Below are 56,766 nucleotides of genomic sequence, written 5' to 3' on the forward strand. Positions count from 1 at the left end.
CCAACGGGAGCAACAGGGGTAACGGGAGACATTGGTCCAACTGGTCCAACAGGTGGCGTAGCGCCTACTGAAACCTTTGGTTTTGCTGCGAATACAGCAGCTCCTACGATCGCTGTCATTCTTGGAGGTACGAATGTTCCATTACCTGACGGTCAAAGTTTGAGCAATGTTACAGTAAGTGGTGATAATGAGACGTTCACAGTTACTGAAACGGGTAGCTATTTAATTAGCTATAGCTTACGTTATACAGTCGGATTGCTCTTAAGCTCTCAAATTACCGTTAACGGTACAGGTGTTCCTCAATCAGCAGTTGAACCAACAGTTGCACTTACAGAAGCATCTGCAGATGTAATTATTCCTTTAGCTGCAGGAGATACCGTAACATTGCAATTGTTTGGTTTAGTTGGAGCAGCAGTACTACAAGGTGGTCAAGGTGCAGGTTTGACTATTGTCCGCTTAAGTTAAGTGAAATCCCCTTGTTCAAGATGAACAAGGGGATTTTTTTATTAAGATAATTTTTGAAGTGCCTGGCGAAGATCCTTCCATATATCAGCATAATGTTCAAGTCCAACAGAAAGACGGAGCAGTGAGTCGGTAATCCCCATGCGATTACGATCTTTCAAAGCGATACTTGCATGCGTTGTGGAAGCTGGGTGTGAAATGAGTGTTTCGGCATCACCAAGACTGACTGCGAGTGGAATCATGGTAAGTTCATTTAAAAACGTAAAAACATCATTTTTATTGCCATCGATATGGAAGCTAATCATGCCACCACTGTTCATCATCTGGGTGCGGGCTAACTCATAATCGGAAAAAGAGGGGTCACCTGGAAACAACACGGTTTTTACCTTTGGGTGTTTCGCTAATCGCTTTGCAATTTTCTTAGCGTTGGCACAGTGACGATCCATACGAATGGCAAGTGTTTTCATACCGCGAAGAAGCAACCACGCATCAAATGGGCTGAGTACAGCTCCAATATTTTTTTGTGCGTACGATCGGACATCTTTTACTAATTCATGAGGACCAGCGACAACACCTGCTATGACATCACCGTGACCACCAATGTATTTCGTTGCACTATGAATAACAAGGTCGGCACCTAACGTCAACGGTTGCTGAAGATAAGGGCTAGCAAAGGTATTATCAACTGCGAGTAATAAATCATGTTTTTTTGCAAAAGCTGAAACAGCCGTAATGCTGGACATTTTCATCGTAGGGTTAATCGGTGTTTCAAGTAAAACTAATGTTGTTTTCTTTTTAAGTTTAGTTTCAACGTGTTCGAGATCGTTAAAGTCGACATACGTAAATGAGATCTTATACCGGTCTTTCATTTGTTGCAATAAGCTGTACGTCGCACCGTAGATGCCGTCAGAAGCAAGAATATGCTCCCCTGATTTTACGTGAGTAAAAAGTACAGCAGAAATTGCAGCCATCCCTGATGAGAATGCTAAGGCGCACTCTGCTCGTTCAGCAATGGCCATTCGTTCTTCAAATTGTGTGACTGTTGGGTTACCCATTCGCGTATACACATAACCTGAATCAAGACCTGCGAAACGGGCTTCCCCAATTTCAGCTTGGTCAAAGGAGAACGTACTCGTTTGATAAAGAGGCGAGGTCAAGCTTCCGAAAGGGTCATGATGTTGATCGCGACCACCGTGAATATACGAAGTTTCTTTTCGATCATTCAAAAGATAACCTCCTAAAATAAATAAAAGAATTGGCTCCTCAATGTATAAATGACAGTTTAGGTTGTAAAACTAAGAATACATTGGAAAAAATTGAGGAGGCAGGAAAATGAATAAAGCTGATTTAATTCGTGTTGTAGCAGAAAAAAGTGAGTTAACGAAAAAGCAAAGTGAAACGGCCGTGAATGCTATTTTTGAAACGATTACGGAAAACTTACAAAATGGAGAACGTGTACAGTTGATTGGCTTTGGACAATTTGAAACTCGGAAACGTGATGCAAGAAAGGTACGCAACCCTCGCACTGGTGAAGAGATTGAAGTGAAAGCGAGCATGTCTCCTGCTTTTAAACCAGGGAAGCGACTAAAACAAGCTGTAAATGTATGAGGTAATACAATAGCCTACGCTACCTAGCCTTGCATTGTTCTTCAATTTCGTGTTTGATTTTCCAACTTCTAGGTATAGATAACTAACCCAAAATGCCCTCAAGTCCATAGAGAATATATACGGAAAGGGTCGAACACGAATGACGCAGTTTGATCAAGGAATGAACAAAGACTCCCTTATGAAGGAATTGTTAGAGTTGGAAGTGTATAAGGTTGATGGGAAGCAACTTTACGAGCTAACGACGGAACAATTAGATGCTGCATATAAAGAACATTTAAGTATATAAAAGCTTGAAGACGAACTACGGTCTTCAAGCTTTTTTCATTGAAAAAAAGTTCTACATAAGTACAACTAGTCATTACATACGCTAAAGATGGTAAGCATTTGCACAAAAGTGTGGCAAGGAGGCGTGAGTGGTGAGTGATTTTTATAATCAAAAAGACGAAACGTATTATCAGTCTTACAATACAGTGCTTGTGAATTTAATTCCTGAACAGGCAAAACGAATTGTTGATATTGGATGTTCATCAGGTAGGTTAGGGGAAGTGTTAAAAGAACGGAATGGCGCCTATGTTACAGGGATTGAGCATTTAAGGAAGCCGCTACGAAAGCAAAAAAAGTACTTGATCGGGTTCATTATGGAAACATCGAAGATGAAGCGTGGCCGTATCCAGATGAAACCTTTGATGTCGTTGTTTTTGGTGATGTTCTTGAACATTTAGTCGACCCATGGGCTGTGTTACGTAAAGTCCATCCTTTTTTAGAAGAAGGTGGAGTCGTATGTGCAAGTATTCCTAACATTAATCACGTCTCCATTATTGAAGAATTGTTAAGGGGAAACTTTACGTATACGAAAATGGGGTTAATGGATCAAACCCATATGCGTTTCTTTACTGTAAATGAGATTCATAAAATGTTTGTTGAGAATGGCTTTGAATTTGAAGCTTTTCAATACATTCCTCTCGTTCAAGGGAATCAAGTTCAATTGTTAGAACGTTTAAAAGCAGTCGGTTCAGAGTTTGGAATCGACACAACAACGCTCGTTGAACGGGGAAGTGCATACCAATATGTTATGCGTGCGAGAAAAATATAATGTAGATGGTTTCACGTTCATGGGCACCTCACATAAGAATAACAAACGGAGGTGTTTAAATGATTACGAGCATTGTTGTGCTTACGTACAATGAACTTGATAAAACGAAGCAATGTATTGATAGTCTTTATAAACATACGAAGCGAGACGATTATGAATTGATCATCGTAGATAACGGTTCGAGCGATGGAACAAAAGCATACATCCAATCGTTGTCGGACGTTATTTTTATTGATAATGAGAAGAACCAAGGGTTTGCAAAAGGGTGCAATCAAGGATTGAACGTCGCCACTGGGGCCGATGTTTTGTTTTTGAACAATGATACGGTATTAACGCCGAATTGGTTAGAGCCGTTGCGAAAAGCCTTGCATGAGTCAGATCAAGTAGCCATGGTAGGACCGATGAGCAATTATGTGTCTGGGGCACAGTTAACCAGTGTTGATTATGAATCGATTGATCAACTAGATGAATTCTCGATCAGACATTGTAACCAATACAAAGGAGAGACGAAGCGTGTTCTCAGGCTAGTCGGCTTCTGTTTACTCGTAAAAAAGCAACTGCTTGATGAAATTGCAGGATTTGATGAGCGTTATACGATGGGGTCATTTGAAGATGATGATCTATCCACGCAAATGTTTACGAAAGGGTACGAATTAAAGATTGTTCAAGACTCGTTCGTTCATCATCACGGTCATGCGACGTTTCAAGCGAATCAAGATATTGATATCTATGATTTGTATGTTCGAAACAAGCAAACGTTTATCGATAAATGGGGAACTGATATTACGATGTTCATGTTCCGAGAATTGAACTTGTTAACTTGATTGCAACAAACAGTCGTAAGGTGCTTGAAATCGGTTGTGGTGCAGGCGCAACAGGGCTTGATTATCGCAACCGTAATCATGATGTTGTGATTCATGGAATTGAAGAACGTGAAATGATCGGCAAGATGGCACAAAGCCATTACGACTATGTGCAAATTCCAGACAGTTACGATCAAATTGACTTTACACAACTATCTTCTGATTATGATTCTATTGTGTTGCATAACGTCCTTGAGAAAATTGTTGATCCGTGGACATTTATTGATCAGATCAGTCAGATACTAAAGCCTGGTGGTGTACTTGTTTGTAGCGTACCAAATGTATGCCATGGGGAAGTTATGATGCAAATGTTGCAAGGCCAATGGACGTATGCACAGTCGGGAGTGCTTGAAGCACAGCATGTGCGATTTTTTACTCCATACAGCGTAGACCAATTGTTTGCTGGTAAGCCATTTCAATTGCAGCTAAAAACGTATACGCAACTCGAGCAAGATGAGCGTACGAACTTGTTTTTACAAGATGTCGAAGAAGCGGGTAGAAAGCATGGATTTCAGCTTGGCCAGTTAACTTCATTTGCAAAAATGCATCAAGTCATTTTCCAACTTAAACGAACAGGAGGAGAGTGAGGCGATGAAGGGAATTATTTTAGCTGGGGGAGACGGTACACGACTTTACCCACTCACCCGTGTCGTTTCGAAACAATTGCTTCCTGTTTACGATAAGCCGATGATTTATTATCCGTTGTCGGTTTTCATGCTCGCAGATATTCGTGAAATCTTAATTATAAGTACTCCGCAAGATACACCAAGGTTTGAACAAATGCTCGGAGACGGTTCTTCCATTGGATTAAACATTACGTACAAAGTGCAAGAAGCACCAAAAGGAATCGCTGAGGCGCTCATTTTAGGAGAGTCATTTATTGATGGTGATTCTGTAGCGTTAATTCTTGGAGATAACATCTTTTATGGAAGTCAGTTTTCTAGTGTTGTTCAGCGCGCATCTAAGTTAAAGGAAGGTGCGATTGTTTTTGGCTATCCAGTAAAACGACCAGAGCGATTTGGGGTAGTTGAAATCGACCAAAAGGGTAAAGCGATTTCGCTTGAGGAAAAGCCTGAGCAACCAAAGTCTTCGATTGCTGTTACGGGCTTATATTTTTACGATCAACAGGCCGTTCAATATGCAAAAGATATTACCCCATCTGCACGTGGTGAATTAGAGATTACAGCAGTGAATCAGCGATATCTCGATGAGGGCAAGTTGCATGTTGAACAATTAGGTCGTGGGTTTGCTTGGTTAGACACAGGAACACACCAATCGTTACTAGATGCATCGTCTTTCATTGAAACGATTGAAGAACGACAAAGTCTGAAGATTGCATGTATTGAAGAGATTGCTTATCGAAAATCGTTCATTTCCAAAGAACAGTTAAGGCAACTGGCAGAACCGCTAAAGAAAAACGCGTATGGCCAGTATTTGCTCTCAATTATTGATAACGAACGAGGAGGATGAGTATGAATGTCCTAGTTACTGGTGGAGCGGGTTTTATCGGAAGTCACTTTATTCTTCATGCTTTAGAAGAAGACCCTTCAATTACGATCGTGAATGTGGATCGGCTAACGTATGCTGCAGACCTCTCTTACCTTCAACAAGTAGAGAAAGACGGTCGATATTTGTTCGTGCAAGCTGACATTTGTGATCATGACAGGATGCTTCAGCTGGTATACGATCATCGCATTGAAGCGATCGTGAACTTCGCTGCAGAATCACACGTTGACAGAAGTATCCAAGACAGTGCTCCGTTTTTACGTACGAACATTACAGGTACCCATTCATTGCTTGAAGTGGCAAGAAAATGTGGCGGCATCCGCTATGTGCAAATTTCAACAGATGAAGTGTACGGATCACTATCTTTTGATGATTTAAGGCTGTTTACTGAACAATCCGTATTACAACCGAACAATCCTTATTCGGCTAGTAAGGCAGGTGCTGATTTACTCGTACGATCGTATTATGAGACGCACGGATTACCAGTGAATATTACACGTTGTTCGAACAATTATGGTCCTCATCAACACGCAGAGAAGTTATTGCCAACGTTAATCGAGCGTTCGAACAAACAACTGTCGTTACCGATTTATGGGGACGGTAAAAACATACGTGATTGGTTATACGTAAAAGATCATGTTCAAGCCATCTTACTCGTTCTTCAAAAAGGGACGATTGGCGACGTGTACAATATTGGCGGTACGAATGAATGGGCGAACAATGAAGTGGCAAAACACGTTCTAGACTATTTTGGTTTGCCTCATTCAAACATCTCTTATGTGTCAGATCGGCCTGGTCACGATCAAAGGTATGCAATTGATGCATCTAAAATTCAACAACAGTTAGGGTGCAGCCTCAGACAACGTTTGAGCAAGGTCTCGTTGAAACGATTGAATGGTACCTTGAAAGAGGGGATAATTCGTGAGTATCCATAAAGTACTCGTGACAGGTGCTTGTGGTCAGCTAGGCAACGCACTCGTCAAGCAATTGTTGATAGCAGGCTATAATGTTGTGCCGATGGATCGTAAGCGATGTGATGTTCGGATGCTTGAAGAAGTCTATCAGATCTTCACAAAAGAAAAACCCGATGTAGTCATTCATGCGGCAGCATATACGAACGTCGACGCTGCTGAAGAGAATATGGACGATGCTTATGCCGTGAATACGTATGGCACGAGAAATGTAGCCATTGCTGCAAAAGATGTTGGTGCACGACTCGTTTACGTCAGTACGGACTTTGTATTTGAAGGGAATCAAACGAAGCCGTATTCAGAGTTTGATCAAACAAATCCACTTACAGTATACGGGCAATCTAAACTCGCCGGTGAGTCGATGGTTGCCCATTTTCATCCTCGTTCTTATACGGTTCGTACGTCGTGGTTATATGGAGAAGATGGCCATCATTTTGTAAGTAAAATCATTCAACGAGCTCGCGAAGTAAATGAGTTGCAAGTCGTCAGTGATGAGATTGGTACGCCGACGTATACGTATGATCTCGCTAGTTTTATTCAACAACTTATGAACACAAAAGCGTACGGAACGTATCATTTTTCAAATCAAGGTAGCTGTTCACGATATGAATGGGCAAAGGAAATTATTCAATACACAAAAATAGACGTTCCAGTGCGACCAATTCAACGTAACGAGCTTCATATGAATGGTGTCCCAAGGCCATACTATTCCGTATTAGCTCACCAAGCACTACGTCTAAATGGATTCCCAAAGCCTAGACCGTGGCAAGAGGCGCTAGAGGAATATGTAAATAGGCAACACTCCTCCAATTCATGATACGATATGTGGGTGAAGGAGGAATGAACAACATGGATGGAAAAACGCGCGCAGACGTTACACCTGGTAAAGTTGTGGATATCGTATTGAAAGCCGACCAACGAACAGGTAAGACGACACAAGGGACAGTGAAAGAATTACTTACAAAGTCAAACCATCATCCGCACGGTATTAAAGTACGCTTAACTGACGGACAGGTTGGACGCGTAAAGAAAATTTACGAATGAAAAGAATAAGGCGTTCCTTGAAAAGAAAGCTGTGACTAATGCGAGGCACGCCTTGATTCAACAGAAAGTGAAGTGCATATTGCTTCAATAGGAGCAACGTATACATAGATTTGAATGCCGAAATAAAGTTAGCATTTAGCAGTATTTAAGCGAGGTGACATCCTATGAAAGACCTTCAATTACTCGTCGCGTTGGACGAATACCGCTCCATGCAAAAAGCTGCGTCTCACTTGTTTATCTCACAACCTGCGATTAGTCAGCGGTTAAAGACGATCGAAAATGAATGGGGACAAGAGTTGTTTATTCGAACGAGTGCAGGTATTGTACCGACGCCATCTGGCGAGATTGTCATTGCTCATGCCAAACTGCAACTTCAAGCGGTTCAAACAACGAAGGATCAGCTAGCGATGGTTGATTATCACGTTGCAGGTTCCTTAAAAATAGGCGTCTCATCCGTTGTTGCTCAATATGTATTACCAACCGTACTTGCAGAGTATATGACAACGTTCCCTGAAGTACGAATTGAAATGCAAACAGGGCTAAGCGAAGACTTATTAAAAGACGTCGTGCATCATCACGTTACGATTGTACGTGGCGATGAACCTTTAATTGGAATGGCGGTACAACCTTGGTTTACGGAATCATTAGCACTTGTTTATAAAGAAACGGGAATGACAGCAACGGAAGTTCTTCAGCAAAAGCCGTTCCTATCTTTTCAAACCGAACCAAGCTATCATGTGAATGTTAGAAAAGCAATCTTAAATCAATACAATGTATGGCCAGAGCGAATGCTCGAAGTGAACAACATTGGTACGTGTAAAGCATTAACGTTAGCTGGGGTTGGAGCTGCTGTTTTACCAGCATGTAGTGTGGAAGATTTAGATGAACGGTATCGGGTAGAGCTCATCCCTAACTCAGAGCGCAAGACGTGGGTTGTGTTTGAGAAAGAATATAGACAGTTACCACAAGTTGAAGCGTTTTTAACGATGTTAGAACAACAAAAAGCGAACGATTCTAGATGACTCGTTTGCTTTTTGTTTGGTCAATGACTTGTAGGTTTACGAACATTACAATCCAATTAGTTCAGAAGGAATGCCTTCATAACCACTATGAAGCAACAGCTCGCTTACAGTAACAAATTCAAAGCCTTCTTTTTCTAATTGATCGAGGATTTTATCGAGTGCTTTTACAGTTTCAGATCGGTTGCCACCTGCATCATGGAACAAGACAATGTCACCTGGATGAGAGCCAGGAGCAACGTTGTTAATGATGTTGGCTACACCTGGTCGTTTCCAATCTCTTGAGTCTTGATGCCATGACCAAATAATCGTCCGGTATCCTTCATCTGCAGCTAATTTGATGAGCCGGTCATCATAATAGCCACCGACTGAGCGGAAGAAAACAGGGCGAATTCCTGTAGCAGCGATAATGGCTTGTTCGGTTTTTTCGAGTTGTTGAAGAAATAGATCATCAGAAATTCCTTGCATACCGACATGTTCATACGTATGATTCCCGATTTCGTGTCCTTCTTCGACCCCTCGTTGTAAAAGCTCTGGATACCTTTCTGCATGTTTACCGATTACGAAAAATGTTGCTTTTGCTTGATGTTTTTGAAGTACATCCATAATTAACGGTGTATACAAGGGATGTGGGCCATCATCGAATGTAATCGCAATTAATTTTCTTTCACTTGGAACATTCCAGACGATTTCACCAGAGTCTTGCCATTCTTCTTTTGACTTTGCTTGAACGTCATTGAAGCCACTCATAAACAAAAGAAGCAAACTACACAATGCAAAAAGAATCCTTTTCATAAGCGACTCCTTTCTTTACATCTCTAGCTTATCTTGCCTGATCTTCCTTAAATCATGCGAAAAAAAGCTACTCATCAACGATGAGTAGCAACAAAATTATGAAGCAATCGGATTGTCTACTTTAGATGCAGGTAAAGCTTTCTTAAAGAAGCTCGGTTGTGCTTTACTAATTAAGAAAATGACTCCAAATGTAATAAGTGTCGCTGGAATAATATAAGATGCATTGTACACGATTGAATAAATCCAAACGTTCCATCCTTCAGGCGTGTATGCACCAAACCAGATAACACCTGAAATAATGTGCACGAATAGGCGCAAGAAGCTTGCTACAAAAAGCCCAACGATTGCCCATTTCATCGCAAGTTCACCTTTATGATTACGTAGTGTAAACAGTCCTGCAAGCCCAACGACTGCAAAGGCAACGGGGTAATCCAATAGCGCCTGTACAGGGTGGAAGATCGACGAGCCTAGAACGAGCTTTAGCGTCCCGACAAGTAATCCGGTTGCTACACCGACTTTAACACCTCGACGAAATGCCATAACAAAAATCGGCAACATCACAAGTGTTATTGATCCTCCCATTACCCAAGGACCGCTAAATTCAATACGATCAAGTATTAGTGCTAATGCAGTCATAAGAGCAATTTCGACCATGATTAACGTTCTTGTTTGCACAAAAATATCCCTTTCTGTATTTGCCACAGGGGGATGTAGGTAGGAGGTCCTAATAAAATAAATTACACGAAGGACCGTTCCCACTTCCCTACGCTGGTATGACCCAGGTCAGGTTCGAAGAGTTAGGGCAATATGAGCCCCTCTCAGTCTTGCGACACCTCTAGTGGTTTGATTTACAATTTTCATTTTTATTATAGACTAAAGATACAAAAAAACCAATATCGTTTTACTGTGTAGAGCTTTTATAAAGATGAATGATCTTTTTCGTAGAGTACATAATGAGAAGGGACTGTCTAGAATAAATGAACGTACACATTCGAGAGATTAAGCTAGAAGACGCAAAACAAGTCGCGCATGTACATGTAAGTAGTTGGAAAACGACGTATCCAGGAATCGTGCCTACTTCTTTTCTTAATCGCTTACAAGTAGATGAGAGGGCAACACTATGGGAAAGCAGAATTAACGCAGGGATGGAAATGACCTATGTTGCAAGTAATGATCAAAATGAAATTATCGGATTCATTTCAATCGGAAGAAGTAAAAACGTTCAAGCACATGCACAAGTTTATGCTTTATACTTATTGGAAGACGTACAGCGAAAAGGAATTGGTAAGGCGTTGATGAAACGAGCGATGGAGGATTTTTATGAGCAAGGGTACCAATCGTTTGTCGTAGAAGCACTTGTTGAAAATCCTTCAATGGCTTTTTATCGTGCATTGCGGCCAATTCATTATTCGTTATCGACGTTTGTCATTCATAAACGAGAGATTAAAGAGTGGGTGATGACATTTTCTGTAGCGCGTGTGCGTCAGCAATTAGCAACGTAAATCATTGGAGATTGTCCTATACATTATGAGGAGGAGTAGGAATGTATCAGCGCCAGAAACAAGAAGAGTGCCTTGTCGAGTTAAATCAAACAGCTAGAGGGGAAATGAAAGCAACGCTCGTCATTCAAAATGCAACACTTGTTAGTGTAACGACAGGTGAGCTCCTTGAAGGAAGAGATGTTGCTGTTCATCAATCACGAATTGCCTATGTAGGAAAAGACGCTTCACATACGATCGGTGACGATACGCTCGTCATCGATGCGCAAGGAAAATACTTATCTCCAGGGTTTTTAGATGGACATTGTCATATTGAAAGTAGTCAGATTACGCCTACACAGTTTGCACGTGCCGTCTTATCAAAAGGGACTACGGGTGGATTCTTTGATGCCCATGAGATTACGAATGTGCTCGGACTTGAGGGATTAAAGTTAATGCTTGAAGAAGCACGACAAACGCCAATGGCCGCATACATGCAAGTCGCTTCTTGTGTCCCATCAACAGGACCGGAGTTTGAGACGAACGGTGCTGAGATTGGACCTAATGAAGTTGCCGAAGCCTTTTCGTGGGGAGACGATATGGTTGCACTCGGTGAAGTGATGAACTTCCCAGGCGTTGTGTATGGTGACGAAAAGATGCTAGGTGAAATTCGTGAGACGTTGCTTGCAGGAAAAGTTGCTGACGGTCACTATACGTGGTCTGCAAGTGATGATGTGAAACTATCCGCTTATGTGAGCACGGGCATTAGTGGTGATCACGAGTGTACGACCGCAGAAGATGTAATTGAACGGATTCGTCTCGGTCAATACGCGAAATTACGTAGAGGTTCTGCGTGGCACGATGTGGCAGAAACGATTAAAGCTTCACAGAACATAACATCAATACGAGAAGAATGGTACTCGTCACAGACGACCGAAGTCCAGAATCACTTGTTGATGAAGGTCACATTGACTTCGTGATCCGTCATGCGATAATGCAAGGCGTTCCTCCGGTTATTGCCATTCAAATGGCAACGATTAATACTGCAGAACGATTCGGTTTATCAAATGATGTCGGTGTCATTGCTCCTGGTCGCTATGCTGACATGGTCTTACTCGAAGGCTCTTTAAATGAAATTAATGTTGAAACGACAATTGCAGCAGGTACCGTTGTTGCTAAGAACAATGAAATGGTCGTTGATTTACCAGCATTCGATTGGCCACAATCAGCAATTCAATCAGTCAAGCTTGAGCGCACGGTAGAAGCTAAAGATTTCGAAATCAATGCTCCAGTTAGCGATGGAACCGTGACGGTTCGAACGATTGGCGTACGTGAAAATCATGTCGATACGAAAGAAAAGCATGTTGATTTAAACATTCAAAAAAACAAACTCATATTGTCCGATGAAGTGTGTAAGATGTCTGTCATTGAACGACATGGTAAAAACGGTAATCAAGGGATCGGGGTACTTTCTGGTGTTGGATTTAAACAACCAGTAGCGATGGCGATGACCGTTGCTCACGACTCCCATAACTTAATGGTCATTGGAAATGACGATGAGCTTATGGCAACTGTTGCAAATGAAGTGAGTGCAATGCAAGGTGGAATTGTCGTAAGACTCATGATGAAGAAACGGTACTCCCTTTACCAGTAGCTGGGTTAATGTCGGATGCACCATTCGAAGAAGTTGCAGCAAAATCAAAAGAAATTAGTGAACACTTAGCTAAAGCAGGTTGCACGATGAACTACGCATTTATGACCTTGTCGTTATTAGCACTTGTCGTCATTCCAGACATTCGTCTTTCAGATAAAGGGCTTGTTAGAATCGGTGAACAAGGGTTCGAAAAAGTATCGTTATTTGTAACGGATTGAGTTTCGGACAATGACATTGGTAGCAATTGCCGTATGCTTATAAAGATGTTACGTTTAAAGCAGTAATTGAGGTGATCACAATGACCATTGATGAAGCAAAACAGCAGTTACAAATGTTAAAAGCCGATTATGCCCGTGTGCAAGGCGATCTAGAAAAGATCGAGTCCATCGGCGGGAATGTACGACCTGTTACGAGACAACTTAAACAACTGGAAGAAGAGATTCAAGTTGCTCGCCAAACGGTAAATGAATTAGAGCAGTAATAAATAACGTATATGGAATGACTGTCACCTCGGGGACGTTCATTCTTAACTAAACAAGCTCATGCCTATCAATAAAAGGCACGAGCTTGTTTAGTTTTCATAAGAGAGTTGTGTAATTCGTTGTTCGGTCTTGACATCAAAAAAAGTGAGCGTGTTTCATATCGACTTTGAGTTGAACCTGGTCACCTCGATTAAGGCGATGGGTCGGTTTTATAGTGACTCGTAGCTCATGTTGTTCGACTTGTGTATACATGACGGATTCAGAGCCTGTTAGTTCGATTAGATTTATCTTTGCATGAATGTGGGAAACTGAACGATCAGTCGAATCGACCAAGTACACGTGTTCTGGACGAATGCCGAGTAAGATCTCTTTTCCAATGTAGTGTTGAAGCGATTGATAAATTTCTGTAGGAACTTTAATGAACGTTTCATTGCCTACTTGAAAGTAACCGTTATGCAATTTGCCCTGTACGACATTCATTGATGGTGAACCGATAAAGCTGCCAACGAAAATATTGTTTGGGCGAAGATAGACTTCAGAAGGTGTTCCGATTTGTTGGATGATGCCATCTTTCATTACGACAATTCGACTTGCCATCGTCATCGCCTCTGTTTGGTCATGTGTCACGTAAATTGTCGTTGTTTTCAATTGATGGTGGATGTGCATAATTTCTGAGCGCATTTGTACACGTAATTTTGCATCTAAGTTTGAGAGAGGTTCATCCATTAGGAAAACTTTCGGGTTTCTAACGATTGCACGGCCGAGAGCGACGCGCTGGCGTTGGCTCCAGATAAAGCTCTAGGTTTGCGATTTAAATAATCGTCGAGTCCGAGCAAGTAACTAGCAGAATGTACTCTTTGTTTAATCATATCTTTATTGAATTTTCTTAATTTTAGTCCGAATGCAATGTTATCAAACACGTTCATGTGTGGGTATAGTGCGTAGTTTTGGAAGACCATAGCGATGTCACGGTCTTTAGGTGGCGCTTCGTTCATTAATAGATTGTCGATATAAAATGATCCTTCACTAATGGTTTCTAGTCCTGCAATCATACGTAACGTTGTTGATTTTCCACATCCTGAAGGGCCAACAAGAACGATGAATTCTTCATCTTGTACATGTAAATTAAAGTCTTTGACAACAGGAAGATCATTCTCGTAATACTTGTACAAATGTTCTAATGCGATCTTTGTCATTGTTGATTCCTCCCTTTTATAGAATACATTCAGTGTAATCGTATTTATAGTAACAACCTAGTTAAAACGATGTAAAGTTCGTAAAGAGAAGCTTACGAGTAGACGGATAAATGTTCGTCCATAAGAAAAAACCTGGTCTTAAAAGAGCCAGGTTCTAAGAAAGTATAAGGCGTTGAATGGCTTTGGCGACCCCATCTTCATTATGATGCACCGTCGTCTCATCTGTAATGCTTTTAATGTAATCGTCAGCATTTCCCATAGCAATGCTAAGGCCAGCAGCCTCAAACATCGGGACATCATTGTAATTGTCACCAATTGCAATGGTATGTTGTTGCTCAATCTTTAAGTGATTAGCCATAAACCGAATACCGCGACCTTTGTCTACATCAGGGGGCATAATTTCAAGGTTGTCTGTACCCGATGTTGTGAATTCGATATGGGGATGGCCTTCCCATGCATTCTTAATATCCTCGAGCTTTTCTGGAAACAGTGATAAAACGAGGAACTTATAAGGAATAAATGAATGCTTAGGAATGTCTTCAGGTGATGGTAATAAATTTAGACCCATCATTTGAATTTGACGATCGGCTTGTGTACGAATCGCTTGCTTAAGCTTCGTTGCATCTGAGTGAGACTCACCGTATGCTTCAAGGTCATTCAAAAAGAACTGATACGCATCTTTCGTAGCATAATGACCTTCAGACGTTCCTAAGTGAAAGTAGAATTCATGATCGTTAAGCCAATGAGCAACTTTCGTTGCAGTTTGAACATCCATACTAAATCGTTCAAGGATATTCCCATCTTTGTCAGCGATCACAGCTCCATTTCCACAAACGAAGCCGTCTGCGGCAATGCCAGCATCAGCGACAATATTCATCGCATCTGTCAAACTTCTACCTGTTGAAATGACAAACTTATGGTCTTTCTGAAGTTCTTTAATTGTCTCTGAAGTCGTTTCCGAAATGTGTCGATCAGAGTGAAGCAGCGTTCCATCCATATCAATTGCTACCATTTTCATTGACTTCACCTACTTATCTTGATGTCGGTTCTCTTCTAAATTGTAACGGTTTTCGTCTAATTTTGCAGGCTCTATGGATTGGAGGGCTTGTTCAAGTGTTAAGTAAGTACGTGTGTTTTTGAACCGGATACCAAGTCGTACGATTGTTTGTGAAAGCTCAGGGCGCATTCCAGACAGTACGACTATAATGCCGAGTAGGCGTAAGGCTTGAATAAGGTTTGATAGGTTTTGAGCGAACCAAGTATTTATTGAGTTAATTCCTGATAGGTCAATAACAATGCAAGTCAGGCTTAACTCGGTCGCTCGGTTTAAAGTTTGGTTTTGTAAGTAAGTGGAACGTTCATCGTCAAGATCGCCGATAATCGGCAGAACGGCAACTCCTTTCCAAACTGGAACGAGAGGAATTGATACGGCATACATTTCTTTACGAGTAAGTTCAATCGTCTGTACTTGAAAACTCATGTATTGACGGCAGACGCTTTCGAATAGTCCTTCCCATCTAGATGCAACATCAATAATTAGTTCAAACGCTTGCCTTGAAGATAGAATATTCATTTCGACTTTTTTTACGAGCAATTGTTGAAAGGCAGTCCGAAAAGAACGGAATAATAATAACAAGTGATCTGATGTAAATCGTTTACCTATACAGAAGTTCACGAATTGGCTTGACCATTGATCAAGGTCGATAGAAGTTGAGCCTATTATAATGTTGAACCAGTCTGTGGCGTACGGTTTAATTAAATCCCGAAATTCATCAAGGTCTCCTTGGTTATGTGAATGGAATTCATGTAACGTATCCTCGTACCATTCATCTAAATGGTCACGTAACGTAATTAATGAATACTTTGATTGGTCTTCCAAGATGTCTTCCCCCCTAATCAGAACAAAATATCATTATGAACGGTTCCCTATATCTATTGCGTTTAAACATATTTTGAGGAAGTTACTGGCTTTGTGGTAAAAATGTCTAGGAATTACGTTGGAATTTATAGAAAACTATAACCATTGTGGGAAAGTTTCAAAAGAACTGACAAAGCGCATATTTGTTTGTTAGAGTGGGTATTAATCAAGTAAGCAACAACAAAACGCAACTATTTTAAGGAGGAGAATATACAATGAACAAAAAACTATTGTACGGAATGCTCTCTGGAGTTTTTGCGGTAGGTATGCTTGCAGCATGTGGTGGAGATATGGAAGGTGAAGATCCACTAGGTGAAGACCCAGCAGGTGAAGATCCAGCAGGTGAAGTTGAAGATACGGAAGATGATCTATAAAAAAAAGTGGTGCGACGCACCGCTTTTTTTATGCCTAAATGAAGAAAACTCATGAAGATTGACGATAGATAGCAACAATAATTATAAAACGCGGGCGCAAAATATAGGGATTTTTATCCAATCCCTGTAATTGGATTGTTACACAATTTAATGGAATGTAATTGGTAATATTATGTCACTGACACGAATGAAATCTCTATGAAATGTTGCTACGTATATTTCCTTTTCATACCTGATATTGCCAGAGGAAAACCTGATATAGACCCTTTTCAACTCCGTATACACTCGGCATAATGAGTGTCGGAGGTGGAAGAAATGAAAAAATACTTATTCGCTTTATCCGCATTTCTACTTGTACCTACGGGTGCACTTGCTCAAACTGAGGAGCAGCCTAAAACGCAAAGTTTGGATCATCATAAAAACGTCATCGTGTACAAGGCTGGTCTTTGGAATGGTGAATGGAAGACGTACTCAAACTCTCATTCTATGAAAGAGTTAGAAGAGTTTGCAGCGTATTTAAGAGATCAATACAACATCTATTGCCCGCCGCTTCAAGATGAATTAGAAGAAGCACCAGAAGTGGACGAGCCAACTGAAGGTAACGAAGAAGAAGCACCAGTTGTGGACGAGCCAACTGAAGGTAACGAAGAAGAAACACCAGAAGTGGACGAGCCAACTGAAGGTAACGAAGAAGAAGCACCGGAAGTGGACGAGCCAACTGAAGGTAACGAAGAAGAAGCGCCAGTTGTAGACGAGCCAACTGAAGGTAACGAAGAAGAAGCACCAGAAGTAGATGAGCCAGAAGAGAATGAAGGATCTGATCAAGATCAATCCGTCGACCAACATGCATTTGTTCAAGAGGTAATTGACCTTACGAACGATGAGCGTACGTCTCGTGGGCTTTCACCACTTGAAGCAGACACGCAATTAAACGAAGTTGCAACAGTGAAATCAGAAGACATGAGAGACAATAACTACTTCTCTCACGATAGCCCAACTTATGGGTCACCATTTGACATGATGAACCATTATGGTGTTGAGTACCGCGGAGCAGGTGAGAACATTGCTGCGGGTCAACGTTCACCAGAAGAAGTCGTCAACGGTTGGATGAATTCTCAAGGGCACCGAGAAAACATCTTAAATGCTGACTACACACACATTGGTGTTGGATATGCTGAAGGTGGAAGTTACGGTTCTTACTGGACACAGATGTTTAACACGAAATAAATAATGAAACCCGAAGCCAAGCGGCTTCGGGTTTTTTGTACTTATAGCGGCAATACGTATCGGAAGACGGCGAAGAAGTGTGCCATAGAACCTGCAATGACGAATACATGCCATACTGCGTGGTGATAAGGGAAGCTTCGCCATACGTAAAATATGGTTCCGACTGTATAAAAAATCCCGCCTGAAAGTAAAAGCATCATGCCTGAATGCGGTAATACTGTGGCTAATGGTTGCCACACAATAACAATGATCCAACCCATACCAATATAGAAGATGGTCGATAAAAATACGAACCGTTTCACGAAAAAAGCTTTAAATGCAATGCCGATGAGGGCAATACCCCAAACAATGCCGAACAATGTCCAGCTTAGTGCTCCTTCTAAAACCAGAAAGAGAAACGGTGTATACGTACCAGCGATGAACAAGTATATGGAAGAGTGGTCAAAGATCTCGAATAAATTTTTTGTTTTCCCTTGCGGAAAACTGTGTAGTAAAGTTGAATTTACATAAAGCAACGTCATTGTTGCTCCAAAAATGGCAGCACTTACGATGTGAAGAGCTGTGCCGTTGATGGAAGCGTACACGACGAGTAAAACTAAACCTGCAATGCTAAGCAATGATCCAACGCCATGTGTAATCGCATTCGCAAGCTCTTCTCGTCTAGAAAAAATATGCGTTTGTGACGCCAAATTCCCACCCCATTTATTCTTTTCCTTCATTATAACGAAATTATAGGCTATTGAATACCGTATGCGAGTTCATTAAATTAGGAATACGGCATTTTTTAATTTGGAGGTCTTTACATGTATGAACAAAAATTAAAAGTATTGATCGAACGTGATGAGTGGATGATGGACATCCTTCAAATTGTCCAGCAATTGGAATTGCAAGATTGGTGGGTGTGTGCCGGGTTTGTTCGTTCAAAGATTTGGGATACTGTACATGCATTTACTTCGCGTACGTCTTTAGCTGACATTGATGTGATACATTTTGATAAACATGAAGAGCAAATAGGTGAGCAGATGGATCGTGAACTTGAAGATCGACTTCGCTTACTGCGACCGAATCTGCCATGGTCTGTCAAAAACCAAGTAAGAATGCATAACCGAAACGGTGTGAAGCCATATCTTTCATCGACAGATGCAATGTCAAAGTTCCCTGAAACCGCTACTTCTCTTGGGGTGTCTCTAGACAATGGCGGAAAATTAATCATCTCAGCACCACATGGACTTTCTGATGCTTTTCAGCTACATGTGAAACCTACCCCTACTTTCCTTGGTAATCAAATGCTAATGCCGATTTATAAAGCACGTCTTGCTAAGAAAAAATGGCATAAAACATGGCCACGTCTTACGTATTGGGAAACAAGTGAATACAAATAAAGCCATTTGTCTTTTGACAAATGGCTTTTCTTCGTTATTTAGCAAATACGTGTTGACCGATACGTTTTGTTTCGTCACGAGTAGCATTCCAATGGTTCGTCGCAGTGTCAGGGTTGTAGAAGAAAATCGAACCTTCACCTTGTCCTTCAAATGCGAGTGCTTCACGTGCAGCAAGCTTAGATTCATCCGCTGCTGGTTCTTCAATCGTTCCATCAAGAACAGGGCTGAATGCATAGTAGCCATTCACGACTTCATAAATCACATCTGTAATCGTATCTGGATAACGGTCGTCCGCAACACGGTTGAGAACAACTGTACCAACAGCTACTTTACCTGCATAAGGTTCACCTTGTGCTTCAGAGTGAATTAAGCGAGCAAGTAGATCCAATTCTTCGTCAGATATTGAATCTGGTAATTGCAACCGTTCACCGATTGCAAGATTCGTATCAGGCTTTCCGTTTAACTCTTGGATTTCTTGCATCGAAACTCCGTAATCAACACCGATGCTCCATAATGAATCACCATCAGTTACGGTATGCACGGAACTTGCTTGAGTTGTATTAGTAAACATAAAGAAAAATGCGAGTGGCATAAGGAAATATTTTAAACGTCTCATAAACTCGTAAAACCTCCTGTGTGATTTGTACGAGTGTTACCATAACAAGTCACTGTAATTGTTGCATTAGGAAAAAGAATCCAAAGGCCTATTGTGATTTGTCCGATGCTGTCATGTCAGCAATCGTACCTCTTTGTTACATTTGCATTACATCTATGTTATCTAAGATATATTTCCTAATAATTAGGCGAAGTGTCTAAAAGAGTCAATTTAGAAAACTTCTTCTGACATTGTTGCAGGAGGAGTGAGTCATGGGCGTAGGTAAAAAAATAAAGCGCATGGCAGTACTCCGTTGGAGTACCCATGCGCTTTTGTTTAGGGAAGCTTTTTACTCTTCAATAGAGTCATAAGAGTCTAGGTCTGTGTCCGGTGTGTAAGGTTCCGATGAATCTACATGACCGAATACAGTATCTGCACTTTCACCGTCAATTAAAACAAGCACAGACTCAAAGCCTGCTTGTTGAGCGGTGTGAGCGATTTGATTCATAATGCCAACTTCTAATCCAGAACCGACATTAAGAAAAGCGAATTCTTCTGAAAAAGATACATGAGCAACACCATCATGGTCTTCTACAGATTGTACAGAAACATCTTCATCTTCAGTAACCGAGACGAGTGATTCATGGTCAGGTCCAGTAAGCCATTGTTCTAATGCGCTCATGAGTAGTCCTTCTTGACCTTCACCGCTAATTGTATGTGTTTCTGTATACATTTCTAATACTTGATCGTCGTAGAATACGAGTTCAAAGTCTTCTTCCATCATTTCTGCTTCATCAGTATCAGCAGCTGTTTCGTCATCGGATTCAGAACTTTCTTCATCTTCTTCATCAGCTTCTTCTACAGAATCATCCGTGTCTTCATCTTCATCTATGTCTTCGTCGCCAACTTCTTCGTCATCCGTGTCTTCATCTTCAGGTTGTTCAGTCGTTGTGTCTTCTCCACCAGTTTCAGCCGGTGCAGGATCGTCCTCAGCACAAGCACTTAACATTCCTACAGTTAATAATGCTGCTGCAGAAAATTGAATCGGTCGTTTCATTCCACAATTCCTCCTTATTATGTAGCTCTCCACATATTCTAGTTTTAAATGTCATTCTTTGTCAAAGATAACCTGTACTTGTCATTTTATATATGGAATAAAAATCACTTCTTTTTCACTTTTTACGAACGAGTAAAAAAAGAAACATGCTATAATAATGGACGAACGTAATTAAAGTAGGTGAATTTATGAATCAACGTAGATCGAACCTAAAGTGGTTAGCAGGCATTTTAATGTTTGTTGCTTTATATGCTGTTGGCTATTGGGTCTTCGTCCTCGCCTTTTCATAATACAAAATTGAGCACGTTGCCGAGTAAGTGAGGTAGCGTGCTTTCTGTCATAATAAAAAATTACGGAATAAATGTGTAACGTCATAATCTAAATAACGACTACAAAGGGGAACGGTAATCGTGTATGAAACGTTCGACCGCCTTTATGAACAATATCATCAATCGTTGTTCCAGTTCATTTTCTACATGGTTCGAGATCGCCATGTTGCAGAAGAACTTGTACAAGATGTTTATATAAAAGTATTTCATTCATATGATCGCTTTGATGGAAGAAGTAATGAAAAGACGTGGCTGTTTTCAATCGCAAAACATGTCACCATTGATTATATTAGAAAAGAAAATCGTCAAAAAAGGAAATGGTTTGGCATGGTCGTCTCTGATGAAAAAATTGACATACAAGATCATCAACCTTTGCCTGAGCAAAGGACAATTGCAAAAGAAGAGCTAGAGGTTACTTACCGGGCTTTAGGGAAGTGTTCTGTAGATCAGCAACAAGTTTTGATTTTGCGATTCATTGAATCTTTTACAGTCAAAGAAACGGCAGAGGCATTAGGCTGGTCAGAAAGTAAAGTGAAGACGACACAACATCGTGCCATCTTGAAATTAAAGAAAACGTTGCGAGAGGAGGAAGAGAAGCATGAGTCATAATGGATATGAAGACGAAGAAATAATCAAGAAGTTAGAAAAGCTTCGCGGTGTAGAAGATGATCGGAATAAGAACGAGATTTATAAAAGTGTAAAAGCTGAAACGATGACACGTTCAAATCGTCCGAAGCGTGATCGTTTTAGTCGACCGGTCATTGTTGGTATGTCTTCAGCAGCAGTATTAATACTTGCTATCATTGTGATTTCTCAAGTTCCTCTCCTTCAAGATGGTAGTGAGTTATCATCACAAGGGGGAAATCAAAATGAAGATCAACAACTTGCAATTACGAGTGATGAAGAAGAGTATGATGCCACTGACAGCGAAGAAGACCAAGCGCAACATTATATAGAAGACTCGGAACAACCAGAAGAAATTGTCCCGCATGAACCTGAACAAAACGATGAATCGTATGAACGCCAAGAAGAGACGCCCGAAACAACAGAAGACGACGTTGAGTTAAATGGAGAATGGGATCATTATGATTATCCGTTAGCGGCAAGTTCAGAGAGTCCTGGGATGTACACATTGCCATTTTTGGCACCAGATGAGCAGACGGTTGTAAATGTCACATTCACGATTGACGAGCAAAGTATTCTAGATGAAATTGATACATTGCTTAACGGGGTGGACCCAGAGCAATTTGGTTTAAGGGATTCACCAATTCAACGCTTAATTCAAGAAGGAAGTATGGATCGAGTACGTGAAGCTTTACAAGAAGTAAGTCGATTTGAAACGTTTGCGACATTAGATTTACCGAGTGAAGTTGAAGAAGTGTTAAGTGCAACCACTGAAGAGCGAGACGAAGCAAATGGGTATTATTTATTGCCTGTTGAAGATCAATATGTATACCTCGTCACTGGGAAGAGCTTGGATGTTGAGCGAGAAGAGGGTCTCAGTTTCGAAGAGACGTTAAAACGCATGGAGTTGGAAGAACAAGGCGACCGATACTTTTCAGTCATTCCTGAAGAGCTTGATTTGGAATCGGTAACTGAAATTGACGAAGAACGAATTGCACTTGCATATGACGGTCTTGAGGATGTTAATGAACATGAACTCATCATGTTTGTTGAAGGTGTGTTATTAACTGCAGCAGATTATGGCTATCGTGAGATTGAGTTCGAGGGAATTGAAGATCAAGATGTTCGAGACGTCGGTCCATACACGTTAACGAATACGTTGCATCCTCCGGTTGCACCGAATTACCTCGGTCCAATCGAGTTTCACTAAAAAACACTGAGCGATCTGCTCAGTGTTTACTGTGATTCACTTGGAATACAAAACGTCACTTTGTCACCGAGTGTAATTGTAACGGGCGTTTTTCCACCGTCTTCACCGTCGATGTCTACGTTACCTTCTGGCTCAACATGCAATGTTAAGTGTTTGAGCTGATGGTGTATGAGATTGTTCTCATTTTCGTCGAATTGGTCACTAAGTTTGGCTTCCTTCCAGGCAGACACTAAGGAAAGTCCACCTTCTTTAACGATGTAGACGTTTAAATAACCGTCATCTAATTCGTGTTGTGCTGGTAATCCGATGGAACCAATGTAATTTCCGTTAGAGACGAGAATCATAACGGCTTCTCCAGTTAGATGCAAATCATCACTCGTTAATGTGTACGTATAATGAGTCGGATTCGTAACGGTTTGAAGTGCACTCCAAAAATAACTTAATCGACCGATTGTTGCTTTTAATTCCTCGTTAATGTTTTCAGATGTGTCAGCAATTAAGCCAACAGCAAAGAAATTCAAAAAGTAACGGTCATTCATTTTCGGGACGTCCACCGTTTTGGTCGTTCCGGTACATACTTGATCAATGGCCTCCTCGAGGTTCATTGATATGCCTAACGTGCGGGCAAAGTCGTTGCACGTCCCACCAGGCAAAACAGCAAGATTCGGTCTGATTTGTAACGAAGGAACGCCGTTTATACACTCATGAACCGTTCCGTCACCACCAAAGATAAACAACGTATCTACGTTTTGGCCTACTTCTTTTGCAATTTGTTCACCATCGCCAGGCTTTGAAGTAGGACAAAGTTTTAATTGGAAGCCATGTGACTCGATTTGGGCTTTAATTTGTTCAATACTTAGGTGATCATTCGCTTGACCTGCGTGCTCATTATAAATGATTGCCGCTCTTTTCATGCGCAACCTCTCCTAAACTAAGTTTGAAAGTAAGCCAATCACGACGAGAATGATAAAAACGATCCCGACAACATTCATGATGGTAGACCCTTTAATGGGCATTCGTCGTTTCTTCTTCCAACGATTCGGGTCAAATCCGATGTCATTTCCTTCTTTTCTTTCAGGACGAACGAGTGGGATTGTAAAGAAGTTCCTTGCCTTTAGTAGAAAAGGGGCGGCTAGTGCCATTCCTGCTACGAGTCCAATGATGTGGGCAAGTATATTAATTCTCGGATTAAGAAATGTTAAAATCACGCCAATGACAACCATGACTGTAACGATTTGTCTACTACTTGCGTCAATCAGTTCTTTTCTAAAGATCATCATATAAACGTACATACCGAGTAACCCGTAGATTGCGCCCGAAGCACCAACGTGACTATAGTACAACGGCTGAAGGATAAAGGTTACGATGTTCGCAATGACGGCAGTACCGAGATAAAAACTTATAAATCGCGTGCGGCCGATCATTTTCTCAAGCGGTGGACCGAACAAAAAGAGAGCAAAAGAGTTAAACAGCATGTGCATTAAGTCAGCGTGTAGAAAAATCGGTGTGATTAATCGCCACCATTGTCCTTCTGCAATCGCTAGATTTAATCCGACACCTAAATGTTGAATCCAAATCCCTGGCGGGAAAATCCCAATTTGACCAAGGAAAACAAGAAAAAATAAAACGATGTGAATGGCAATTAACGATGTCACGATTGGATAATTGCGTCTAAACGTATAGAAACTTTCATTGCGGACGAACATACAGCCACCTCAATTGTACAAGAATCGTATTTAATCTTATCATATTGTGATTCATTCATTCGAATGAATCGATTAGGAGGATTGACGATGATTATTGGAAATGGAATTGATATCGTTGAATTAGAGAGGATTTCCAAACTGCTTGAACGTCAACCTCGTTTCATCACGCGTGTTCTTACGGCAAACGAACAGCGGAGTTATGCGCAATTATCAAAAAGTCGTAAAATCGAATATGTAGGGGGACGCTTTGCAGCGAAAGAAGCATTTGCAAAAGCATATGGGACAGGAATAGGTTCAGAAATTAGCTTTCAGGACATTGAAATAATTAACAACGAAAATGGCAAGCCGGTGCTCAACTGTACCAAGCTTAAAGAGGCACGAGAAGTGCATGTGAGTGTGTCGCACAGTAAGCATTATGCACTCGCAAATGTCATTATTGAAGCGTAAGTTTTTTAGACAAGCTGGAATAACCGCATAGGTTGTCTCATATGATGTAATGCGGTTAGGAGGGGCCTGAAATGTTGGTAAGAACATGTGATTACGAGTAGTGGAGTGGGAAGCTAGAAACTCAATTCAAGAGATTGCGAGGTGGTGTCGTGATGAAACGATGGTTGAACAACACGTAACTTAGACACGTACTAAACATCTAGATTTTTCTTCATCACGATGACTAACGGACGGAATAAAGGCAATCCATCTCTAAGCATCCAGTGAATAACACTCGTCACTTTCTATTACCACATTTCTTTTTTTACAATGTGATAGGTTCCTCCTTTGTCGTCACATCGAAGACAAAGGAGAGAGGTTTGATGAAAAAGAAGTTCGGATTTTGTACGGTCGCTTTTTTATCGATTGCCTTACTTGCAGCATGCGGAGAAAAATCAGAAGAAGAAGTAGTTGAAGACCTCGGTGAAACACTTCAGACGATGAATGGATATCAAACATCAGCATCGCTTACGATGCAGACGGGCCAAGAACCAAGGGAATACGATGTTCAAATTGCTCACGTTCAAAATGAAGAGAATCGTTATTACCGCGTGGAACTTCAAAATGAGAATGAAGAGCAAAATCAAATGATTTTAAGAAATGACGATGGTGTTTTTCTGTTGACGCCAGCGTTAAACAAAAGCTTTCGTTTTCAAAGTGATTGGCCGAGCAACAACAGTCAAATGTATTTGTATGAATCACTTGTGACCGATATTTTAAGTGATTCAGAGCGTTCCTTTGCCATTGAAGAGGACAAATATGTTTTTGAGACTGTAACAAACTACCAAAATCAGAATCTGCAACAACAAGAAATTGTCTTAAACGATGATCTAACTCCTCATGCAGTGCGGGTATTTGATCAGAATTATGAACCACTCGTTGAAGTTGCTTTCCATGATTTTGAGTTGAATCCTGCAATTGATAGCAGTGAGTTTGATATGGATCGTCACTTACCTGAAGAAGCAGAAGCTCCGGTATCAACAGACGAGGTAACAGAGGATGATGTTTTTGGTGTGTTTATGCCGTCGTATGAGCCTGCAAACACTGAGCTCTCTGAAACGTCTGAGGTTCAAACAGACGATGGGATTCGTGTCATCATGTCCTATGAAGGCGAGCAACCTTTTACAATTATTCAGCAACCGTTATCCATGTCCACTTCTTCAGAAGTAACACTAACTAGAGATATGGGGACAGGAGATCCAATTGATTTAGGTGAAGTGATCGGTATTCAGACTGACAATTCACTCACATGGTCTGTGGATGGTGTGGAGTTTGTGATTGCATCAGATACACTTCACGTCGATGAAATGGCAGCTGTAGCCAGATCAATGACAGCCACCCACGAAAAATAATGGTGAGTCCACGTACGTGGACTCTTTTTTAACGTATTTACTACATATACGATTGACAGCCACAAGAATGCGTAGACATAATGAAGATAGACTAACGAACGCTAGGGGTAGACAGACGATGGAACAATTGTATCGAGAAACTTGGATTGAAGTGGATACAGAAGCAATTAAACAAAACGTAGCATCTCTAGATTGGTTGCATCATGGTGAACGCCAAATCATGGCGGTCGTAAAAGCAAACGGGTATGGTCACGGAGCCATTGAAGTTGCAAAAGCTGCACTTGATGGCGGAGCAACGGTTTTAGGGACTGCGCTCCTTGAAGAAGCGATTGAATTGCGTGAAGGCGGAATAGTAGCGCCAATTGTTGTACTAGGACGTACTGACGCAAGTGGTGCAGGCGTAGCTGCAAAGCTAGACATTGCACTCGCAACATTTCAGCGAGAATGGTTAGTTTCGGCTAAGGAACATATTGAACCAGGTCACTCGCTCAAATTACACGTGAAGTATGACACCGGCATGGGAAGAATTGGTGTAAGATCGATTGAAGAAGTTCAAGAAGTTTTAACAGCGATTGATGAAGAAGCCAGCTTAGAATTAGAAGGACTTTTTACGCATTTTGCAACCGCAGATGAACTAGATCTTACCTATTATAAAGAGCAACAACATCGATTTGACGAGCTAGTCTGTGTACTAAGAAGAGAGAATAGGTACATCCCACTTATTCATTGTGCAAATAGTGCCGCAAGTATGAGGTTTAAAGATGCTTGTTATAACATGGTTCGTTTTGGCATATCGATGTATGGATTGTTACCTGCAACGGATTTAAAAGCGGAGTTACCTTTTTCGTTGGCTCCAGCGCTTTCTTTATATAGTCATTTGTCGCATGTAAAACATGTAAACTCAGGAAGTAAAATTAGTTATGGAGGAACGTACACAGCCACACAAGATGAGTGGATTGGAACGGTACCGATCGGATATGGTGATGGCTGGATTCGTAGTAATGCGAATGGTGGAGAAGTCATTATCGATGGGGTGCGTTTGCCGATAATCGGCCGCATTTGTATGGATCAAATGATGGTGCGTCTTCCCAATGAAATGCCCGTCGGGCAACGGGTTACATTAATTGGTGAGGATAATAAAGAACGCATTACGATCGAAGAGATCGCTGATCGTTTAGGTACGATTACGTATGAAATTCCATGTCTAATTACAAACCGTGTTCCTAGACAATATGTTCAAAAAACATTGTCGTAATTTGAAGGAATTATGCGAGTGACGGAGAAAGGATTAAGAGAGGTACAAGTAGATTTATTGTTCTGTAATGCTTTTGCAATGAAAGACAGTCAATGCTATTATTGATAAAGGACATTACAGGGACTATAGTGTTGGAGGTGTCTTACATTGTCTAATGATCGTTCTAGACAAATTACGATTAGCCTTCCCCAATATTTATTGCAAGAGGTGGACAATATGATTAAGTATGATGGTGTTGAACGCAACGAATTTATCCATCAAGCCGCAACTAAATATTTGTACGAACACAAAGCTGAAGGTGTTCGTGAGCACATGCAACAAGGATATCTTGAAATGGCTACCATTAACTTGTCAATTGCTTCCGAATCTTTTGGCTTAGAGGAAGAGTGTGAAATGAAGATGGGGAGAAGGTTAGTCAGCGGTATTTAATAAAGAGAATTATGGCGTTATTATTCTAGATCTTATCCCATTTCTATAATGTTTCTTATTCGTTGCCAACGTATTTTCGTGTGGCAGCTTTTTCTTATTGGATAAAGACAAACCTATCAGCAGTTGTGAGTTGCTTTCAAGGGCACAAAATGGAATAATGAGAATAGCGTACCCTGTGCGTAATTCTGTCAGGTGACAAGATTTTGTTAATGACGGTGGTGTGACTGATTATGCGTTCAATCGTATTACAACATATGATCGACAACAAGGATCACTATATTGAGCAGTGGAGAGTTTCGTTTGGCGAATTATTATTTTCCCGCTCTGAATCCACGATTAAACCTCAATATATTCAGGATGAAATGAAAGAAGAGTTTGTTTCAGTAATTTTCGATACACTTACTATGGACAGGCATTCTAGGCGAGCGGTTGTAAAGCGTTTTGCAGAGCGACTCATTCACGATGGCTGGGTCGTAAGTGAATTTATTATGAGCTTACAAAGGCTACGTCGCATTGTGATGAAAGACTTGTCCAATCATTACGATAAGGAAAAGTTTGTTGATCTGTCCGGTGAGCTTGAAGATTGGCTAGATGAACAAATTACCGATTTAACAACCGAATTTGCGAAGAATCACGAAGAAGTGAAAGCCATACAGAACGTTGCTTTAAAGGAGTTATCAGCTCCGCTTATACCTGTTTTCGATAAAATCGTCGTTATGCCATTGATTGGAACGATTGATACGAAACGAGCTTCGCAAATTATGGAGAATTTATTAGATGGTATTATCGAACATCGTGCGCAAGTCGTGCTCATTGATATTACAGGAGTGCCTCTTGTAGATACGATGGTTGCACATCATATTATTCGTGCATCAGAGGCTGTTAGGCTAGTTGGTGCAGAGTGTCTACTCGTCGGGATTCGACCAGAGATCGCACAAACCATAGTTAATTTGGGAATTGATCTTGGGAACTTTACGACAAAGAGTACGCTTAAGAAGGGTGTAGAAGCGGCGTTGCAAATGACACATCGCGATATTATTACAAATGAAGAGCCTGTTACGGGTGGAGGGTTGAATTAATGCGTATTCCTATACTCAAACTGGGTCGTTACTTGTTAATTTCGGTACAAGTAGAATTAGATGACCAAACTGCGCTACAGTTTCAAGAAGATTTATTAAATAAGATCCATCAAGAAGGCTCACTAGGGGTAGTCATTGATTTAACATCGGTCGATATGATTGATTCATTTATCGCGAAAGTGATTGGTGATGTTGTTGAGATGTCTAGTTTGATGGGGGCAAAAGTTGTTTTGACAGGTATTCAGCCTGCAGTAGCCATTACTTTGATTGATATGGGGGTTTCTCTTCAGGAAGTGCAAACAGCACTTGACCTGGAGCAAGGTCTTGAGCGATTGCAACAGGAATTGGGGGGTTGACGTATATGAGTAACCATTCCTGTATTGAAATAGCCAATGAATGGGGGATTGTTTCTGCTCGCCAGGCAGGTCGTGAGCTTTCCAAAGAGATTGGTTTTGGGAGTGTGGATCAAGCAAGAATTACGACAGCCATCTCAGAGCTTGCAAGAAACATTTACTTGTACACTGAAATCGGTAAGATTGATTTAGAAGAAATTAGTGATAATCATAAAAACGGGAAAGTCCGTGGAATAAAAGTCGTTGCTAGTGATAAAGGTCCGGGAATTGAGAACCTTCGTGATGTTATGATAGATGGCTTTACGACTTCCGGAGGTTTAGGAGCAGGTTTGCCAGGTGTAAAGCGTCTAATGGATGAATTCGACATCGAGTCAATACCTGGGGAAGGAACTACGATTACGACGATTAAGTGGCTCCGTTAGAAGGAAGGATGTTCGGAGATGGACACTTACGAAACGCTACAACAGAGCTATAAAGAGATTTTGTTTAGTTTCTTACAGAAGAAAAACGAACAAAGCTTATATGATGCTCAACAGTTCAGTAAAAAAGTGTTAGAGGAAAAAGTTTCTCCTGAAGAAATCGTTAGTATACATCTCGAGGTGATTCAGGAGCTCTATCCGGATATCCCCCCTGAGACACAAGAATCATTTGAGTTTTTACTTGAAGTGATGATCGGTTATGGAATGGCTTATCGAGAGCATCAAATTCTTCGTAATCGTCAAAAGGAACTGGAATCTGAGATTGATGTTGCTGCGAACATGCAACATACCCTTCTGCCAAGTGAGATTCCAGATGTCAAAGAATTAGATATTGGTGTAATTACAGTGCCGGCATCAAAGATGAGCGGAGATTATTATCACGTTATAAAGGATGCGAATGGATTTATCGGTGTAGCCATTGCTGACATTATTGGAAAAGGAATTCCTGCTGCACTTTGTATGTCAATGATTAAGTATGCAATGGACAGCATGCCGAATTCAATTTTGCAACCAGGACAACTTCTCGAAACGTTAAACCGCACCATTGAACAGAACATTGCTTCTCATATGTTTGTGACAATGATGTATGGAAGCTATGATCCAAAGTCTCACGTCTTCTATTATGGTGGGGCAGGTCATGAACCGGGCTTTTATTACAGCGAACAACAAGATCACTTTGAAGAGCTATATGCAAAAGGATTAGCACTTGGAATTTCAAAGGATGCGAAGTATCGTGAGTTTAGTCGTGAAATGTACGAAGGTGATTTTGTCGTTCTCCTTTCAGATGGCGTTACAGAATGTCGCACAGAAGAACGATTTATCGAACGTGAAGAAATTACGGCTCTCATTAGAAAATATAAGCATTTAAGTGCCCAAAAATCGTCGATAACGTCTATCGTGACTTAGAACGTTGGCAAGAATTTCAACTACGAGACGATTTCACTTTAATTATAGTAAGAAGAAAGTTTAAAAAGAATACGTGATGGGTATATAATAACTGCGGCCTTAGGCCGTTTTTATTTATCATAAGATGATTAAGCATTCATTATATATTTCGTACGATTGATCGGGGAGGGGAATAACGTCATGAAACTTGACTTAAGAACAGAGGATATGAAGGCAGCTAATGCTAAGAAATTATATGTTGCAGGAGAAATTGACGCTTATACAGCACCGCAACTTAAAGAGGCATTATCACAGTTAACATCAAGAGATCAAGGCATTACAGTCGTTGATCTTGAAGGTGTAGACTATATTGATAGTACGGGACTCGGAATTTTTGTAGGTGCACTTAAAGATACGCATAGTCATGAGGGGCAATTCAAGATCGTTTCCTTAAACAGTCGCGTAAAACGGCTCTTCTCAATTACAGGACTAGATGAGGTTATGGATATCGACGAAAAGGAGGGGGCCAATCAATGAGCTCGAAGAATGACAGCATAGAAATGAGCGTACCTGCGAAAGCAGAATATATTGGAATCCTCCGCTTAACCGCATCAGGGATTGCGAACCGGGTAGGCTATTCTTACGATGTAATTGAAGACATTAAAGTATCGATGGCAGAAGCATGTACGAACGTTGTAGATCATGCTTACAACGATGGAAGCGGCGATATTAAAGTGAAGTTCGACCTGTACAATGATTATCTTCAAATCCAAGTTTCAGATGAAGGAACGGAGAAGAAGACGCTTGCTAAGTCAAATGGGCCTGTTGATGCGAACAAGCCAATTGAGGAGTTACAGGAAGGAGGCCTTGGGCTCTTCCTTATTGAAACGTTGATGGACGAGGTTGAAATTACGCAAGATAATGGTGTAACGATCACAATGAAGAAGTTCGTACAGAGGGATGAGGTGGCTCAAGGTGCCGATGGAGTCGAAACGACAGCCAACAACTAAGCTGAAGAGCCAATTTATGACTTAATAGCGCAATATCAAGCTGGCGCAGACGAAGAAGTCCAAACGAAGCTCGTCTTGCACTATGAGTCGCTTGTCCAGTCATTAGCTCGTAAGTTTTCCCGAGGGCAAGGTCACGATGATGACCTTTACCAAGTCGGGATGATCGGTTTACTGGCAGCGTTACGACGTTATGACACTTCTTTTAATCGCTCGTTTGAATCATTTGCTGTACCTACAATCGTCGGAGAGATTAAACGTATCCGAGATAAAACGTGGAGTGTGCACGTACCAAGAAGAATTAAAGAGCTTGGACCGCGAATTAAGAAGGCAGTTGAAGAGCTTACAACGGAATTGCAACGTTCGCCGCTCGTGAACGAAATCGCTGCTCGGTTAGAAGTGACGGAAGAAGAAGTGTTAGAGACGATGGAGATGGGTAAGAGTTATCAAGCATTATCTGTCGATCGATCTATCGAAGCCGATTCAGAAGGAAGTGCCGTTACACTTCTAGATTTGGTCGGCAGCCACGATGAAGGGTTTGAACAAACAGATCAGCAGTTGTTGCTCGAGAAAGCATTTGCTGTACTCACTGACCGCGAGAAGGAAATTCTTAAATGCACGTATTTTGATAACTTAAGCCAGAAAGAAACTGGCGACTTGCTTAACATCTCTCAAATGCACGTTTCAAGACTTCAACGAAGAGCTTTGCAAAAGCTACGCGAATCCATTCGTGTTGAGCCATCGGAGTGTTATTGAATGGGAAAAATAATCGAGGAACAATATGAGAATGCAGTAACTGCAGCATTTCAAGCCGGAAAAGGCGGCAATCCAGTTTGTGGTGATATGTTCATTACTGTTGAAACCGATCGTTACTTTCTCACTGCGCTTGCAGATGGACTAGGGAGTGGCAAAAGTGCTAGGCGTTCATCGGAACTTGCGATGAACGTCATTGAGAAGCACTTTGATGCTCCAATGGAAGAATTATTCGCGAACGTTAATCAAGCGCTCGCCCATGAGCGCGGAGTCGTACTAACTGTCATTCGAATTGATTATGAGCGAAATCAGATTACATGTGGGAATATCGGCAATGTTGAATGCTTATTGATGATCGATCAAAAGGACGTCATGAGAATTATCCCAACGACAGGTTTTCTCTCAGGCAGATCTTATAAAGCTCGTGTTCATCATTTCAGCTTTAAACAAAACGTCGGCTTCCTTTTACATTCTGATGGAGTTTCAAAGCAAACGCATCGCTATGAACTTCAAGCTTCTCGCCTTTCACCGACAGCCGTCGTTGAACGGTTGAAAGAAGAGATGGCTATTGATAAAGATGATGTGACAATAGTGTCAGGTTATGTACATTGAAACGCAGCGAGCGACGTTGCGTTTTTTTTTGCTTTCAAAAATATGGTAAAGTACAAAGTATAGTGACTCAGCCAGAGGAGGCAATGGACATGTTCAAGTCTACGGGCCAAGAAGAGATTGTATCCAGAATTGCAATAAGCACAGGGGTAAATGAAAAGTATACGAATGCGATTATTCAGCTTAGTGAGGAAGGCAATACAATTCCATTTATTGCTCGCTATCGTAAAGAGCAAACAGGAAATGCCGATGAAACCAACATAAAAGCAATCTTAGATCTTTTCCAATACGAGAACCAATTGGAAGATCGAAAGCAAGAAGTCTATCGCTTAATTGACGAACAAGATAAATTAACGCCTGAATTATCGAAGAACATACATGAGGCGAGAAAGTTACAAACGTTAGAAGATCTTTATCGTCCATATAAACAAAAGAAACGCACACGTGCGACGATTGCGAAAGAGAAGGGGCTAGAACCGCTTGCTAAGCGAATTTACGAGCATCCTAAGGAGATGAATGTAAAAGAAGAAGCAAACGGCTACTTAAGTGAAGAGCATAAATTAAACAATGTAGACACTGTTATTGCTGGTGCTTTAGATATTATTTCCGAGTGGATTTCTGATGAAGCAACCATCCGTCAGAAAATCCGTACATTTACGTATTCAAATGGTACGTTAAAAACATCAATGAAGAAAAATGCAGAAGACGAAGAAAGTGTCTTTGAAATGTATTATGAATTCGAAGAAAGAATTAAAAACATCCCATCGTATCGCGTACTTGCAGTAAATCGTGGAGAAAAAGAAAATGTCTTGAAAGTGACGATTGATGTTCAGCGGGAGCGAATTGAGGAATTAATGGAAAAGCAAATCATAAAACGCTTCGGTTCTCCTGCTGTTGATTATATGAAAGAAGCAATTGCTGACAGTTACAAACGATTGATTGCACCGTCCATTGAGAGAGAGATTCGTAATGAATTAACTGATACTGCTGAAGATAAAGCAATCCAGGTCTTCTCAGGTAACTTAAAACAGCTCTTGCTGCAACCACCTTTTCTTAATAAAGTCGTGCTCGGTGTAGACCCTGCCTACCGAACAGGGTGTAAACTTGCCGTTGTTGATGGAACTGGAAAAGTATTAGATACAGGAGTCATATATCCAACACCACCAAGAAATGACACCGCTAATGCTGCGAAGAAAGTGACGCAGTGGGTACAAAAGTACCAGGTCGATATGATTGCTATCGGAAACGGGACAGCTTCAAGAGAGACAGAAGCGTTTATTGCCGATGTGATTGCAGATCAGCAATTGGAGCTTCACTACTTAATTGTGAACGAAGCAGGAGCAAGTGTGTACTCAGCTTCAGATCAAGCGAGGTCAGAATTCCCGCAATTAGAAGTTGAAGAGCGAAGCGCCATTTCCATTGCAAGGAGACTACAAGACCCGTTATCTGAACTCGTTAAAATTGATCCGAAATCAATTGGGGTCGGTCAATATCAACATGACGTACAAGCAGGCAAGCTTTCAGGAAGCCTTGACTTTGTCGTTGAGACTGCAGTAAACCTCGTTGGGGTCAATGTAAATACTGCTTCTTCAAGCTTGCTACAATACGTTGCAGGTCTTAATCAGAAGGTTGCTCAATTGATCGTGACGTATCGTGAAGAGAATGGGCAGTATCGCACGCGTAAGGATTTAAAGAATGTGCCTAGACTAGGTGCTAAAACGTATGAACAGGCCGCAGGTTTTCTGCGTATTATTGAAGGTGAAGATCCACTTGATCAAACACCAATTCACCCAGAGAGCTACACGGTGACACGTAAATTACTGAAAGACATGAACATTAACGTTCAAACATTGGGTAAAGCCGATACGAAAGAAAAGCTACAATCGCTAAATCGTATCGAGATCGCAGAAAGCTTAGACGTCGGTTCAATGACGCTAAATGACATTCTTGATGCCCTAATTCGACCGAATCGTGACCCTCGAGAAGATATGCCTAAGCCGATCTTGAAATCAGGCGTAATGGCTATGGAAGACTTAGAAGAGGGAATGGAACTCGAAGGAACCGTGCGGAACGTCGTCGATTTTGGAGCCTTCATTGATATCGGGGTGAAGCAAGATGGTTTAGTTCATATTTCCAAACTTGCTGATCGCTTCGTGAGAAATCCACAAGACGTTGTGGCAGTTGGGGATATTGTAACCGTTTGGGTTGAACAAGTCGACCAGAAAAAAGGTAGAATAGCGCTTACGATGTTAGCACCTAAAAAAGCCGTCCGATCCTAATAAAGAAGCCAAAGTTACGATAACTTTGGCTTCTTTATCTTCATTGTTATGATTGAAAGAACGTATCTTGGTTTTTTCTGAGGTATGAATACCAGCATTGATTAAGCATGACAATTTCATGGTGGTTTTTTTCGAAATAAGCTTTTTCAAGCTGCTTTCTAAGCCAATAAGGCATGATTCTTTTCCCCTCCTTGTGGTAAAATCAGATTCACAGAAGGCGTTTCACTAGTATATGTTCTTTAGCTTGTATACGTTGACGGTTAATTCGAGAGGTGATGTGGTTATGACAAATGAAGAACTTCAACAGTGGACGGAACGGTTATCAAAGGATCGTTTCTATAAACCATTTAATCACACGATCACATTCAATCGTCGATTAAGAACGACAGGTGGGCGTTATTTGTTACATACGCACAACATCGAAATGAACCCGAAGCAATTGGAGCACTTTGGGATTGAAGAATTTGAGAAGATCATTCTTCATGAGCTCTGTCATTATCACCTACATATAGAAGGGAAAGGCTATCAACATAAAGACGCAAGTTTCAAACAGTTGTTGAATCAAGTTGGAGGAAGCAGGTATTGTAACCTTGTCCCTGGAACGTACAAACCATTGGTATATAAGTATTTTTACCAATGTGTGAAGTGCAATCAAACGTATCGACGCAAACGGCAAATGGATGTGAATCGGTATGTTTGTGGACGGTGTAAAGGGAAATTAAAAAAAGTTAATGAAAACCGTTGACGGTATTTGATAGCCTGTGCTATATTATAAAAGTCGCCAAGAGAGAAACACAAAACGACAGCAACACTTAAAAAAATACATAAAAAAGTTGTTGACATAACAACAACGACCATGATAAGATATTACTTGCCTGTTACGAAATGAACGGACAAGCAAACAACATTCCACAGTAGCTCAGTGGTAGAGCAACCGGCTGTTAACCGGTAGGTCGCTGGTTCGAATCCTGCCTGTGGAGCCATTCGGAGAAGTACTCAAGTGGCTGAAGAGGCGCCCCTGCTAAGGGTGTAGGTCGCGAAAGCGGCGCGAGGGTTCAAATCCCTCCTTCTCCGCCATTGAAACTTTGTGAATTTGACAAGCATGGCCCGTTGGTCAAGGGTTAAGACACCGCCCTTTCACGGCGGTAACGCGGGTTCGAATCCCGCACGGGTCACCATTTATCGGAGGGTTAGCTCAGCTGGGAGAGCATCTGCCTTACAAGCAGGGGGTCGGCGGTTCGATCCCGTCACCCTCCACCATTTTCACTTGAATGAGTGAATAGGAAACGCTGCATTTGCAGAAGTTAATAGAGAGAATTTTTATAAGTGGGCCTGTGGTGTAGCGGTTAACATGCCTGCCTGTCACGCAGGAGATCGCGGGTTCGATCCGTCAGGCCCGCCATTTATAGAAAATCCAATCCTTGTAAACATAATGGAATAGTGGCCATAGCCAAGCGGTAAGGCATCGGATTTTGATTCCGTGATGCGCTGGTTCGAATCCAGCTGGCCCAGCCATTTTAATTACAGTTTGCCTAAGTAACATTTACACACATGCGGGTGTGGCGGAATTGGCAGACGCGCTAGACTTAGGATCTAGTGTCCTTGTGACGTGGGGGTTCAAGTCCCTCCACCCGCACCATATTTATACCAAGACGCGGTTGTGGCGGAATGGCAGACGCGCTAGGTTGAGGGCCTAGTGGGAGTTAAATCCCGTGGTGGTTCAAGTCCACTCAACCGCACCATTCATATAAACGAAGCAATACCAACGCAATTGAGCGGGTGGTATTTTTTGTGTCTTCATTTCCAAGTGGAAATGAAGACTTTTTTATTCACCAACTTACTTAAGGGCATATTTTAGAAGTGCTCAAATAGGGAATTGAAGTCGCTGACTTAAGTGAGATAAGCATCGATCTTTTAAAAGCGTGGCTCTTCGGAAATTGAAGAATCACGCTTTGAATTTAAACACTATTTATATACAAGCTTGCGCAGGAGAAAATCTAATGGTCCAGGTATTCTTTTTTTAGCCATTATCGTTGCAATAACTAAACCTAACAGCCAGACGAACAGTGCGATTAGTAAAGCACCAGTACTGTGTAATGATGCTCCTAGGCCAAGAGCAACTGGAGATAATAAGATGACTAACATTGTTTCATTGAAAACATAAAAGGTCAATGAGCGACGCCCTAATGCTTGGAGGGATCGAGTGATGAGTCCTGCTTGCTTTACAGACGACCCGATCAGCCCAAATATTCCCATATAACCTAGTCCGCCTGCGATTCCTGTTATGATTTGCAAGAAGGTCATGAATCCTTCCATTTGAGGGGTTGTGATCCACATACCAACACTAATCAATGCTAAAGGTAGGGCACCAACAATCGACACGGTTGTTCCGATTATAGCCATACGCTTCAACCAATTGCGATGCAGTTTCGCATCCAGTAAGTTTCTATGCCCTGCCCAGACACCAATCAAAAGAGTTAATAGCATTGGGTACATAACAAGCTGTCCGAGCATACCGATTGGTAAATTAATAACGTTATAGAATAGTGCTTCGACATAAGTCCCCGGCGTTAAGCTTCCACGACTTGGTGTTTCTACATTAGCGATATCTGTAATCACAGAGAATATCACCCATATAATAGGCAAAACGATCACAAAAAACAAACTCATAAAGACTAATGCATGGGTAAGAACTTTATCTTTCTTAAATAAGATCCACCCAATAAGGAAGGTTGAAATTCCGTAGACGAAGAGAATGTCAATTCCGCCAATAAATACAGCATGTATGATACCAAAGAGTATAAGAAATAACGCTCTTCGTCTTATTAACTGTTTTGATTTTCTTTCTAACATCCCGCTCTCTGTTTGTCGCCTTACCATCATTGCGAGTCCATAACCAAACAGAAGTGCAAATAAAGGCAAACCACGGTTGGCGACGAACAAAGTACTGAAGAAATTGGTTACATCATCTACAAGTGTTCCTCCAAGAGGACGACCGATTTGTGTTGTTTCAGTTGCGACTACCCACAACGTTGCATGTGCGATCGCAATAATAAGCAACATAAATCCCCGGGCTAGATCAGGGGCTAATAAACGTCCATCTGTATTTCCATGTAACGAGTGCTGAGGATTGGTCGACCGCTTTACAATTGATCCAGAATCTTTAGTTCCAGACATGCTTGCATCACTTCCTTTAAATAGTAAACGTTTAGCGAATGACTTGTTTTAAGTATCGTGGAAAGTACAACAGGATTCAGCTGTTTTGTCATGAAAGGGGGGAGTTTGAGACTGAAGGGGGTAATACTCTGTAACTTTGGTTTGCTTAAATGCTCTTAAATAACAAATACGAGTGATCATTTACTAACAAAAAGCCCTCATTACAAATTTGAAATGAGCTTTTTGTATGTTTAATTCTTCTTTCTACATCATTCAAAGTACTTTTTTAAATGTAAGCAAAGGTTTGATGGATAAGGATTTCTAGCTATCGTTTCATTCGCTGATCAAAAAAAGTAATTGACACGAGAGGGAAAGTTATTTAATCTATAAATCGTAATCGTTACGATTAAAGAAAGGGGTACTAAAAAGTTTGGCAAAAAAATCTAAAGTCGCAAAAGAGCGTAAACGTCAAGAATTGGTTGCAACCTATGCAGAACGTCGAAGAGAACTCAAAGAAAAAGGAGATTATGAAGCATTGAGAAATTTGCCGAGGGATTCTTCTCCGACGAGGTTAAAGAATCGATGTGAAATTACCGGTCGCCTAGGGGATACATGAGAAAGTATAAGATGTCTCGGATTGCCTTTCGAGAATTAGCTCATAAAGGTCAACTACCAGGAGTTAAAAAAGCAAGTTGGTAATAATTTAATATCCGATACTTATTGCTGTTTGCAAAAGCCATATGAATCAAAAGAATACAAGAGGAACGAAGGAGAACGTAACATGAAAAAAAACATACAGAGAAGCGTAACACTGTTAGCTGCTTTAGCACTATTTGTCGCATGTGATGCCTCAGAAAATGGTGATGAGTCAACGTCATCGGATGGAAGTGAACAACTAGAAGCAAGTCATGATGGCGATGATCATGATCACGATGAACATCAAGATCCAGGTCAACATGTACCAGAGGACGTAGACATTGAAGGGTTGGCGGATCATTATCACACTGGAGACAATGTAGAACTTATTGCACATTATGACGATGATACTAAATACGATCATTGGCATTGGTATACAAGAGACGATGATCATGCTGAGTGGGAAACGGTACCCGACCATGGTACAGACCAGTATACGGGCGAGGCTACGGTGAACGGTCAAGAGATTAAAGCGGTGCTTTTTGATGATGATCATGAAGCGTATGTTCAATCCCCTGTACTCGAAGTTGTGATCGATGACCATGACCACGATCACAGCCATGCCCATGATGAAGAAAGCCAAAGAATTTATGATGGCTTCTTTTATGACGACGATGTAGAGGATCGTTCATTATCAGATTGGAGTGGGGATTGGCAATCTGTATACCCTTATTTGCAAGAGGGTGCGTTAGATGAGGTTTTTGAACATAAAGCGAATGAAGCAGAAAGTAACATGACTGCTGAAGAGTATAAAGAATATTATGAAGTTGGTTATGAAACGAATGTCGATCGCATCGTCATTGATGAAGATCACTTTACCTTTTTTGAAGAAGGTGAAGAGTATACAGCTGAGTATGGCAACGATGGTTTTGAGATTCTAACGTACGAGGCAGGTAATCGAGGGGTACGATTTATTTTTGAGAAATCCGATGGAGACGAAGAGATGCCACAATTTATTCAGTTCAGCGATCATGAGATTTCCCCTACGGACTCACATCATTTTCATCTCTATTGGGGAGATGACCGTGAGGAACTATTAAATGAAGTAACGAATTGGCCAACGTATTATCCATCAACGATGAGTGAAGAGGAAATTGTTCATGAGATGATTGCTCATTAAAGAAAAGCGACCATTGAATCATCCGGTATTTAATGGTCGTTTTACTATTCTCACTAATCACTTAGTTCAGATATAATAAGGAAGAAAAGATGAGATGATCATTTAGTTTAGACATCATTATATCGAGGAAGGTGATTCAAGTGAGTCTAAATATGACAAAGCCTGCGTCTGTAAGAGAGCTTTCTAACTTCTTGGCAACAATGAACAACCAACCAAAACATCACATCGGTTTTTGTGGGGAGGACAGTAGTGAAATTTATGATACGCTCGTGAATGATTTTTCAGATTTGCCATTCGAAGAATCGTTTGTGGTTGCATACAAAGAAAATGCAATCGTTGGTGCACTTGGTCTAGATATTGATTTACCGAGGGGAGTTGCCGATGTCTGGGGACCGTTTATACATGAAGAAGAGATGGGACTTGCTGTTGAGTTATGGAATCAATTAATTCAAAACGTACCTAAAGAGGTAAGTAAATTCTCTTTCTTTATAAATAAGGAAAATACGTTTGTAAAACAATTCGCGATCGACCGTAAAGGGATTGAACGAGGTTCAGATCTCGTTTTGCAAAGAACAAGAGAGAGCTTCAGTAAGCAGGAAGTTCAAGTAGAACCGTATATGAACCCCTATTGTGATTCCTTTTCAGATCTTCATAATCAGCTATTCCCGAACACGTATTATGATGGGCAAACGATCCACAATCGCTTGAATGACGATAACCAATTAATTGTCGTTACAGAGAATGAATCAACCATTCAAGGGTATGTATACTTCGAAGCAAGCCCGAAGCATAGTGAAGGAACCATTGAGTATGTAGGTGTAGCAGAAGCATTTAGAAAACAAGGGGTTGCAAAAAGGTTAATCCGTTGTGCGCTCAACGAGCTGTTTTCTTATGAATCAATTAATGAGATCACCATTTGTGTTGAAGCAGACCACCAAGCAGCAATTGCACTCTATCAGTCGGTCGGTTTTGAAGTGAAATACCAGTTGCTGAGCTATCAAGTCGATTTAGATTCGTAAAGCCATTTACTCTTATAATGCTTTTGGAACAAAAAAAGATCTGCAACGTGCGCAGATCTAACCAATTTGCCACGGGCGTGCTGTGGACTTGTTTTGTTTGCGTGTCGTGCCTTGCAGTTGATCTTTTTGTGTGAGGGTCGGGGTTGCGCCTTGGTCGACCTTCCGTTTGACAGTGGCATTCATTGTGAATGTGTTCGGAACTTTGAAGATTCGCTTTGATGGCTTTGTACAAACGGGACATACGGACTTTGTCTTGTCGCCATGTGATGAGGTGTGTCTCTCTTCAAATGGCCCACAAGACGGACAAGTAAATGAATAAATCATAAGGGTTTATCATTCCTTTTTCGGGAGGATATCTTTGTTGAAAATTGCCGTTGGAATGGATACTGTACAACACGCATTTGGAATGTCAACAATTCCTGCGACTCGACCTTCAATCGGCGCTGTTCCTAAAATCATATACGCTTGTTCAGCTGTGTAGCCGACTGTCTTTAAATAATCAATCGCATTGAGGCATGCATTGCGATAGGCAATATTTGTATCAAGATAGCTCTGTTTGCCAGACGTGTTATCAACGCTTACGCCTTCGAATGTGAGAAACTCTGTGTAGTTCGGATCCATTGGACCAGGTTGGAACACTGGGTTTTGAAGAATGTTATATTTTTCCATTCCGCCTTTAATGACATCAACATGCAAGTCGATCCATCCTGGCATTTCAATTCCACCACAAAATGTGATTTCACCGTCTCCTTGAGAGAAGTGAAGGTCCCCAACTGAGAGCTTGGCGCCTTGAACAAAAACAGGGAAATAGATGCGAGATCCACGAGAGAGATTTTTGATGTCACAGTTACCTCCATTCTCTCTAGGAGGAACAGTTCTAGCACCTTCTTTTGCTACGCGATCGAATTCTTCTCCTTGAAGCGTACCGAGAACAACGCTTTCAGGATTAGGGAGTTCTGCAAGAGGAGGAACACGCTTAGGGTCTTCATCAACGAGTGCGGTTTCACGTCGATTCCATTCAGCGAGCAATTCGTGTGAAGGAGCGACTCCGATTAGACCTGGGTGAATGATACCTGCGAATTTTACGTCAGGAATGTGACGACTCGTGGCGTAGATACCGTGAAAGTCCCAAATCGATTTCTGGGCATTTGGAAAATGATCAACAAGAAAACCACCGCCATTTTCTTTTGCAAAGATGCCATTAAAGCCCCATTCGTGATCTTGGAAGGCACCTACATTGAGAATATCAACGACAAGCAAATCTCCTGGTTGGACACCATTTACATGAGCAGGTCCACTTAAGACGTGTACGCGATCTAAGTCAACATGTTCAATATCACTAGGATCATCGTTGTTTGAGATTTGCCCATCGGTCCAGTCTAAACATTCCATTCGAAAGGATTCACCTGGGTTTACGCTAAAGGCAGCAGGAATGTCTGGATGCCAGCGGTTGTGTCCGGGTACGGCTTGCTTGTCCATTTTCTTCGTAAGATCAACTTTAAAGCGTGTTTCAGGCATTGCAATTCACTCCTTCAGCAAGGGTATAGGATAGTTCTATTGTTAGATAAAATAGTTGGAATTGTCAAATATATTGTTATCTTATATAACATCGATCGTTTCGTAGAGTAATGATATTCATTCAAATGATACTATTTTAGAAATTAGTCAATTTCACACGATAGTAGTCAGATGAATTTGACGTTAAGCGCTTTCAACTTTATACTAATCCTATTACATGATGAACTGTTCAGTCATATGCGACCTAGCCATGGTGTTCCTCTATGACGAAAAGCCAGTTTACTTTAACGGAGTAGATGGGCTTTTTTTCATGCCCAGTTAAAATTGGATAGCTGGGGAAGTGAAATGATGGGGTTTGGAAAATGGTATTTTGGCTGGAATATTGTAGCGGCAGCGACAATCATTACGTTATTAACGGTTGGAATGAGAATGGGGATGGGACCGTTCGTTCTTCCAATTATGGAAGACTTGAATTTTGATCGTACAGAGTTATCGACAATGATCGCTGTCGGGATGATCGTTTATGGAATGGGGATGCCACTTGCTGGTTATTTAGTCGAACGTTATAGCACCAATTTTGTGCTTCGATTAGGGATTCTAATCGTAACAGTGTCCTGCATTTGGACCGTTTTAGCGACACATCCGTTTAATTTCTTCATGGCGTTTGGTGTGTTTTTGTCATTAGGACTTGCGTTTACGAGTCCAGTCGCACTCACCCCAGTCATTGCAAAGTGGTTCACGAGGCAGAGGGGAAGAGCTTTATTTTACTTATCTACAGGTTCCATGGCTGGAATTGCCATTATGACCCCAGTGTTAACAATGGTGATTAATCGTTTTGGATGGCAAGCGACCATTCTTTTGTTTGCGGTCGCGTTTCTTGTCATTATTATTCCGATGACGATTTTTATCGTCCGTGATGAAGCGCCTAAAAACACTGATGAATTGGAAGTACCAGAGCCAAACTCAGCATCACAACGGAAGCCAGTCATTCGTTTAACGTGGAAAGAAGCAATGTCAACGTCGCCGTTTTGGTTGATTACATTTGGATTGTTTGCTTGCGGCTTTAGCATGAATTTGCTCGGAACACATGGTGTACCGATGTTACAAGATCACGGGTTCGATGCAATGACCGCTTCATTTGCAATTGGTTTGATTGGTCTTGTTGCGATTCCAAGTACGTTGGTTTTAGGTACGCTTTCTGATAAAATGCCTCGAAAATATTTGCTCGCACTCATTTATTTAGTGAGAGGAATGGGTCTAATCGCATTGGTGATGGTTGCATCTTTATGGCAATTGTATGTTGTTGTCATTGTTGCAGGGTTTGTATGGGCAGGAAGTATTGCCCTCTCATCAGCGATGTTGTCCGATGTATACGGATTAAAGCTTGTAGGGTTGCTCTATGGATGGGCGTACTTTGGTCATCAAGTGGGTGCAATGTTCAGTTCTTGGCTCGGGGCTGGGGGTATGATCAGTTCGGAACGCATTTCATTTCGTTTGCGGCTGCTGGCGTGATATTATTTCTTGCGAGTGTCGCCTCATTAAACGTACGTAATCATCTTGAGTACAAGAAACGTCTCCCTAAACAGACGACTGAAGTAACAAACTAGAATTCGTTAGATTTTAAGGATATAAGATTGACTGTAAGCACAGTCATGCAATTGAGGTGAAGAAAGTTGGATAAAAATCCATATGATCAGCAGTCTTTTTTCCGGAAGTATAGTATGATGGAGCGCTCACAAAAAGGTCTTGCAGGAGCAGGTGAGTGGCATGCATTGCAGCAAGTGTTGCCTTACTTTAAAGGGAAATCAGTTCTTGACTTAGGTTGCGGTTACGGATGGCACTGCATGTACGCAGCTGAGAATGGAGCAAGCAAAGTCATCGGTGTAGATCAGTCTAGTAAAATGCTCGAGGTCGCTAAATTAAAGTCAAAGGAATACGCACCAATTCAGTACGTTCAGTCTTCAATCGAAGACCTGCAGCTAAAACCAAAGTCCTTTGATGTTGTTCTCAGCTCGTTGGCTCTACATTATGTTCCTTCTTTCGATGATGTGGCGAAAAAGGTATATGACGCATTAAAAAATAATGGGCAATTTATATTCTCTGTAGAACATCCAACGTTTACTGCTGAAGGTAGCCAAGAGTGGATGTATAACGATAAAGGAATGATTGAACATTTTCCGGTTGATCGTTATTTTGAGGAAGGTCGAAGAGAATCGAATTTCCTAGGAGAAAAGATTGTGAAGTATCATAAAACGTTAACGACCTATCTAAATGGGTTATTAGAAAATGGATGGGTGTTAAATCGTGTGATTGAACCGTCTCCGCCATCATCAATGTTAATAAATGAGCATATGTATAATGAACTTCGTCGTCCGATGATGCTCATCGTTGCTGCCACAAAACAGTGAATCACATTTCAGTCCTGCACGAATACGTGCAGGCTTTTTTTAGGTCACGAACTCGTTTGTCGTATAGAGCTTATTTCTTTTCTGAGTAAAAGTACCTTAATTCAGGGTTTTAGTACATAAGTTACATGTAAAGTTACAGTTACGTAACAGATTGATTAAAGCCGTTTTTTCCTATAAAAATTGTGACTATGCTTCGCTTATTTACTACTTTAATCTACGAAAGACTTCGCTCGCTAGACCAAATCACACCCTCTCGTATAGTGCCTCTTCCCTACGTTCTCTTTTTCGACACCGTTTTACATAAAATAATAAAAATTGCGTTTAATCGTTTCGTAACAGTTTTTAACTTTGCTGTGATGGTGTCATTATTTTTCACCTTTATACTAACGGATGGTGTTAGCAATTCTAATTAATCTATGCATTCATAAACGCTAACAAAGGAGTCGAATTATGCTATTCATCATCACCATTTGTCTACTTTCTTTACTCGTATTCGGTTTTCTTGAACATCGAAAACATAACCGAAATGTTGAGGCCATTCCGGTTCGTATCAACATTAATGGTGTTCGTGGGAAATCTACCGTTACTCGACTAGTCACAGGCGTATTAACGGAAGCGAATTACCAAACCGTTGGGAAAACAACAGGCACACAAGCACGAATGCTTTATTGGTATAAGGATCAAGAAGATCCAATTGTCCGCCGCCCAGAAGGTCCGAACATTGGTGAACAAAAAGGAGTTATGAAAAAAGTGGCGGAAGAAGACGCCGATGCGCTCGTCAGTGAGTGTATGGCTGTTACACCGGACTACCAAACCGTTTTCCAAGAGAAGATGCTAAAAGCGAATATCGGCGTAATCGTAAACGTACTTGAAGATCATATGGATCTACTCGGTCCGACATTAGATGAAGTCGCTTATGCATTTACAGCCACCATTCCTCATAACGGTCACTTGATCGTGAATGAAAGTCCTTACGTACCGATGTACAAAGAAATTGCAGAAGAACGCAATACGAAAGTGATCGTTTGTGATACATCTAGAATTCCAGAAGCTTTCTTACTTCAGTTTGATTATATGGTCTTTCCAGAAAATGCAGCGTTAGCGTTAGCAGTTGCCGATGCATTAGGAATTGATCAAGAAACTGCGTTTAAAGGTATGTTAAATGCTTGGCCAGATCCAGGTTCTCTTCAAATTACACCACTCGATTTGAATCAAAAACAACCATCGTTTCTTGTGAACGGGTTCGCAGCGAATGACGCAACGTCTACGATCAACATTTGGGAAAGGGTACAAACGCTCGGTTATCCTACGAATGATGCAGTTGTGGTCATGAATTGCCGTAGTGATCGTTATGAACGAACAGAACAGTTTGCACACGATGTACTTCCTTATCTTCCATGTAGAACGCTCGTTATTATCGGGGAAACGACTGCTCCAATCGTTGATAACTACAATAATGGCAACATCCCGACAGAACATCTCCTGAACTTAGAAGGATATTCAACAGAGGAAATCCTCGAAGAAATCAAACCATACATTCAAGAAACCGTCATTTACGGCGTTGGCAACATACATGGTGCAGCTGAACCGCTCACTCATGAATTAAAGAAAATGCAAATGCCGATTGAAGAAAAAGTTGCAGCAATTAATTAAAAACAATCGTAATTAAGGAGTTTGATCATGGATATCGCAGAAATAACCGTAGCACTCGTTGCCGGAGTAACACTCAGTTTATTCTTCGCTGAGAAAACAGGCATCGTTCCCGCGGCTTAGTCGTACCAGGATATATCGCACTTGTCGTAGCGACACCAGTGTATGCAATCTCTATTTTGTTTATCAGCTTTGCGACGTACCTCGTCGTTATGCACGTGATTAATCGATTTACAATTTTATACGGTCGTAGGAAATTTGCGGCGATGCTTTTAACCGGAATCATATTAAAATTAGGGTTTGATACGTTTTTTGGATTTACTCCACAAGAAGTAGCACATCTTCAAGCGATTGGATTGATTGTGCCAGGTTTAATTGCCAATACGATTCAACGTCAAGGATTTGTGGCAACGATGGCCAGTACAGCACTTTTAAGCTTGACGACGTTCGGCATTTTACTCGTATACCAACTATTCTTCATGTAAGGAGAGAACAGAATGTCACAACTAACATTTAAAGAAAAATGTATCAAAACGGTTAAATACCAAAAAGGTAGTGCTTCTACGCACTCAATCATCGGGTTTATTCTTACTTTGATGGTATTACTCGTATTCATGTAAGGAAAAAAAGGGCGTGATCGTATGTCTTCGAGCCGTAATCAGAGCTTATTCGTCGTGTGTCTCCTATTGATTGCTGTTCTGCTCCTGTTCATTAACTCACTAGACACAGATCAGGAGCGTCAAGCGACGGACTATGATGCCCTTGAAGTCGAGAGTCAGAAGAAAAGTCCCGGATTTGGTGTTGCGACGGATAATCCAGAAGCAACAGCGATTGGGATGGATATATTAAATCAAGGAGGAAACGCGATCGATGCTGCGATCGCTGTTTCTTATTCTCTGGGTGTTTTAGAGCCACAAGCGTCAGGTATTGGTGGAGGCGGAGTTATGCTCGTACATCCAGCAGGAGAGTCACCCGTTGCATATGACTATAGAGAAGTGGCTCCAGACCAAGAAGAAATACCAGATTCAAGAATTGGGGTCCCAGGCTTTGTTCTTGGGATGGACACAGTTCATGAAGAATATGGTTCATGGTCGATGAACCGCTTACTCGATCCTGCAATTCAACTCGCAGGTGACGGTGTTGAAGTCTCTTACTCACTTCATTCGCATCTTCAGAATGCTTACAATTATATAGAACCTGAAGCGGCTGAACAATTCTATCCGAATGAACGCGCTATCGATGTCGGAGACACATTGAAACAAGAAGATTTACAAGAGACGCTTAAGCTAATTCAAGAAGAAGGACCATCTGCTTTTTATTCAGGCAAAATTGGAGACAACATTGCATTGCACACGAACTCCATCGATCGGCACGACCTTGCAAATTATAATGTTGATGTTGTGGAACCTGTGCAAGCAACGTTTGCAGATTTTGAAGTGTACGCTGCTCCGCCCCCCGCAGGTGGAACGATGTTGCTACACTCTCTACAAATGGCCGAGGAGTTATCAATTGATCGATGGAGTGACCAGTCTCCAGAGTTTATGAAATGGACGGGGGCAATTACACGAAAAGCATATCAAGATCGTGTTCAAATGATTGGCGATCCCCGGTTTGTCGATATACCTCTTAACGAAATTTTAGAAGAAGAATATGCGGAGGACCTTGCCAATGACATCTCATTAAAAGCTGAAGACGAGGAATTTCCAACAGACCTTGAAGGCGGAGAGAAAGATGGCAATACGACACACTTTGTTATTGTCGACCAAGACGGTACGATGGTGTCGGCAACGAATACGTTAAGTAGTTTTTTCGGTTCTGGAAAATATGTAGATGGTTTTTTCTTAAACAATCAACTGGACAATTTTTCAGTGAGTGCAACGTCACCGAACCGTTACGAGCCGAATAAGCGACCGATTAGCTATATTTCACCAACCATTCTTGCTAAAGATGACTACCCGATTATTGGAATCGGAAGTTCTGGGGGCAGGAGAATAACATCAACACTTACACAAGTTCTCGTGCGTCACTTAATGTTTGAACAACCGATTGAAGAAGCCATTGAAGAGAACCGATCGTATTATGATCTTCATAATCCAACGATTCAAATCGAAGGAAGGCTCTCTACGAGCGTCTCGGAATCGCTTGAAGAGGACGGTTACACGATCGATAATTCCCGGAATGCGGTCCACTTCGGAGCGGTTCAAAGTCTGATCGTTGATTATAACGAAAATACGATTAAAGGTGGAGCCGATCCGAGAAGATACGGTGAATGGGATTCGAGGTCGTAACGTGTTGAGAAAAAGCTATCTCACAAAGTCAGTGTCTTTGTTGAGGTAGCTTTTTTGTGTCTCAAATAGGTTGAATAATCACGCCATGTAATCAAACGCTAATGAGTAGTGAACTTCACAAAGAGGAAATCTTTTCTTTTGAAATACTATAGGGGGGTATAGTAATATGTAATCACACAGAGGAGGAAACGAACATGAGTATTGCAGATCGTACGTTGCAAGAAGGCTTACGAACATCTGAAAAAATCAAGATTGTCCTCATTCTCGCAATGCCGGCAGTCATTGAAAACTTCTTTCAGACGTTGCTCGGTTTTGTTGATACGTTGTTTGTTGCCCAAGTTGGCTTAGAAGAAGTCACCGCGGTTGGGGTTACGAATGCCATACTAGCGATTTACTTTGCAGTATTTATGGCAATTGGTGTCGGGGTTAACGTACTCATGGCCAACGCAAGAGGTGAAGGTAACGACCGAAGAGCTACTAAAATTGCTCAACAAGGAATAATTCAAGCAATAATTGTAGGTGTATTGCTTGGTGTATTAACGCTAGTTTTCGCAGAGAATCTTATTCGCTTGTTAGGTGTAGAGCCAGAAGTACTACAATTAGCAACGGTTTACTTTCAAATCTTAGCGATTCCTTCAATTGTAATGGCGTTAATGTTTGTTTTAAGCAGTATTCTACGGGGTACAGGAGATACGAAATCGCCAATGAAGGCGGTCATTATCGCAAACGTTGTAAACATGGTTTTTGATTACTTGTTGATCTTTGGATTTTTGTTTATACCCCCTTTAGGTATTGTAGGTGCGGCGATTGCAGGTGTTCTTGCGAGAGTTGTAGGGGTCGGAATGCTATTCTATTATGTAAGAAAAAATGATGCCATTGATCTTAAGAAGAAGCAGTTCCGATTTAACCTTCAAGATCAGAAAGACTTACTCGGTCTAGGGGCACCAGCAGCTGGTGAACGTCTAGCGATGCGAATTGGACAAGTCGTTTATTTCGGATTTATCGTTGCTTTAGGGACGAGTACATTCTCTGCACATCAAATTGCAGGGAACATTGAAACGTTCTCTTATATGATCGCTTATGGGTTTGCGGCAGCTGCGACAATTATCGTTGGAAGACTCGTCGGGGCGAAGCAATATGAACAGGCGAAAAGCTACGCTAAGCTCATAGCTTTGATATCTGCGGGCTTTATGGTCTTCATGGGAATCTTGTTATTTATCTTCGGCGAATGGATGGGGAGCTTCTTTACAGATGACCCAGTCGTTCAAGCAGAAATTGGAACAGCATTAAAAATCGCAGCGTTCTTCCAGCCATTCTTGGCAATTTTGTTGATTCTAACGGGAGCTTTCCAAGGGGCACGAAATACGAAATTCCCGATGTATTTGACAACGGTTGGAATATGGTTAATTCGCACGGTTTTCGTTTACATTTTGGCCATTCAATTGGAATTAGGCATTGCTGGCGTGTGGTTAGCAATTGGAATTGATATTGTTATTCGAGCGGCTGTACTATGGTACCGTGTTGAGACTGATCGTTGGATAAAACCCGAGAAGAAACGTAGTCACAAAGAGGAGTTAAGGTGTCACTGTGACCCGCAAACTAAGCAAGCTCAAGTGAGTGGTTGTGTAAACAATTATTAATCGTTGACATACCCTACTGGGGTATTGTATTATAAAGATAATAACAGCAGGAAAGACTATAAAAAATGTTAACTGTTGTACGTAGGAGGGACAGCGATGGCGAAGCAAGAAGTACAGATTCCGATCCAAGGAATGACGTGTGCCGCTTGTGCCAACCGAATAGAAAAAGGTCTACAACGCATGGACGGCGTTGATGAGGTTAATGTGAATTTTGCCGTTGAAAAGGCAAATGTAACGTATGATCCTGAACGATTAGACGTCCAAGCTTTTGAAGATAAAATAGAAAAGCTCGGATATCATGTGCAACATGAGAGCATTACGTTTGATATATCTGGAATGACATGTGCCGCTTGTGCGACCCGGATTGAAAAGAAACTTTCTAAGACAGACGGTGTTTCAAAAGCAAATGTAAACTTTGCATTAGAAAACGTTACAGTTGAGTACAACGAAGGCACAATTAACAAACAAGCTGATTGATTCAGTTCAAAAGATTGGTTACACGTTGCAAGAGCAACAGTCGAAGGAAGACACGGTGGATGCAAAAGAAAAAGAGATTCGTCATCAAACAGGTAAATTCTTATTCGCAGCGATCTTAACGTTTCCTTTATTGTGGACGATGGTTACCCATTTTGAATTTACATCGTTTCTTTATATGCCAGAGATGTTTATGAACCCTTGGGTGCAGTTAGCGTTAGCAACACCCGTTCAATTTATCGCAGGTGCTCAGTTTTACGTAGGGGCATACAAAGCGTTAAAAGGGAAAAGCGCGAACATGGATGTGCTCATCGCACTCGGTACAACCACAGCGTATTTTTATAGTATTTTCCTCGGGTACGAGTGGCAAGCAGCTGGCGGTCAAGGTATGCCAGAACTGTATTTTGAAGCAGCGGCTGTCATTATTACACTCGTAATCTTAGGGAAACTTTTTGAAGTACGTGCAAAAGGGCGTACTGGAAAAGCAATTGAGAAATTGCTTAACATGCAGGCGAAAACAGCACGGGTTGTACGCGATGGCGTGGAAGTAGAAATTACTGTTGAAGACGTACAAGTCGGTGAACGAGTGATCGTTCGCCCTGGAGAAAAAATCCCAGTTGATGGTGTTATCATTTCAGGATCTTCTGCCATTGACGAGTCAATGATTACAGGTGAAAGTATTCCAGTTGATAAGAGAAAAGACGACAACGTTATTGGTTCTACGGTAAATAAAAACGGTAGTTTAACGTTTGAAGCGACGCGTGTTGGAAAAGATACAGCACTCGCACAAATTGTTAAAGTTGTAGAAGACGCACAAGGAAGTAAAGCAGACATTCAACGAGTAGCCGACAGAGTGTCTGGGGTATTCGTACCGATTGTCGTACTCATTGCAATTGGGTCATTTCTTGCGTGGTACTTTATTATCGAACCCGGCGATGTACGTTCAGCTCTCGTTCCATTAATTACGATCTTAGTCATTGCTTGTCCATGTGCATTAGGCCTAGCTACACCAACCTCAATTATGGCTGGTTCAGGTCGTGCAGCAGAGATGGGCGTTCTGTTTAAAGGTGGCGAACACCTTGAAAATACGAGATCAGTGACGACGGTCGTACTTGATAAGACTGGAACCATTACGAAAGGCGAACCAGAACTTACAGATGTCATTATCGCTAACGGATTAGACGAAGAAGAAATTCTTAGCAAAGTGGCTTCAGCAGAGAAGAACTCAGAACACCCACTAGCAGCAGCTATTGTAACGGGTATCGAAGATCGTCAGATTGAATTTGAGAATCCGACAGACTTTGAAGCTTTACCAGGTGCCGGAATTAAAGCGATGGTACATGGCGAACAAATTTTTGTCGGGACACGGAAGTTAATGCGTCAATCTAACCTTAACTTTGATGCATTCAACAAAGAAATGGAGAACCTTGAATCTGCTGGTAAAACAGCAATGTTAATTGCGATTAATAAGCAAGTTGTCGGGATTGTAGCGGTTGCAGATACGATTAAAGAAACGTCCGTTGAAGCTGTTAAACGTATGCAAGATTTAGGCTTAGAAGTACTCATGTTAACAGGTGACAACCAAAAAACCGCAGAAGCAATAGGGAAGCAAGTTGGGATCAATGACGTGATTGCGGAAGTGGTGCCTGAACAAAAAGCAGAAGAAATTAAGAAGTTACAGCAAAACGAGAAATTTGTCGCGATGGTAGGTGACGGTATTAACGATGCTCCGGCGCTCGCCGTTGCAGATATTGGAATGGCCATTGGTACAGGAACAGACATTGCGATTGAAGCATCAGACGTAACGCTAATGCGCGGTGATCTTCATAGTGTCGCTGACAGCTTTGTTATTAGTAAGAAGACGATGCGAAACATTAAGCAAAACTTATTCTTCGCGTTCTTCTATAACTCTGTCGGTATCCCAATTGCAGCAGCAGGATTATTAGCTCCATGGGTGGCAGGTGCCGCAATGGCATTCAGTTCAGTATCGGTCGTTGGGAACGCCTTGCGATTGCAGCGAATGTCTTTTAAAGGAGTGAAACGGTCATCATGAAAATACGCACGTGGGTGATGAGCGGACTTGTTTATTTGACACTTGTAATTGTAGGTTACGCAGTCATTACGGGTAATTCGATTTTAGAGGGTGGCGATCATGAAGAACATCATGCTCATGCCACCACTCAAGAGGAGGAAGAACTCATGAACAATCACGATCATCATCATTCAACGCATTCAGAAGTAGAAGTGAACGTGGATCAAAATGAAGATAGCCTCACATTTACGTTGGAAGATCCAAATGGAGAGCCGCCTGAACTTGCTGTGAATCACGAGAAAGAAATGCACCTCATCGCGGTTTCGAATGATTTAAAAGCGTATCACCATCTTCATCCCGAACGCCTTGCAGAAGGGGTGTACGAGGTAGAACACTCCCTTCAGCCAGGAACGTATCATCTCTTTGTAGATATTACCCCAAAAGAATTCGCTTATGCACCAGAAGCGATTCCGCTTCAAGTAGGTGAGGCGGAGACAAAAAAGGTAAGCCTAGAAACCGATCGTGAGCTTGAAAAAGAAATCCAAGGAAAGAAAGTGCAGTTAGACGTAGAAGGAAAAACGACTGAGGAAACGACAACGCTCACGTTTAGTACCGATTACGATAACCTTGAGCCATACCTTGGAGCTCTTGGTCATGTCGTAGTCATCGATGAGGATGTTGAACAATTTATTCACGTGCATCCGACTGCTAACGATGCAACGACATTTGAAGCTCATTTTCAAAAACCAGGCACGTACAAGCTTTGGGCAGAATTTAAGTATCAAGATGCAGGCGTGATTGCTTTTCCATTTGTAATTGAAATTAAGTAATGGAGGGAAGTCGCATGTATCACTTAACAATTTACACACGTCCGATGTGTTCTGATTGTGCAAAAACAAAAGAAAAGCTTCAAGATGCTGGTGTTCAATATATTGAGCATGATCTAAGTGAGAATGAAGAAAAAGAAAGCGAACTAAAAAAAATAACAGGATCAAGAATCGTTCCTGGCCTCGTATTTAAACATCGTGGGTTCGTAGGCTCATTAAAAAAGCCAATCGTGTATACAGGTTATGAGCGAAATCAAAAGGAAGCTGACGACTTGATCTTACAAATGCAGGAGGAAAAATAAAATGAAAACCATTCAATTAAACGTAACAGGTATGTCATGTGGTCACTGTGTTTCATCTATTGAAGCGGGGTAGGAACACAAGCCGGGGTAGAAAAAGTAGACGTTGATCTAAATAATGGAACGGTAGAAATAACGTTCGATTCAAATCAAGTTCAAGAAGCGAATCTGAAAGAGACCATTGAAGAACTAGGCTACGATGTAGCGTAATAGCTGAGCTACTGAGAGACTTAACGTCTTTCAGTAGCTCTTTTTGCGATCTAAATGTGTATTTTCATATCTTAAACAATAAATGAAAAATACGTTGACACCGCTTACATATAAGAATATAATGCTCTTAGCAAAAGTGAAACGCCGTTCCGTAATGAAGAACAGGAGGAGGAGATATGTTACAGTCAATCGATCGTGCTATGCGTGTACTAGACCTATTGAAAGATCATCATTTCGGTCTTGGTGTTACAGAATTATCCTATCGTTTAGGGGTAGCAAAGAGCACTGTGCATCGAATTGTAAGTAGTCTAGAAGCACACGGATATGTCAAGCAAGAACCAGGAAATGGAAATTATCGATTAGGGTTGAAATTTTTAGAAATGCAACAATATGTTCTAAAGCAAATGGAAATCACTTCAATTGCTAGACCGTTTTTAGATGAATTGAGTAGAGAAGCGAATGAAATTGTGCATCTCGTTGAACAACAAGATTATGAAGTTGTTTATCTAGATAAAGTTGAACAACATTCGAATACCATTCGTATTTACTCTCGCGTAGGTAGACGTGCTCCAATGCATTGTACAGGCGTTGGGAAGTATTGTTATCACACTTTAGCGAGGCAAAGTTAGAGCAATATTTTCAGCAAGTACCCAATCGACAGAAATATACAGATTACACAGTGACAACAGAAAAAGAGATAAAACATGCAATTACACGTATCAAAGGTGCAGGATATAGCATTGATAATGAGGAACATGAACGAGGCATTCGTTGTGTCGCGGCACCAGTTTACAACCACGTAGGTGAAGTGAATTATGGGGTTAGTGTCACGGGTCCACTCGATCGTATGGACGATAACAAAGTGAAACACGTTGTTGAATTATTAACAAATTCATGCCATCAGATCTCTAAGGAATTAGGTCATCATTAAGATGTATAACTAATATAAAGAACGTTGTTCCTCAATTAGGAACAGTGTAAGGCGGGTTTAGAAGTACGTTCAGTTTTTGAAAGTTAAAAAAAGAGCATTAAAAGGGGAGTATCATTAATGAAAAAGTACTTATTGGGTATGGGTATGATTGTTCCACTAATGGCATTGGCAGCATGTGGAGATGACAGTTCAACGGAAGCAAATGGAGAAGAGGCTGCAGAGAATTTCCCTGAGAAATCATTGGAAGTGATCGTTCCTTATGCTGAAGGCGGGGGAACTGATTTAGTCGCTCGTGCATTTGCAGATAACTTACAAGAAGAACTTGGTGAGTCGGTTAGCGTGTCAAATCGTGAAGGCGGTGGCGGTGCTGTCGGGATGCAAGCAGGTGCAAACAGTAGTGCAGATGGTCATTCAATGACACTTGTAACTGTTGAATTGCTAACGCTTCCACATAGTGGACTCGCAGAATTAAGCTATGAAGAAGACTTTAAACCGGTTGCACTTTTAAATGAAGACTCTGCTGCCATTACGGTACATGCAGATTCAGAGTACGAAACGATCGAAGACTTTATTGATGCTGCAGAATCAGGTGAAAGCTTACAAATTGGTAACTCAGGAACAGGTGCAATTTGGCATTTAGCTGCTTCTGCACTTGAGCAAGAAATCGATGGTTCGTTCAACCACGTTCCTTTTGACGGAGCAGCTCCTGCGGTTAACAACCTACTCGGTGGACACATTGATGCAGTAAGTGTAAGTCCAGCAGAGGTCATTAACCAAGTGGAAAATGGGGACTTACGAGTATTAGCAGTTATGGCTGATGAGCGTGTCGATGCGTTACCAGACGTTCCGACATTATCGGAAGCAGGTATTGAGTTATCCATTGGTACGTGGAGAGGAATCACTGTTCCAGCAGACACACCAGATGAAGTGGTCGATGTG

60 protein-coding genes, 8 tRNA genes, 6 pseudogenes and 1 riboswitch (1 of these 75 only partly in view) are annotated in these 56,766 nt (G+C 41.3%); of the genes and pseudogenes, 59 read left to right on the plus strand and 15 right to left on the minus strand.

Features of this window, described 5'->3' with window-relative positions; genetic code table 11:
• The coding region (locus tag JCM19038_RS22985; protein ID WP_042420353.1) for a hypothetical protein at positions 1-465 on the plus strand (465 nt) is incomplete at its 5' end.
• A 41-nt stretch (positions 466-506) separates the two neighbouring features.
• Here JCM19038_RS22985 and JCM19038_RS16885 read toward each other — a convergent pair.
• Positions 507-1,688: a PLP-dependent aspartate aminotransferase family protein gene (locus tag JCM19038_RS16885; RefSeq protein ID WP_042420357.1), complete on the minus strand. Its 1,182-nt coding sequence runs from the start codon at positions 1,686-1,688 to the stop codon at positions 507-509.
• Positions 1,689-1,794: 106 nt separating this feature from the next.
• On the opposite strand from JCM19038_RS16885, the gene JCM19038_RS16890 reads away from it, so the two are divergent.
• The 11 genes from JCM19038_RS16890 to JCM19038_RS16925 all read left to right on the plus strand — a co-directional run bounded on the left by JCM19038_RS16890 (position 1,795) and on the right by JCM19038_RS16925 (position 8,569).
• Positions 1,795-2,070, plus strand: a complete 276-nt coding sequence (locus JCM19038_RS16890; protein ID WP_042420360.1) for an HU family DNA-binding protein — start codon at positions 1,795-1,797, stop codon at positions 2,068-2,070.
• A 139-nt stretch (positions 2,071-2,209) separates the two neighbouring features.
• Entirely contained in the window at positions 2,210-2,356 is a 147-nt protein-coding gene (locus tag JCM19038_RS22030) for a Fur-regulated basic protein FbpA (RefSeq protein WP_081831874.1), read from the plus strand.
• 130 nt (positions 2,357-2,486) lie between these two features.
• Positions 2,487-2,792 carry a class I SAM-dependent methyltransferase gene (locus JCM19038_RS21260; RefSeq protein WP_152549491.1) on the plus strand — a complete coding sequence of 102 codons (306 nt, stop codon included), beginning with the start codon at positions 2,487-2,489 and terminating at the stop codon, positions 2,790-2,792.
• A complete protein-coding gene (locus JCM19038_RS21265; RefSeq protein WP_081831875.1) occupies positions 2,717-3,163 on the plus strand; it encodes a methyltransferase domain-containing protein in 447 nt (148 codons plus the stop codon). Before JCM19038_RS21260 ends, JCM19038_RS21265 begins: the two co-directional genes overlap by 76 nt.
• A gap of 59 nt (positions 3,164-3,222) precedes the next feature.
• Positions 3,223-3,987, plus strand: a complete 765-nt coding sequence (locus tag JCM19038_RS21270) for a glycosyltransferase family 2 protein (RefSeq protein WP_052361874.1) — start codon at positions 3,223-3,225, stop codon at positions 3,985-3,987.
• Complete coding sequence (locus tag JCM19038_RS21275) at positions 3,984-4,613, plus strand: bifunctional 2-polyprenyl-6-hydroxyphenol methylase/3-demethylubiquinol 3-O-methyltransferase UbiG (protein WP_193745160.1); 630 nt, start codon at positions 3,984-3,986, stop codon at positions 4,611-4,613. Before JCM19038_RS21270 ends, JCM19038_RS21275 begins: the two co-directional genes overlap by 4 nt.
• 4 nt (positions 4,614-4,617) lie before the next feature.
• Positions 4,618-5,496 carry a glucose-1-phosphate thymidylyltransferase RfbA gene (gene rfbA / locus JCM19038_RS16905; protein WP_042420361.1) on the plus strand — a complete coding sequence of 293 codons (879 nt, stop codon included), beginning with the start codon at positions 4,618-4,620 and terminating at the stop codon, positions 5,494-5,496.
• Between the two features lie 2 nt (positions 5,497-5,498).
• Positions 5,499-6,467 carry a dTDP-glucose 4,6-dehydratase gene (gene rfbB / locus JCM19038_RS16910; protein WP_202963063.1) on the plus strand — a complete coding sequence of 323 codons (969 nt, stop codon included), beginning with the start codon at positions 5,499-5,501 and terminating at the stop codon, positions 6,465-6,467.
• Positions 6,454-7,320, plus strand: coding sequence for a dTDP-4-dehydrorhamnose reductase (gene rfbD, locus JCM19038_RS16915; protein WP_042420363.1), 867 nt, complete (start codon positions 6,454-6,456; stop codon positions 7,318-7,320). The genes rfbB and rfbD overlap by 14 nt, the downstream gene beginning before the upstream one ends.
• A 32-nt stretch (positions 7,321-7,352) precedes the next feature.
• Positions 7,353-7,547 carry a YwbE family protein gene (locus tag JCM19038_RS16920; RefSeq protein ID WP_042420366.1) on the plus strand — a complete coding sequence of 65 codons (195 nt, stop codon included), beginning with the start codon at positions 7,353-7,355 and terminating at the stop codon, positions 7,545-7,547.
• Between the two features lie 164 nt (positions 7,548-7,711).
• A complete protein-coding gene (locus tag JCM19038_RS16925; protein WP_042420369.1) occupies positions 7,712-8,569 on the plus strand; it encodes a LysR family transcriptional regulator in 858 nt (285 codons plus the stop codon).
• 45 nt (positions 8,570-8,614) lie between these two features.
• Here the strand turns inward: JCM19038_RS16925 and JCM19038_RS16930 are convergent, their stop codons facing one another.
• Positions 8,615-9,361, minus strand: coding sequence for a polysaccharide deacetylase family protein (locus JCM19038_RS16930; RefSeq protein WP_052361879.1), 747 nt, complete (start codon positions 9,359-9,361; stop codon positions 8,615-8,617).
• Positions 9,362-9,457: 96 nt separating this feature from the next.
• Positions 9,458-10,036 (minus strand): energy-coupled thiamine transporter ThiT, encoded by a 579-nt coding sequence (gene thiT / locus JCM19038_RS16935; protein ID WP_238554474.1) that lies wholly within the window; start codon positions 10,034-10,036, stop codon positions 9,458-9,460.
• 68 nt (positions 10,037-10,104) lie between these two features.
• A riboswitch (TPP riboswitch) is annotated at positions 10,105-10,208 on the minus strand.
• 130 nt (positions 10,209-10,338) lie between these two features.
• Between thiT and JCM19038_RS16940 the strand changes: the two genes are divergently transcribed.
• The 3 genes and pseudogenes from JCM19038_RS16940 to JCM19038_RS16950 all read left to right on the plus strand — a co-directional run bounded on the left by JCM19038_RS16940 (position 10,339) and on the right by JCM19038_RS16950 (position 12,974).
• Positions 10,339-10,863 carry a GNAT family N-acetyltransferase gene (locus tag JCM19038_RS16940; protein ID WP_042420371.1) on the plus strand — a complete coding sequence of 175 codons (525 nt, stop codon included), beginning with the start codon at positions 10,339-10,341 and terminating at the stop codon, positions 10,861-10,863.
• A 41-nt stretch (positions 10,864-10,904) separates the two neighbouring features.
• Positions 10,905-12,711 (plus strand): annotated as a pseudogene (gene ade, locus JCM19038_RS16945) (adenine deaminase).
• A gap of 80 nt (positions 12,712-12,791) precedes the next feature.
• The gene (locus JCM19038_RS16950; protein WP_042359745.1) at positions 12,792-12,974 is read left to right on the plus strand and encodes an SE1832 family protein; all 183 of its coding nucleotides are present in this window, start codon (positions 12,792-12,794) and stop codon (positions 12,972-12,974) included.
• Positions 12,975-13,064: 90 nt separating this feature from the next.
• Here JCM19038_RS16950 and JCM19038_RS16955 read toward each other — a convergent pair.
• The 3 genes and pseudogenes from JCM19038_RS16955 to JCM19038_RS21285 all read right to left on the minus strand — a co-directional run bounded on the left by JCM19038_RS16955 (position 13,065) and on the right by JCM19038_RS21285 (position 16,050).
• Positions 13,065-14,171: pseudogene (locus JCM19038_RS16955) on the minus strand (ABC transporter ATP-binding protein).
• Between the two features lie 154 nt (positions 14,172-14,325).
• Positions 14,326-15,189 (minus strand): Cof-type HAD-IIB family hydrolase, encoded by an 864-nt coding sequence (locus JCM19038_RS21280; protein WP_052361881.1) that lies wholly within the window; start codon positions 15,187-15,189, stop codon positions 14,326-14,328.
• Between the two features lie 9 nt (positions 15,190-15,198).
• The gene (locus JCM19038_RS21285) at positions 15,199-16,050 is read right to left on the minus strand and encodes an STAS domain-containing protein (protein WP_052361882.1); all 852 of its coding nucleotides are present in this window, start codon (positions 16,048-16,050) and stop codon (positions 15,199-15,201) included.
• Between the two features lie 254 nt (positions 16,051-16,304).
• Here JCM19038_RS21285 and JCM19038_RS22990 point away from each other — a divergent pair, with 254 nt between their 5' ends.
• A complete protein-coding gene (locus JCM19038_RS22990) occupies positions 16,305-16,463 on the plus strand; it encodes a hypothetical protein (protein WP_169966017.1) in 159 nt (52 codons plus the stop codon).
• Between the two features lie 315 nt (positions 16,464-16,778).
• On the plus strand, positions 16,779-17,690 hold the full coding sequence (locus JCM19038_RS21290; protein WP_052361884.1) for a CAP domain-containing protein: 912 nt from the start codon (positions 16,779-16,781) through the stop codon (positions 17,688-17,690).
• 41 nt (positions 17,691-17,731) lie between these two features.
• On the opposite strand, the gene JCM19038_RS16975 is transcribed toward JCM19038_RS21290, so the two are convergent.
• Positions 17,732-18,379, minus strand: coding sequence for a hemolysin III family protein (locus JCM19038_RS16975; protein ID WP_238554475.1), 648 nt, complete (start codon positions 18,377-18,379; stop codon positions 17,732-17,734).
• Between the two features lie 114 nt (positions 18,380-18,493).
• Here JCM19038_RS16975 and JCM19038_RS16980 point away from each other — a divergent pair, with 114 nt between their 5' ends.
• A complete protein-coding gene (locus JCM19038_RS16980; RefSeq protein ID WP_042420375.1) occupies positions 18,494-19,072 on the plus strand; it encodes a nucleotidyltransferase family protein in 579 nt (192 codons plus the stop codon).
• Between the two features lie 34 nt (positions 19,073-19,106).
• Here JCM19038_RS16980 and JCM19038_RS16985 read toward each other — a convergent pair whose 3' ends face one another.
• Entirely contained in the window at positions 19,107-19,688 is a 582-nt protein-coding gene (locus JCM19038_RS16985) for a cell wall hydrolase (protein WP_042359748.1), read from the minus strand.
• Between the two features lie 328 nt (positions 19,689-20,016).
• Positions 20,017-20,724 carry a GerMN domain-containing protein gene (locus JCM19038_RS16990; protein ID WP_052361886.1) on the minus strand — a complete coding sequence of 236 codons (708 nt, stop codon included), beginning with the start codon at positions 20,722-20,724 and terminating at the stop codon, positions 20,017-20,019.
• A gap of 410 nt (positions 20,725-21,134) precedes the next feature.
• On the opposite strand from JCM19038_RS16990, the gene JCM19038_RS16995 reads away from it, so the two are divergent.
• Both JCM19038_RS16995 and JCM19038_RS17000 read left to right on the plus strand, forming a co-directional pair.
• On the plus strand, positions 21,135-21,662 hold the full coding sequence (locus JCM19038_RS16995; RefSeq protein ID WP_042420377.1) for an RNA polymerase sigma factor SigX: 528 nt from the start codon (positions 21,135-21,137) through the stop codon (positions 21,660-21,662).
• Positions 21,652-22,887 (plus strand): hypothetical protein, encoded by a 1,236-nt coding sequence (locus JCM19038_RS17000; protein WP_042420379.1) that lies wholly within the window; start codon positions 21,652-21,654, stop codon positions 22,885-22,887. Before JCM19038_RS16995 ends, JCM19038_RS17000 begins: the two co-directional genes overlap by 11 nt.
• Before the next feature lie 26 nt (positions 22,888-22,913).
• Here the strand turns inward: JCM19038_RS17000 and JCM19038_RS17005 are convergent, their stop codons facing one another.
• On the minus strand, positions 22,914-23,801 hold the full coding sequence (locus tag JCM19038_RS17005; protein WP_042420381.1) for a diacylglycerol kinase family protein: 888 nt from the start codon (positions 23,799-23,801) through the stop codon (positions 22,914-22,916).
• 12 nt (positions 23,802-23,813) lie between these two features.
• Positions 23,814-24,593: a rhomboid family intramembrane serine protease gene (locus tag JCM19038_RS17010; protein ID WP_042420383.1), complete on the minus strand. Its 780-nt coding sequence runs from the start codon at positions 24,591-24,593 to the stop codon at positions 23,814-23,816.
• A gap of 87 nt (positions 24,594-24,680) precedes the next feature.
• On the opposite strand from JCM19038_RS17010, the gene acpS reads away from it, so the two are divergent.
• From acpS to JCM19038_RS17075, 13 genes and pseudogenes are all read left to right on the plus strand, one after another.
• Positions 24,681-25,040, plus strand: coding sequence for a holo-ACP synthase (gene acpS, locus JCM19038_RS17015; protein WP_042420384.1), 360 nt, complete (start codon positions 24,681-24,683; stop codon positions 25,038-25,040).
• Positions 25,041-25,402: 362 nt separating this feature from the next.
• Positions 25,403-26,431 (plus strand): outer membrane lipoprotein carrier protein LolA, encoded by a 1,029-nt coding sequence (locus JCM19038_RS17020; protein WP_042420385.1) that lies wholly within the window; start codon positions 25,403-25,405, stop codon positions 26,429-26,431.
• Positions 26,432-26,549: 118 nt separating this feature from the next.
• Positions 26,550-27,686, plus strand: coding sequence for an alanine racemase (gene alr, locus JCM19038_RS17025; protein ID WP_042420386.1), 1,137 nt, complete (start codon positions 26,550-26,552; stop codon positions 27,684-27,686).
• Between the two features lie 147 nt (positions 27,687-27,833).
• Positions 27,834-28,115: a CopG family ribbon-helix-helix protein gene (locus tag JCM19038_RS17030; RefSeq protein WP_042359754.1), complete on the plus strand. Its 282-nt coding sequence runs from the start codon at positions 27,834-27,836 to the stop codon at positions 28,113-28,115.
• A 230-nt stretch (positions 28,116-28,345) separates the two neighbouring features.
• Positions 28,346-29,194, plus strand: coding sequence for an STAS domain-containing protein (locus JCM19038_RS24765; RefSeq protein WP_042420387.1), 849 nt, complete (start codon positions 28,346-28,348; stop codon positions 29,192-29,194).
• Positions 29,194-29,550, plus strand: a complete 357-nt coding sequence (locus JCM19038_RS17040) for an STAS domain-containing protein (RefSeq protein WP_042420388.1) — start codon at positions 29,194-29,196, stop codon at positions 29,548-29,550. Before JCM19038_RS24765 ends, JCM19038_RS17040 begins: the two co-directional genes overlap by 1 nt.
• 5 nt (positions 29,551-29,555) lie before the next feature.
• Positions 29,556-29,969 carry an anti-sigma regulatory factor gene (locus tag JCM19038_RS17045; RefSeq protein ID WP_042359755.1) on the plus strand — a complete coding sequence of 138 codons (414 nt, stop codon included), beginning with the start codon at positions 29,556-29,558 and terminating at the stop codon, positions 29,967-29,969.
• 18 nt (positions 29,970-29,987) lie between these two features.
• Positions 29,988-31,009 (plus strand): annotated as a pseudogene (locus tag JCM19038_RS17050) (PP2C family protein-serine/threonine phosphatase).
• 103 nt (positions 31,010-31,112) lie between these two features.
• Positions 31,113-31,448 carry an STAS domain-containing protein gene (locus tag JCM19038_RS17055; protein WP_042420389.1) on the plus strand — a complete coding sequence of 112 codons (336 nt, stop codon included), beginning with the start codon at positions 31,113-31,115 and terminating at the stop codon, positions 31,446-31,448.
• Positions 31,445-31,921, plus strand: a complete 477-nt coding sequence (rsbW, locus tag JCM19038_RS17060) for an anti-sigma B factor RsbW (RefSeq protein ID WP_042420390.1) — start codon at positions 31,445-31,447, stop codon at positions 31,919-31,921. Before JCM19038_RS17055 ends, rsbW begins: the two co-directional genes overlap by 4 nt.
• A gap of 12 nt (positions 31,922-31,933) precedes the next feature.
• Positions 31,934-32,674, plus strand: a complete 741-nt coding sequence (sigB, locus tag JCM19038_RS17065) for an RNA polymerase sigma factor SigB (protein ID WP_042420391.1) — start codon at positions 31,934-31,936, stop codon at positions 32,672-32,674.
• Positions 32,675-33,283: a SpoIIE family protein phosphatase gene (locus tag JCM19038_RS17070; protein ID WP_052361888.1), complete on the plus strand. Its 609-nt coding sequence runs from the start codon at positions 32,675-32,677 to the stop codon at positions 33,281-33,283.
• Between the two features lie 89 nt (positions 33,284-33,372).
• Entirely contained in the window at positions 33,373-35,559 is a 2,187-nt protein-coding gene (locus JCM19038_RS17075) for a Tex family protein (RefSeq protein WP_042420393.1), read from the plus strand.
• A gap of 46 nt (positions 35,560-35,605) precedes the next feature.
• On the opposite strand, the gene cmpA is transcribed toward JCM19038_RS17075, so the two are convergent.
• A complete protein-coding gene (cmpA, locus tag JCM19038_RS22440) occupies positions 35,606-35,734 on the minus strand; it encodes a cortex morphogenetic protein CmpA (protein ID WP_152549492.1) in 129 nt (42 codons plus the stop codon).
• Between the two features lie 108 nt (positions 35,735-35,842).
• On the opposite strand from cmpA, the gene JCM19038_RS17080 reads away from it, so the two are divergent.
• The 9 genes from JCM19038_RS17080 to JCM19038_RS17120 all read left to right on the plus strand — a co-directional run bounded on the left by JCM19038_RS17080 (position 35,843) and on the right by JCM19038_RS17120 (position 37,301).
• The gene (locus JCM19038_RS17080; protein WP_042420395.1) at positions 35,843-36,304 is read left to right on the plus strand and encodes a SprT family protein; all 462 of its coding nucleotides are present in this window, start codon (positions 35,843-35,845) and stop codon (positions 36,302-36,304) included.
• 163 nt (positions 36,305-36,467) lie between these two features.
• Positions 36,468-36,542, plus strand: a tRNA-Asn gene (locus JCM19038_RS17085).
• Between the two features lie 3 nt (positions 36,543-36,545).
• Positions 36,546-36,636 (plus strand) — tRNA-Ser (locus JCM19038_RS17090).
• 27 nt (positions 36,637-36,663) lie between these two features.
• Positions 36,664-36,737: transfer RNA gene (locus tag JCM19038_RS17095), tRNA-Glu, on the plus strand.
• 6 nt (positions 36,738-36,743) lie between these two features.
• Positions 36,744-36,819 (plus strand) — tRNA-Val (locus JCM19038_RS17100).
• A 68-nt stretch (positions 36,820-36,887) separates the two neighbouring features.
• A tRNA-Asp gene (locus JCM19038_RS17105) sits at positions 36,888-36,961 on the plus strand.
• A 39-nt stretch (positions 36,962-37,000) separates the two neighbouring features.
• Positions 37,001-37,074 (plus strand) — tRNA-Gln (locus JCM19038_RS17110).
• A 38-nt stretch (positions 37,075-37,112) separates the two neighbouring features.
• A tRNA-Leu gene (locus tag JCM19038_RS17115) sits at positions 37,113-37,198 on the plus strand.
• 15 nt (positions 37,199-37,213) lie between these two features.
• A tRNA-Leu gene (locus JCM19038_RS17120) sits at positions 37,214-37,301 on the plus strand.
• 223 nt (positions 37,302-37,524) lie between these two features.
• On the opposite strand, the gene JCM19038_RS17125 is transcribed toward JCM19038_RS17120, so the two are convergent.
• A complete protein-coding gene (locus JCM19038_RS17125) occupies positions 37,525-38,736 on the minus strand; it encodes a DUF418 domain-containing protein (protein WP_052361890.1) in 1,212 nt (403 codons plus the stop codon).
• Positions 38,737-39,145: 409 nt separating this feature from the next.
• Between JCM19038_RS17125 and rpsN the strand changes: the two are divergent.
• From rpsN to JCM19038_RS17140, 3 genes and pseudogenes are all read left to right on the plus strand, one after another.
• Positions 39,146-39,414, plus strand: a pseudogene (rpsN, locus tag JCM19038_RS17130) (30S ribosomal protein S14).
• Positions 39,415-39,496: 82 nt separating this feature from the next.
• Entirely contained in the window at positions 39,497-40,531 is a 1,035-nt protein-coding gene (locus JCM19038_RS17135) for a metal-binding protein ZinT (RefSeq protein WP_042420397.1), read from the plus strand.
• A 152-nt stretch (positions 40,532-40,683) separates the two neighbouring features.
• Positions 40,684-41,550, plus strand: a complete 867-nt coding sequence (locus tag JCM19038_RS17140; protein ID WP_042420400.1) for an N-acetyltransferase — start codon at positions 40,684-40,686, stop codon at positions 41,548-41,550.
• Positions 41,551-41,607: 57 nt separating this feature from the next.
• On the opposite strand, the gene JCM19038_RS25610 is transcribed toward JCM19038_RS17140, so the two are convergent.
• Both JCM19038_RS25610 and fmdA read right to left on the minus strand, forming a co-directional pair.
• Complete coding sequence (locus tag JCM19038_RS25610; RefSeq protein ID WP_152549494.1) at positions 41,608-41,874, minus strand: FmdB family zinc ribbon protein; 267 nt, start codon at positions 41,872-41,874, stop codon at positions 41,608-41,610.
• 9 nt (positions 41,875-41,883) lie between these two features.
• Positions 41,884-43,068 carry a formamidase gene (gene fmdA, locus JCM19038_RS17145; RefSeq protein WP_042420402.1) on the minus strand — a complete coding sequence of 395 codons (1,185 nt, stop codon included), beginning with the start codon at positions 43,066-43,068 and terminating at the stop codon, positions 41,884-41,886.
• 348 nt (positions 43,069-43,416) lie between these two features.
• Here fmdA and JCM19038_RS17150 point away from each other — a divergent pair, with 348 nt between their 5' ends.
• From JCM19038_RS17150 to JCM19038_RS17200, 14 genes and pseudogenes are all read left to right on the plus strand, one after another.
• Positions 43,417-44,580 carry an MFS transporter gene (locus JCM19038_RS17150; protein ID WP_202963064.1) on the plus strand — a complete coding sequence of 388 codons (1,164 nt, stop codon included), beginning with the start codon at positions 43,417-43,419 and terminating at the stop codon, positions 44,578-44,580.
• Positions 44,581-44,741: 161 nt separating this feature from the next.
• Positions 44,742-45,476 (plus strand): bifunctional 2-polyprenyl-6-hydroxyphenol methylase/3-demethylubiquinol 3-O-methyltransferase UbiG, encoded by a 735-nt coding sequence (locus JCM19038_RS17155; protein ID WP_042420404.1) that lies wholly within the window; start codon positions 44,742-44,744, stop codon positions 45,474-45,476.
• 450 nt (positions 45,477-45,926) lie between these two features.
• On the plus strand, positions 45,927-47,129 hold the full coding sequence (gene pgsB, locus JCM19038_RS17160; RefSeq protein ID WP_042420406.1) for a poly-gamma-glutamate synthase PgsB: 1,203 nt from the start codon (positions 45,927-45,929) through the stop codon (positions 47,127-47,129).
• Between the two features lie 27 nt (positions 47,130-47,156).
• A pseudogene (pgsC, locus tag JCM19038_RS17165) lies at positions 47,157-47,611 on the plus strand (poly-gamma-glutamate biosynthesis protein PgsC).
• Positions 47,612-47,623: 12 nt separating this feature from the next.
• Complete coding sequence (locus JCM19038_RS24605; RefSeq protein ID WP_255343394.1) at positions 47,624-47,746, plus strand: hypothetical protein; 123 nt, start codon at positions 47,624-47,626, stop codon at positions 47,744-47,746.
• A gap of 21 nt (positions 47,747-47,767) precedes the next feature.
• Positions 47,768-49,414, plus strand: coding sequence for a gamma-glutamyltransferase (gene ggt / locus JCM19038_RS17170; protein WP_042420408.1), 1,647 nt, complete (start codon positions 47,768-47,770; stop codon positions 49,412-49,414).
• 194 nt (positions 49,415-49,608) lie between these two features.
• Positions 49,609-51,054, plus strand: a complete 1,446-nt coding sequence (locus JCM19038_RS17175) for an MATE family efflux transporter (protein ID WP_042420410.1) — start codon at positions 49,609-49,611, stop codon at positions 51,052-51,054.
• Between the two features lie 96 nt (positions 51,055-51,150).
• Positions 51,151-53,581 (plus strand): annotated as a pseudogene (locus JCM19038_RS17180) (heavy metal translocating P-type ATPase).
• A complete protein-coding gene (locus JCM19038_RS17185; protein ID WP_238554476.1) occupies positions 53,578-54,390 on the plus strand; it encodes a hypothetical protein in 813 nt (270 codons plus the stop codon). Before JCM19038_RS17180 ends, JCM19038_RS17185 begins: the two are co-directional and overlap by 4 nt.
• A 14-nt stretch (positions 54,391-54,404) precedes the next feature.
• The gene (locus JCM19038_RS17190; RefSeq protein ID WP_042420412.1) at positions 54,405-54,689 is read left to right on the plus strand and encodes a glutaredoxin family protein; all 285 of its coding nucleotides are present in this window, start codon (positions 54,405-54,407) and stop codon (positions 54,687-54,689) included.
• A 129-nt stretch (positions 54,690-54,818) separates the two neighbouring features.
• Complete coding sequence (locus tag JCM19038_RS25615; protein WP_373903294.1) at positions 54,819-54,896, plus strand: hypothetical protein; 78 nt, start codon at positions 54,819-54,821, stop codon at positions 54,894-54,896.
• Between the two features lie 176 nt (positions 54,897-55,072).
• The gene (locus JCM19038_RS21295; RefSeq protein ID WP_052361893.1) at positions 55,073-55,525 is read left to right on the plus strand and encodes an IclR family transcriptional regulator; all 453 of its coding nucleotides are present in this window, start codon (positions 55,073-55,075) and stop codon (positions 55,523-55,525) included.
• A complete protein-coding gene (locus JCM19038_RS21300; RefSeq protein WP_052361895.1) occupies positions 55,495-55,827 on the plus strand; it encodes an IclR family transcriptional regulator C-terminal domain-containing protein in 333 nt (110 codons plus the stop codon). The genes JCM19038_RS21295 and JCM19038_RS21300 overlap by 31 nt, the downstream gene beginning before the upstream one ends.
• A 117-nt stretch (positions 55,828-55,944) precedes the next feature.
• On the plus strand, positions 55,945-56,766 hold the 5' portion of the coding sequence (locus tag JCM19038_RS17200) for a tripartite tricarboxylate transporter substrate binding protein (protein ID WP_052361897.1). Its footprint extends 165 nt past the window's final position; only the first 822 of its 987 coding nucleotides appear in the window; the start codon lies at positions 55,945-55,947; its stop codon lies beyond the right edge, outside the window.

Origin of the sequence: Geomicrobium sp. JCM 19038 (assembly GCF_000698125.1) — a bacterium.
Classification (GTDB): domain Bacteria; phylum Bacillota; class Bacilli; order Bacillales; family Marinococcaceae; genus Geomicrobium_A.

Excerpts from the sequence above, each read along its gene's own strand:
- JCM19038_RS16990 (WP_052361886.1), bottom strand. The coding sequence starts at position 20,724 with ATGAAACGACCGATTCAATTTTCTGCAGCAGCATTATTAACTGTAGGA.
- JCM19038_RS17135 (WP_042420397.1), top strand. The coding sequence starts at position 39,497 with ATGAAAAAAAACATACAGAGAAGCGTAACACTGTTAGCTGCTTTAGCA.
- JCM19038_RS16940 (WP_042420371.1), top strand. The coding sequence starts at position 10,339 with ATGAACGTACACATTCGAGAGATTAAGCTAGAAGACGCAAAACAAGTC.
- JCM19038_RS21280 (WP_052361881.1), bottom strand. The coding sequence starts at position 15,189 with ATGAAAATGGTAGCAATTGATATGGATGGAACGCTGCTTCACTCTGAT.
- JCM19038_RS17125 (WP_052361890.1), bottom strand. The coding sequence starts at position 38,736 with ATGTCTGGAACTAAAGATTCTGGATCAATTGTAAAGCGGTCGACCAAT.
- JCM19038_RS25610 (WP_152549494.1), bottom strand. The coding sequence starts at position 41,874 with ATGATTTATTCATTTACTTGTCCGTCTTGTGGGCCATTTGAAGAGAGA.
- JCM19038_RS17040 (WP_042420388.1), top strand. The coding sequence starts at position 29,194 with ATGCGTATTCCTATACTCAAACTGGGTCGTTACTTGTTAATTTCGGTA.
- rsbW (WP_042420390.1), top strand. The coding sequence starts at position 31,445 with ATGAGCTCGAAGAATGACAGCATAGAAATGAGCGTACCTGCGAAAGCA.
- JCM19038_RS16920 (WP_042420366.1), top strand. The coding sequence starts at position 7,353 with ATGGATGGAAAAACGCGCGCAGACGTTACACCTGGTAAAGTTGTGGAT.
- rfbB (WP_202963063.1), top strand. The coding sequence starts at position 5,499 with ATGAATGTCCTAGTTACTGGTGGAGCGGGTTTTATCGGAAGTCACTTT.
- JCM19038_RS24605 (WP_255343394.1), top strand. The coding sequence starts at position 47,624 with ATGTCACAACTAACATTTAAAGAAAAATGTATCAAAACGGTTAAATAC.
- JCM19038_RS17045 (WP_042359755.1), top strand. The coding sequence starts at position 29,556 with ATGAGTAACCATTCCTGTATTGAAATAGCCAATGAATGGGGGATTGTT.
- JCM19038_RS17175 (WP_042420410.1), top strand. The coding sequence starts at position 49,609 with ATGAGTATTGCAGATCGTACGTTGCAAGAAGGCTTACGAACATCTGAA.
- fmdA (WP_042420402.1), bottom strand. The coding sequence starts at position 43,068 with ATGCCTGAAACACGCTTTAAAGTTGATCTTACGAAGAAAATGGACAAG.
- JCM19038_RS16985 (WP_042359748.1), bottom strand. The coding sequence starts at position 19,688 with ATGAGACGTTTAAAATATTTCCTTATGCCACTCGCATTTTTCTTTATG.
- JCM19038_RS17185 (WP_238554476.1), top strand. The coding sequence starts at position 53,578 with ATGAAAATACGCACGTGGGTGATGAGCGGACTTGTTTATTTGACACTT.
- JCM19038_RS17055 (WP_042420389.1), top strand. The coding sequence starts at position 31,113 with ATGAAACTTGACTTAAGAACAGAGGATATGAAGGCAGCTAATGCTAAG.
- JCM19038_RS16980 (WP_042420375.1), top strand. The coding sequence starts at position 18,494 with ATGTATGAACAAAAATTAAAAGTATTGATCGAACGTGATGAGTGGATG.
- JCM19038_RS16890 (WP_042420360.1), top strand. The coding sequence starts at position 1,795 with ATGAATAAAGCTGATTTAATTCGTGTTGTAGCAGAAAAAAGTGAGTTA.
- JCM19038_RS24765 (WP_042420387.1), top strand. The coding sequence starts at position 28,346 with ATGCGTTCAATCGTATTACAACATATGATCGACAACAAGGATCACTAT.
- JCM19038_RS16925 (WP_042420369.1), top strand. The coding sequence starts at position 7,712 with ATGAAAGACCTTCAATTACTCGTCGCGTTGGACGAATACCGCTCCATG.
- JCM19038_RS17080 (WP_042420395.1), top strand. The coding sequence starts at position 35,843 with ATGACAAATGAAGAACTTCAACAGTGGACGGAACGGTTATCAAAGGAT.
- JCM19038_RS17150 (WP_202963064.1), top strand. The coding sequence starts at position 43,417 with ATGGGGTTTGGAAAATGGTATTTTGGCTGGAATATTGTAGCGGCAGCG.
- acpS (WP_042420384.1), top strand. The coding sequence starts at position 24,681 with ATGATTATTGGAAATGGAATTGATATCGTTGAATTAGAGAGGATTTCC.
- JCM19038_RS17000 (WP_042420379.1), top strand. The coding sequence starts at position 21,652 with ATGAGTCATAATGGATATGAAGACGAAGAAATAATCAAGAAGTTAGAA.
- JCM19038_RS17070 (WP_052361888.1), top strand. The coding sequence starts at position 32,675 with ATGGGAAAAATAATCGAGGAACAATATGAGAATGCAGTAACTGCAGCA.
- JCM19038_RS22990 (WP_169966017.1), top strand. The coding sequence starts at position 16,305 with ATGAACAAAAAACTATTGTACGGAATGCTCTCTGGAGTTTTTGCGGTA.
- JCM19038_RS16950 (WP_042359745.1), top strand. The coding sequence starts at position 12,792 with ATGACCATTGATGAAGCAAAACAGCAGTTACAAATGTTAAAAGCCGAT.
- alr (WP_042420386.1), top strand. The coding sequence starts at position 26,550 with ATGGAACAATTGTATCGAGAAACTTGGATTGAAGTGGATACAGAAGCA.
- ggt (WP_042420408.1), top strand. The coding sequence starts at position 47,768 with ATGTCTTCGAGCCGTAATCAGAGCTTATTCGTCGTGTGTCTCCTATTG.
- JCM19038_RS16930 (WP_052361879.1), bottom strand. The coding sequence starts at position 9,361 with ATGAAAAGGATTCTTTTTGCATTGTGTAGTTTGCTTCTTTTGTTTATG.
- JCM19038_RS17140 (WP_042420400.1), top strand. The coding sequence starts at position 40,684 with ATGACAAAGCCTGCGTCTGTAAGAGAGCTTTCTAACTTCTTGGCAACA.
- JCM19038_RS17190 (WP_042420412.1), top strand. The coding sequence starts at position 54,405 with ATGTATCACTTAACAATTTACACACGTCCGATGTGTTCTGATTGTGCA.
- JCM19038_RS17020 (WP_042420385.1), top strand. The coding sequence starts at position 25,403 with ATGAAAAAGAAGTTCGGATTTTGTACGGTCGCTTTTTTATCGATTGCC.
- cmpA (WP_152549492.1), bottom strand. The coding sequence starts at position 35,734 with ATGCCTTATTGGCTTAGAAAGCAGCTTGAAAAAGCTTATTTCGAAAAA.
- JCM19038_RS21295 (WP_052361893.1), top strand. The coding sequence starts at position 55,073 with ATGTTACAGTCAATCGATCGTGCTATGCGTGTACTAGACCTATTGAAA.
- JCM19038_RS17010 (WP_042420383.1), bottom strand. The coding sequence starts at position 24,593 with ATGTTCGTCCGCAATGAAAGTTTCTATACGTTTAGACGCAATTATCCA.
- JCM19038_RS21270 (WP_052361874.1), top strand. The coding sequence starts at position 3,223 with ATGATTACGAGCATTGTTGTGCTTACGTACAATGAACTTGATAAAACG.
- JCM19038_RS22030 (WP_081831874.1), top strand. The coding sequence starts at position 2,210 with ATGACGCAGTTTGATCAAGGAATGAACAAAGACTCCCTTATGAAGGAA.
- JCM19038_RS21290 (WP_052361884.1), top strand. The coding sequence starts at position 16,779 with ATGAAAAAATACTTATTCGCTTTATCCGCATTTCTACTTGTACCTACG.
- JCM19038_RS17075 (WP_042420393.1), top strand. The coding sequence starts at position 33,373 with ATGTTCAAGTCTACGGGCCAAGAAGAGATTGTATCCAGAATTGCAATA.
- rfbA (WP_042420361.1), top strand. The coding sequence starts at position 4,618 with ATGAAGGGAATTATTTTAGCTGGGGGAGACGGTACACGACTTTACCCA.
- JCM19038_RS17005 (WP_042420381.1), bottom strand. The coding sequence starts at position 23,801 with ATGAAAAGAGCGGCAATCATTTATAATGAGCACGCAGGTCAAGCGAAT.
- pgsB (WP_042420406.1), top strand. The coding sequence starts at position 45,927 with ATGCTATTCATCATCACCATTTGTCTACTTTCTTTACTCGTATTCGGT.